Origin of the sequence: Paenibacillus allorhizoplanae, assembly GCF_927798215.1 — a bacterium.
GTDB classification, from domain to species: domain Bacteria; phylum Bacillota; class Bacilli; order Paenibacillales; family NBRC-103111; genus Paenibacillus_E; species Paenibacillus_E allorhizoplanae.
On record NZ_CAKMMW010000022.1, the window covers coordinates 57,672 to 115,342 of the forward strand.

Annotated in this window: 46 protein-coding genes (2 of these 46 cut by a window edge); 32 read left to right on the forward strand and 14 right to left on the reverse strand. The window is 45.1% G+C overall.

Annotated features, from left to right (window positions below):
• The 9 genes from L6I86_RS27225 to L6I86_RS27265 all read left to right on the forward strand — a co-directional run.
• Positions 1-1,921, forward strand: the 3' portion of a protein-coding gene (locus tag L6I86_RS27225) for a glycoside hydrolase family 95 protein (RefSeq protein WP_236291544.1). Its footprint begins 392 nt before the window's first position; 1,921 of the gene's 2,313 nt are visible here — the last part of the coding sequence; its start codon lies off the left edge, out of view; it ends in the stop codon at positions 1,919-1,921.
• 132 nt (positions 1,922-2,053) lie between these two features.
• A complete protein-coding gene (locus L6I86_RS27230; RefSeq protein ID WP_236291546.1) occupies positions 2,054-4,354 on the forward strand; it encodes a helix-turn-helix domain-containing protein in 2,301 nt (766 codons plus the stop codon).
• A 575-nt stretch (positions 4,355-4,929) separates the two neighbouring features.
• Positions 4,930-5,835 (forward strand): ABC transporter permease, encoded by a 906-nt coding sequence (locus tag L6I86_RS27235; RefSeq protein ID WP_082596006.1) that lies wholly within the window; start codon positions 4,930-4,932, stop codon positions 5,833-5,835.
• A gap of 14 nt (positions 5,836-5,849) precedes the next feature.
• The gene (locus tag L6I86_RS27240) at positions 5,850-6,746 is read left to right on the forward strand and encodes a carbohydrate ABC transporter permease (RefSeq protein WP_236291547.1); all 897 of its coding nucleotides are present in this window, start codon (positions 5,850-5,852) and stop codon (positions 6,744-6,746) included.
• A gap of 114 nt (positions 6,747-6,860) precedes the next feature.
• Positions 6,861-8,516 carry an extracellular solute-binding protein gene (locus L6I86_RS27245; protein WP_420851936.1) on the forward strand — a complete coding sequence of 552 codons (1,656 nt, stop codon included), beginning with the start codon at positions 6,861-6,863 and terminating at the stop codon, positions 8,514-8,516.
• A 75-nt stretch (positions 8,517-8,591) separates the two neighbouring features.
• Positions 8,592-9,743, forward strand: coding sequence for an SGNH/GDSL hydrolase family protein (locus L6I86_RS27250; RefSeq protein WP_236291549.1), 1,152 nt, complete (start codon positions 8,592-8,594; stop codon positions 9,741-9,743).
• A gap of 213 nt (positions 9,744-9,956) precedes the next feature.
• Entirely contained in the window at positions 9,957-11,171 is a 1,215-nt protein-coding gene (locus tag L6I86_RS27255) for an MFS transporter (protein WP_236291550.1), read from the forward strand.
• A 175-nt stretch (positions 11,172-11,346) separates the two neighbouring features.
• Positions 11,347-12,573, forward strand: coding sequence for an MFS transporter (locus L6I86_RS27260; RefSeq protein WP_236291552.1), 1,227 nt, complete (start codon positions 11,347-11,349; stop codon positions 12,571-12,573).
• A gap of 72 nt (positions 12,574-12,645) precedes the next feature.
• Entirely contained in the window at positions 12,646-13,446 is an 801-nt protein-coding gene (locus L6I86_RS27265) for a serine/threonine protein kinase (protein ID WP_236291558.1), read from the forward strand.
• A 282-nt stretch (positions 13,447-13,728) separates the two neighbouring features.
• Here L6I86_RS27265 and L6I86_RS27270 read toward each other — a convergent pair whose 3' ends face one another.
• From L6I86_RS27270 to L6I86_RS27280, 3 genes are all read right to left on the reverse strand, one after another.
• Entirely contained in the window at positions 13,729-14,592 is an 864-nt protein-coding gene (locus L6I86_RS27270) for an EcsC family protein (RefSeq protein WP_236291560.1), read from the reverse strand.
• Between the two features lie 125 nt (positions 14,593-14,717).
• On the reverse strand, positions 14,718-15,596 hold the full coding sequence (locus tag L6I86_RS27275) for a carbohydrate ABC transporter permease (protein WP_236291562.1): 879 nt from the start codon (positions 15,594-15,596) through the stop codon (positions 14,718-14,720).
• Between the two features lie 26 nt (positions 15,597-15,622).
• A complete protein-coding gene (locus L6I86_RS27280; RefSeq protein ID WP_236291563.1) occupies positions 15,623-16,573 on the reverse strand; it encodes an ABC transporter permease in 951 nt (316 codons plus the stop codon).
• Between the two features lie 114 nt (positions 16,574-16,687).
• Between L6I86_RS27280 and L6I86_RS27285 the strand changes: the two genes are divergently transcribed.
• The 11 genes from L6I86_RS27285 to L6I86_RS27335 all read left to right on the forward strand — a co-directional run bounded on the left by L6I86_RS27285 (position 16,688) and on the right by L6I86_RS27335 (position 34,951).
• On the forward strand, positions 16,688-18,400 hold the full coding sequence (locus L6I86_RS27285; RefSeq protein WP_236291566.1) for a cache domain-containing sensor histidine kinase: 1,713 nt from the start codon (positions 16,688-16,690) through the stop codon (positions 18,398-18,400).
• A gap of 27 nt (positions 18,401-18,427) precedes the next feature.
• Complete coding sequence (locus L6I86_RS27290) at positions 18,428-20,050, forward strand: response regulator transcription factor (protein ID WP_236291571.1); 1,623 nt, start codon at positions 18,428-18,430, stop codon at positions 20,048-20,050.
• Between the two features lie 106 nt (positions 20,051-20,156).
• Positions 20,157-21,854, forward strand: coding sequence for a type 2 periplasmic-binding domain-containing protein (locus L6I86_RS27295; protein WP_236291573.1), 1,698 nt, complete (start codon positions 20,157-20,159; stop codon positions 21,852-21,854).
• Between the two features lie 357 nt (positions 21,855-22,211).
• Positions 22,212-23,300 carry a peptidylprolyl isomerase gene (locus L6I86_RS27300; protein ID WP_236291574.1) on the forward strand — a complete coding sequence of 363 codons (1,089 nt, stop codon included), beginning with the start codon at positions 22,212-22,214 and terminating at the stop codon, positions 23,298-23,300.
• 130 nt (positions 23,301-23,430) lie between these two features.
• A complete protein-coding gene (locus L6I86_RS27305) occupies positions 23,431-27,393 on the forward strand; it encodes an Ig-like domain-containing protein (RefSeq protein ID WP_236291576.1) in 3,963 nt (1,320 codons plus the stop codon).
• Positions 27,394-27,640: 247 nt separating this feature from the next.
• On the forward strand, positions 27,641-28,921 hold the full coding sequence (locus L6I86_RS27310; RefSeq protein WP_236291577.1) for an ABC transporter substrate-binding protein: 1,281 nt from the start codon (positions 27,641-27,643) through the stop codon (positions 28,919-28,921).
• An 81-nt stretch (positions 28,922-29,002) separates the two neighbouring features.
• Positions 29,003-29,899 (forward strand): carbohydrate ABC transporter permease, encoded by an 897-nt coding sequence (locus L6I86_RS27315; protein WP_236291581.1) that lies wholly within the window; start codon positions 29,003-29,005, stop codon positions 29,897-29,899.
• Positions 29,896-30,741 (forward strand): carbohydrate ABC transporter permease, encoded by an 846-nt coding sequence (locus L6I86_RS27320; RefSeq protein ID WP_236291582.1) that lies wholly within the window; start codon positions 29,896-29,898, stop codon positions 30,739-30,741. Before L6I86_RS27315 ends, L6I86_RS27320 begins: the two co-directional genes overlap by 4 nt.
• An 84-nt stretch (positions 30,742-30,825) precedes the next feature.
• Entirely contained in the window at positions 30,826-31,653 is an 828-nt protein-coding gene (locus L6I86_RS27325) for a response regulator transcription factor (RefSeq protein WP_236291584.1), read from the forward strand.
• The gene (locus L6I86_RS27330) at positions 31,650-33,356 is read left to right on the forward strand and encodes a sensor histidine kinase (protein WP_236291585.1); all 1,707 of its coding nucleotides are present in this window, start codon (positions 31,650-31,652) and stop codon (positions 33,354-33,356) included. The genes L6I86_RS27325 and L6I86_RS27330 overlap by 4 nt, the downstream gene beginning before the upstream one ends.
• Positions 33,357-33,679: 323 nt before the next feature.
• On the forward strand, positions 33,680-34,951 hold the full coding sequence (locus L6I86_RS27335) for a glycoside hydrolase family 16 protein (protein WP_236291587.1): 1,272 nt from the start codon (positions 33,680-33,682) through the stop codon (positions 34,949-34,951).
• A 76-nt stretch (positions 34,952-35,027) separates the two neighbouring features.
• On the opposite strand, the gene L6I86_RS27340 is transcribed toward L6I86_RS27335, so the two are convergent.
• A complete protein-coding gene (locus L6I86_RS27340) occupies positions 35,028-35,477 on the reverse strand; it encodes a protein-tyrosine phosphatase family protein (protein ID WP_236291589.1) in 450 nt (149 codons plus the stop codon).
• A 202-nt stretch (positions 35,478-35,679) separates the two neighbouring features.
• Here L6I86_RS27340 and L6I86_RS27345 point away from each other — a divergent pair, with 202 nt between their 5' ends.
• From L6I86_RS27345 to L6I86_RS27355, 3 genes are all read left to right on the forward strand, one after another.
• Positions 35,680-36,489, forward strand: coding sequence for a transporter substrate-binding domain-containing protein (locus tag L6I86_RS27345; RefSeq protein ID WP_236291591.1), 810 nt, complete (start codon positions 35,680-35,682; stop codon positions 36,487-36,489).
• A gap of 165 nt (positions 36,490-36,654) precedes the next feature.
• On the forward strand, positions 36,655-37,923 hold the full coding sequence (locus L6I86_RS27350) for an FAD-binding protein (RefSeq protein WP_236291592.1): 1,269 nt from the start codon (positions 36,655-36,657) through the stop codon (positions 37,921-37,923).
• A 2-nt stretch (positions 37,924-37,925) separates the two neighbouring features.
• Complete coding sequence (locus tag L6I86_RS27355) at positions 37,926-38,582, forward strand: hypothetical protein (RefSeq protein ID WP_236291594.1); 657 nt, start codon at positions 37,926-37,928, stop codon at positions 38,580-38,582.
• Positions 38,583-38,642: 60 nt separating this feature from the next.
• Here the strand turns inward: L6I86_RS27355 and L6I86_RS27360 are convergent, their stop codons facing one another.
• Positions 38,643-40,985, reverse strand: a complete 2,343-nt coding sequence (locus tag L6I86_RS27360; RefSeq protein ID WP_236291596.1) for a beta-propeller domain-containing protein — start codon at positions 40,983-40,985, stop codon at positions 38,643-38,645.
• A 172-nt stretch (positions 40,986-41,157) separates the two neighbouring features.
• Between L6I86_RS27360 and L6I86_RS27365 the strand changes: the two genes are divergently transcribed.
• The 3 genes from L6I86_RS27365 to L6I86_RS27375 all read left to right on the forward strand — a co-directional run bounded on the left by L6I86_RS27365 (position 41,158) and on the right by L6I86_RS27375 (position 44,671).
• On the forward strand, positions 41,158-42,021 hold the full coding sequence (locus L6I86_RS27365) for a metallophosphoesterase (RefSeq protein ID WP_236291597.1): 864 nt from the start codon (positions 41,158-41,160) through the stop codon (positions 42,019-42,021).
• Between the two features lie 270 nt (positions 42,022-42,291).
• On the forward strand, positions 42,292-43,149 hold the full coding sequence (locus L6I86_RS27370; RefSeq protein WP_236291600.1) for an SDR family NAD(P)-dependent oxidoreductase: 858 nt from the start codon (positions 42,292-42,294) through the stop codon (positions 43,147-43,149).
• Positions 43,136-44,671: an AMP-binding protein gene (locus L6I86_RS27375; RefSeq protein ID WP_236291602.1), complete on the forward strand. Its 1,536-nt coding sequence runs from the start codon at positions 43,136-43,138 to the stop codon at positions 44,669-44,671. The genes L6I86_RS27370 and L6I86_RS27375 overlap by 14 nt, the downstream gene beginning before the upstream one ends.
• A 41-nt stretch (positions 44,672-44,712) precedes the next feature.
• Here the strand turns inward: L6I86_RS27375 and L6I86_RS27380 are convergent, their stop codons facing one another.
• Positions 44,713-44,967, reverse strand: a complete 255-nt coding sequence (locus L6I86_RS27380; protein WP_171634792.1) for a hypothetical protein — start codon at positions 44,965-44,967, stop codon at positions 44,713-44,715.
• A gap of 151 nt (positions 44,968-45,118) precedes the next feature.
• Here L6I86_RS27380 and L6I86_RS27385 point away from each other — a divergent pair, with 151 nt between their 5' ends.
• From L6I86_RS27385 to L6I86_RS27395, 3 genes are read left to right on the forward strand one after another with little or no spacing between them, the layout of a single operon-like run.
• Entirely contained in the window at positions 45,119-45,814 is a 696-nt protein-coding gene (locus tag L6I86_RS27385; RefSeq protein ID WP_236291604.1) for a DUF421 domain-containing protein, read from the forward strand.
• A gap of 42 nt (positions 45,815-45,856) precedes the next feature.
• Complete coding sequence (locus tag L6I86_RS27390) at positions 45,857-46,573, forward strand: ABC transporter ATP-binding protein (protein ID WP_236291606.1); 717 nt, start codon at positions 45,857-45,859, stop codon at positions 46,571-46,573.
• The gene (locus L6I86_RS27395) at positions 46,560-48,164 is read left to right on the forward strand and encodes a hypothetical protein (RefSeq protein WP_236291607.1); all 1,605 of its coding nucleotides are present in this window, start codon (positions 46,560-46,562) and stop codon (positions 48,162-48,164) included. Before L6I86_RS27390 ends, L6I86_RS27395 begins: the two co-directional genes overlap by 14 nt.
• Before the next feature lie 57 nt (positions 48,165-48,221).
• Here the strand turns inward: L6I86_RS27395 and L6I86_RS27400 are convergent, their stop codons facing one another.
• From L6I86_RS27400 to L6I86_RS27415, 4 genes are all read right to left on the reverse strand, one after another.
• Positions 48,222-49,310 (reverse strand): Gfo/Idh/MocA family protein, encoded by a 1,089-nt coding sequence (locus L6I86_RS27400; RefSeq protein ID WP_236291608.1) that lies wholly within the window; start codon positions 49,308-49,310, stop codon positions 48,222-48,224.
• An 82-nt stretch (positions 49,311-49,392) separates the two neighbouring features.
• The gene (gene arsC, locus L6I86_RS27405) at positions 49,393-49,821 is read right to left on the reverse strand and encodes an arsenate reductase (thioredoxin) (RefSeq protein ID WP_236291610.1); all 429 of its coding nucleotides are present in this window, start codon (positions 49,819-49,821) and stop codon (positions 49,393-49,395) included.
• A 29-nt stretch (positions 49,822-49,850) separates the two neighbouring features.
• A complete protein-coding gene (locus L6I86_RS27410) occupies positions 49,851-51,143 on the reverse strand; it encodes an arsenic transporter (protein WP_236291611.1) in 1,293 nt (430 codons plus the stop codon).
• A gap of 9 nt (positions 51,144-51,152) precedes the next feature.
• Positions 51,153-51,476: an ArsR/SmtB family transcription factor gene (locus L6I86_RS27415; RefSeq protein WP_236291615.1), complete on the reverse strand. Its 324-nt coding sequence runs from the start codon at positions 51,474-51,476 to the stop codon at positions 51,153-51,155.
• 228 nt (positions 51,477-51,704) lie between these two features.
• Here L6I86_RS27415 and L6I86_RS27420 point away from each other — a divergent pair, with 228 nt between their 5' ends.
• The 3 genes from L6I86_RS27420 to L6I86_RS27430 all read left to right on the forward strand — a co-directional run bounded on the left by L6I86_RS27420 (position 51,705) and on the right by L6I86_RS27430 (position 54,503).
• Complete coding sequence (locus L6I86_RS27420) at positions 51,705-52,052, forward strand: ArsR/SmtB family transcription factor (RefSeq protein ID WP_276574902.1); 348 nt, start codon at positions 51,705-51,707, stop codon at positions 52,050-52,052.
• A 69-nt stretch (positions 52,053-52,121) separates the two neighbouring features.
• Positions 52,122-52,919: an arsenite methyltransferase gene (locus L6I86_RS27425; protein ID WP_236291616.1), complete on the forward strand. Its 798-nt coding sequence runs from the start codon at positions 52,122-52,124 to the stop codon at positions 52,917-52,919.
• A gap of 147 nt (positions 52,920-53,066) precedes the next feature.
• Positions 53,067-54,503 (forward strand): PAS domain S-box protein, encoded by a 1,437-nt coding sequence (locus tag L6I86_RS27430; protein WP_236291617.1) that lies wholly within the window; start codon positions 53,067-53,069, stop codon positions 54,501-54,503.
• A 51-nt stretch (positions 54,504-54,554) separates the two neighbouring features.
• Here the strand turns inward: L6I86_RS27430 and L6I86_RS27435 are convergent, their stop codons facing one another.
• From L6I86_RS27435 to L6I86_RS27450, 4 genes are all read right to left on the reverse strand, one after another.
• On the reverse strand, positions 54,555-55,739 hold the full coding sequence (locus tag L6I86_RS27435) for an MFS transporter (RefSeq protein WP_236291618.1): 1,185 nt from the start codon (positions 55,737-55,739) through the stop codon (positions 54,555-54,557).
• A gap of 275 nt (positions 55,740-56,014) precedes the next feature.
• A complete protein-coding gene (locus tag L6I86_RS27440; RefSeq protein ID WP_236291619.1) occupies positions 56,015-56,380 on the reverse strand; it encodes a winged helix-turn-helix transcriptional regulator in 366 nt (121 codons plus the stop codon).
• A 42-nt stretch (positions 56,381-56,422) separates the two neighbouring features.
• Positions 56,423-57,007 carry a TetR/AcrR family transcriptional regulator gene (locus tag L6I86_RS27445; protein WP_236291620.1) on the reverse strand — a complete coding sequence of 195 codons (585 nt, stop codon included), beginning with the start codon at positions 57,005-57,007 and terminating at the stop codon, positions 56,423-56,425.
• Between the two features lie 4 nt (positions 57,008-57,011).
• Positions 57,012-57,671, reverse strand: partial view of an alpha/beta fold hydrolase gene (locus L6I86_RS27450; protein WP_236291622.1) — the 3' portion only. Its footprint extends 207 nt past the window's final position; only the last 660 of its 867 coding nucleotides appear in the window; its start codon lies beyond the right edge, outside the window; the stop codon is at positions 57,012-57,014.

Consider the following 57,671-nt stretch of genomic DNA (forward strand, 5'->3'; position numbering starts at 1 on the left):
CAGCGGGCATAAACGAACAAGAGAGGTCTGGGCTTCACATCCAGATGGAGTCATCGCCTCGCGTATATCTAGCGAACAGTCTGGCGCCATTTCACTCACGCTGCGTATTGTCGGAAGAACAGATCGGTTCACTGCAACAATAATCGATAAGGATACGTTAGTTTTTGTGGGGCAAGCGACGGAAAGCATGCATAGTGACGGGGACTGCGGTGTATGCTGCCATGGGGTGTTGAAAGTCATCGCAGTTGGTGGCAGCGTGTCCGCAGATGCTGGTCAAATCAGGATAGATAAAGCAGATGACGTGGTCATCTATTTGGCAGCGAATACCGATTACGGCAGAAGCAATGACGCGTGGATGTCAACGTCGGTGCACCAAATTGAGAATGCGATTGCCAAAGGGTATGAGCAATTGAAAGAGGACCACGTGGCGGATTATCGTCGTTTGTACGACAGAGTTAACCTAGATTTAGGCGTAACTAGTCAATCTATTCTACCAACGGATGAACGCATACAGCTGTTCCTCCAGGGTCAGGATGATGATCCGCACTTATTTGCCCTATTTTATCAATATGGTCGCTATCTGACGATTGCTGGGGCCAGGTCTGACTCTCCGCTGCCGCTTAATCTGCAAGGAATATGGAATGACGGGGAAGCCAATCGTATGCAATGGAGCTGCGACTATCATCTGGATATCAACACACAAATGAATTATTTCCCAACAGAAGTGAGCAATTTGGCGGAATGCCATCTCCCCTTAATGCGATTCATTGAGCAACTAGCGGAGAGTGGGAAATCGGCAGCGAAGCATTTCTATGGCTGTGAGGGATGGGTTGCCCATGTATTTACCAACGCTTGGGGATTCGCGTCACCCGGATGGGAAACATCGTGGGGGCTGAACGTCACGGGAGGCTTATGGATTGCCACGCATCTTCGTGAGCACTATGACTTCGGTCTCGATCAGGCGTTTCTGGCAGAGACAGCGTATCCTGTGCTGAAAGAAGCTGCAGCCTTTTTCCTCGACTATATGACGGTTCACCCGAAGTATGGCTGGCTAGTGACCGGTCCGTCGAATTCGCCTGAGAACAGTTTCTATGTGAATGAACCAATCAGAGGGGAATATCAATTATCCATGGGCTCCACGCTGGACCAGGTGCTGGTTCGCGATTTGTTCGTATTTTGCCTAGAAGCATCGGAATTGCTGCAAGTGGATGTAGAGCTTCAACAGAAGCTGAAACAAGCCATCACTTTGTTGCCGCCGTTGATGATTGGACAAAGAGGACAATTACAGGAGTGGCTGGAGGATTATGAAGAAGCACAGCCTGACCATCGCCACTTTGCCCATCTATTCAGCTTATACCCCGGTAATCAGATAACACCTGAAGGTACACCAGAGCTCAGCTCTGCGGCAGAGGTGAGCTTGGTCAATCGCATGAATCGTGAAATGTTAGAGGACATTGAGTTTACGGTAGCTTTGTTTGCAGCGAATTTCGCCAGATTACATGATGGCGAGAATGCCTACAAGCATCTCATGCATTTAATCGGTCAGCTGTGCTTTGACAATTTATTAACCTTCTCCAAGGCAGGGATCGCTGGAGCTGAAACGAATATATTTGTAATAGACGGTAATTTCGGCGGTACAGCGGCTATTGCTGAAATGCTGTTGCAAAGTCATGCAGGGGGCATTCACCTGCTGCCAGCACTTCCAGCCAAGTGGCAGACCGGCAAGGTCACGGGCTTGCGAGCAAAAGGGAATGCGGAGGTGGATGTAACTTGGGCCAATGGTGAATTGGTCGAGGCGACTATACGCTCATTCTCGGCAGTTCGTATGTTTCTGCGTTATCGAGATCGCAAGATCGAGATCTCTCTGGAGCCCAACTGCACGTACCACATCGACGGTAGTTTGAACATGAAACGAATCTAAATACCAAGTAGACCAAGGCAGCTACAGTCGGAATAAGCGTAGTTGCCTTTCCTTTTGTCTATCCAGAAAAAGACATGGTATAATAAAATACACTTTAGATAGCGCTTACATAAATGGGGGGGGATAAGGTTCATGCCGAAGTTTTCACGGTTATTCCGTAAATTTCTGATCTCCTATATTGTGATCTTGGTTATTCCGAGCATTGCCGGATATATGTCATATCGTACGGCGATTGCGGTGACGCAATCCGTATCTATTGAGAATAACGTGACACAACTTCGGAAGAGTCAAGATATTTTGGAGCGAAGGATGGCTGAGGTAGAAGGTTTCACAAGGCAATTGGCTCTGAATCAAGAGCTGAGTGTACTTATGAATGAGAAGGGAATGGATGAGAGGGTCAATCTGTATGGCATTTGGAAAGTAAATAATGATATTAAAGCATTTAGCCAAACGAATGATTTCTTACAGCAATTTTTTATCTATTTAAATAATTACAATGTGCTCTTAACGCCTGCTTCTTCTTATTTCCAACCTGAACGCTATTATCAGTCCTTCCATTATAAAGATCTACCCGCAGATGAATGGAAACGAACGTTACTAGAGCAAACGCACAATAGGGAAATCATACCACTGAAACCCTTTATCACGAACGGTGTGGAATCCTCTGTGATTACGTATATACAGTCACTCCCGTTAGACAGCTTTAGTGGTACCGCACGGGCTACAGTCGTTGTTCTCATAGATGAGAAAGTTATCTCTAGCGTCTTATCGGATCTGAAGGATCAATACGGTGGGTGGTCTCACATTAGTGATGCGCAAGGGCATACCATAAGCTTACTTGGCATAAATGAATCGGACGTGGCTAAGCTAGCCTCAGATAATAGTTTTGATCAATCGAAAGCGAGTCAATTCTATAACGATGATTTGGTCATTACGATTCGTTCCAAAACCACAGGTTGGGTATATCGAGCGGGGATCCCTAGACATGTATTAATGGAGAATGCGAATAAAATCAAATACATTACGTGGTCTGTGACAAGTGCAGCTCTTGTGGTGGGATTGTTGGTGGGATTGTGGCAAGCTTACCGAAATAGTTCCCCGATGCATAGGCTGCTAAATGTGATGAAAGAGCAGTTTGGCAAAGATGCTGCTGTGGGACGCAATGAGTATGACTTTCTGCAGGGCAATATCTCGAACATGATTTCTAACAATAAGCGGCTCGAAAATGAATTGAACCGGCAGCTCCCCTTAATCCGGGATGCCTTTTTGAAAAGGCTTATCGCCGGCGAATTTCGCTCGTTGGAGGAGATAGCAGCCGCCGCCGAGCAGGCCAATACAGGGTTACAAGCGGATACGGGTTACACAGGTATTTTGCAAATCAAAGGGTACTCCGGCATGGATAACGTCGACATTCTGAACGAGTTAAGTGCGGCTCGATTGATTATGAAACAGACATTGCACGATCTTGGGTGGCTTGTCCATATGACGGATCTTGGTGCAGATCGGGTTGTGGTCATCTTTGAAGGGATTGCGTCTGGTGAAGACACCGAGACAGCGAATAAAGAGGTTGAGCGAATTCTGAATGAGCTTGCCGATTTTTTATTTATGGAATATAAAATTACAATCATCGCAGCGATGGGCAATCCATTTGCCACGGTGATGGAGGTCAGCCACACCTACGAGCAGGCTTCTCAGGCGTTAGAGTATGCCCTGCACATGAATCGCAAAGGTGTCTTGTGGTTCTCCAATGCCCGGTTGGAAAGTGACACCTATTATTATCCGCTGGACATTGAACTGCGTTTGATTAGCACGATTAGAGCTGGGGATCTTGATGAAGCCAGACGAATACTGGACGCGATCATTGCCCAAAACATTGAAAATCGTGAACTGTCCATCGAAATGAAGCATCAGCTTGTCGGAGAGCTGAAAGGCACTTTCCTGAAATTGCTTTATCAGAAAACTTTCCAGGAGTCTGATATTTTCGAGTTGGTTAAAAATCGTGTTGCTGACATTCAGGCCAATGAAGAAATTGAATCGATTCGGCAAGATATCGATGGCATTATGGCATCCCTATGCGGGTTAATTGCCAATAAAAAGAACGATCATCACAATAAAACCGTGGAGCAGGTGATGGTGTACATCGCTGAGATGTACAGTGATCCTGATCTTAATTTATACCGCGTGGCAGAAAAGATGGAACGTCCGGAGAAATATATCTCCAACCTGTTCAAAGAGGTAACAGGGAAGAATTTATCGGATCATCTGGAACAGGTGAGAATGGATCAAGCTGCCAATTTGTTAAAAGGGGACACGTACACGGTAGACGAAATTGCTGCGCGTGTCGGGTACAACAGCTCGCATTCTTTCCGCAGAGCATTCAAGCGAGTGCTCGGTGTTTCGCCAAGTTCGTATCGGCAGTCTACAACGGAATAATAATAGAGAAGCTAAGCGACTTAATGCGCTTAGCTTTTTTGCTTTTGGCTTTGGCGGCCTTCTTCGGCCGGCAGCAGTAAGTTAGTCGGAAAAACCGACTAACTCGGTCAGTAAAGCGCCCTAGATTACTCCCAGGTCCCCACACCTCATCTCTACTAGCCCCCAGCTCGCCCAGCTCCCCAGCACCCGCAGCACCCCAGCTCGCACAACTTCCCCAGCTCCCCTCAACTCCACCGTATCCCGCCTCGCATCACTCCCCCCAGCCCCCATTAGTCCGAAATAATCGGACTACGGCTCCTTTTTCTCATGCTAACCCTCGTTTTAATTCGGAAATATCGGACTATCGCAGCTTCCAGCGAAATTGGATGATCCAATGACAGATGTACCCTCCATTTACCGCCAATTGTACGTGGAATAGCGCAATTGTACCTATCTAATAGGGGGATAGATCCCCTAGAATAAGGCTCAAGAAAGCGCAAACATTTACGAGACAGATGATCTTAGGGGGTTTTGTTTTGGACAAAGGACTAGTCACCAGTCAAAGATCGCTGATCAAAAGCAGTCGACTTGGTATCATGGAGGCAGCGACTCGAAGCTTCAAGAAACATTGGCAGTTGTATCTGCTCATCATTCCACCCGTGTTGTATTTCCTTATATTCAAGTATTACCCGATATTGAACGCGGTGCTTGCTTTTAAGGACTACAATGTCACGAAAGGCATCTGGGGAAGCCCCTGGGTTGGGTTTAAGAACTTTCAGTTGTTTTTTGAAAATCCGCTGTTTTGGACATTGATGAAGAACACGATTTTTATCAGTGGATACCTGTTAATTGTTGGTTTCCCGATTCCCATATTATTGGCGTTGGCGATCAATGAGGTGCGCAATCAGCGCTTCAAGAAACTCGTCCAACTCGTTTCCTTTGCACCTTATTTCATTTCTACCGTTGTCATGGTGTCCATTATTATGCTCTTTCTGGCGCCTCGACTCGGCTTTGTGAATGTGGTGATGAATCATTTTGGGATGGATTCAATTAATTTTCTCGGAGAGCCTGGCATGTTCCGCTCGATCTATGTGTGGTCAGACATTTGGCAGACGGCGGGTTATTATTCGGTCATTTTCTTAGCTGCCTTAGCAGGCGTAGACCCTTCCCTCTATGAAGCGGCCAAAGTAGACGGTGCATCGCGCTTTCAGAAAATTATTCACGTTGATTTGCCGGGTATTTTGCCCACAATTGTGGTCGTCCTCATCTTGAATGTAGGTAATGTGATGGCGATTGGCTTCGAGAAGGTCTATTTATTACAAAATCCACTGAATACAGTGAATTCCGAGATTATCGCGACCTATGTGTACAAAGTGGGACTGCTGAATGCGAATTACAGCTTCGCCACGGCAGTCGGATTATTCAATTCGGTGATTAATTTGATCCTGCTTATTGTTGTAAATAGCATGGCTAAGAAATTCTCGAATCATAGTATTTGGTAAAAAGGAGTGCAGCTATGTCTACGATCAAAGTAAGGGTGAAAGATTCACTAGGAGATAAAATTTTCTTAATTGCCGTCTACGTACTTCTCAGTCTCCTACTCATTGTTGTGTTATATCCGCTTATTTACGTGATCAGCAGTTCATTCAGCAGTCCTGCGGCTGTCACGTCCGGCAAAGTATGGCTGTGGCCCGTTGAGTTATCGCTGAAAGGGTACAATACCTTGATTCATAATCAGAAAGTCGTAATTGGTTATGGGAATTCACTTTTTTATACAGGTGTAGGAACCATTATTAGTGTGGTACTTACGATTATGATCGCATATCCACTTTCTCGGAAAACGTTCTTCGGCAAAAATGTGCTCATGATGTTAATCACGTTTACGATGCTGTTCAGCGGTGGATTAATTCCAACGTACTTGGTCGTCAAGCAGATGGGACTGATTGATACGAGATGGGCGCTGCTCATTCCGAACGCGATTTGGGTGTGGCAGGTCATCATCACGAGATCCTTTTTTCAATCCGCGATTCCAGATGAACTGTTTGATGCAAGTGAAATTGACGGCTGCAGTGACTTCAGATTTCTGAGAAGCGTTGTCGTGCCGTTATCAAAACCGATTATCGCCGTTCTTATCCTGATTTATGCTGTCGGTCAATGGAACGCGTATTTCGATGCTTTGATTTATCTCAAATCCGCTAGTTTGTTCCCGCTGCAGTTGATTTTGCGCAGTATTATCATTCTCAATAACAGCTCAAATGCCACAGATGCCTTGAAGCAAGTGGAACGGCAGCAGCTTGCAGAAGCGTTGAAATATTCCCTCATTGTCGTAACAACACTGCCCGTGTTGGTTATTTATCCGTTTGTCCAGCGGTTCTTCGTGCAAGGCATGTTAGTGGGCTCTGTAAAAGGGTAAGACGCGGACCTATCCCGTGGATTCCATGGAAAGGGGTGATTCATTTCAGGTAATACTGGCAGTGGATCTTAGATCGGGGTTATACTAATTGCATGATAAAAGGGAGCGATACATGTGAAAAAGGGTCTTGTAAGCGCACTAATGGTAATTATGATGGCTAGTTTATTTCTTGCCGCATGCTCGAAGGATGATACAGCAACTGTATCTCCGGCAGCAACGGGAGCAACGACGAGTGGTCCTGTCGCGATCAGCATGTTTGCTCAACAGGATACAGCGATTGACTTGAAAACGAACAAATTCACAAAATTCATGGAAGACAAATTCAATGCAAAATTTAATTTTGAAATTATCCCGTTTGATGGTGCCAAAGAGAAGAGACAGATTTCACTGGCAAGCGGTGATTATCCAGATTCCTATATGTTGACCGCCTGGATCGATCAGTTTTCACAAGCGGATATACTTAAATACGGGAAGCAGGGTATTCTAATTCCCCTAAATGATTTGATCGATCAATATGCTCCGAATATCAAAGCGGCGATGGCTAAGGACGCAACACTGAAGAGCTTTAGTACGGCGCCGGATGGCAAAATTTATGGATTAGGTTCTTATACGCAGTGCTTCCACTGCTCCTATCCGAATAAAATGTGGATCAATACCAAATGGTTATCCAAAATGAATCTTGAGATGCCGAAAACGACCGATGACTTCAAGAAAGTACTTCAAGCCTTCAAGAAGGGTGATCCCAACGGTAATGGCAAAGCAGACGAAGTTCCATTAAGTGGATCGACGGAAGATTTTGGGGTGCATATCATTCCGTTTCTTATGAATGGTTTCATTTATGATGATGACCGCAATTACCTGACGATGGCGAATGGCAAAGTCGATACAGCAGCGAATAAGCCCCAGTGGAAAGAAGGCCTCGCGTATATTAAATCTTTGTATGACGAAGGACTCATTGATCCAGGGGCATTTACGCAAAATGCGGAAGCGTTCAAGAAAATTGGTGAGAACGCAGGGACGCAAATTCTTGGAGTAGGCGCAGGCATGCATCCCGCTATTTTCGTAAACATTGATAAAGGGAACAAAAACTCGGCCGATTACAACCCAGTACCTCCACTTACGGGGCCAAACGGTTCCCTAGCTACGCATGATGGTGGCGGATTGACACCAGGGGCGAAATTCGTCATTACGAACAAAGCTACGAAAGAAGAACAAATCACGTTAATTAAAATGGTTGATTACATGTTTACGTTTGAAGGTCAAACGAATGCAGCATCAGGCATGGAAGGGATCGACTGGAGAAAGCCGAAAGAAGGCGAGGTCGCTCTCGGTAAAGGTGTGAAACCGCTCATGGCGTCCATTCCAGCCGTAGAAGGAGAAGCACCTCATAATGCAGGCTGGAGCGGCATGGGCCACTTCTACCAACCAAGTGAATACAGAGACAGCATTGTTCAAGGAACAGATGTGTATGATTCAGCAAACTACGAGCGCAGATTGTACAATGCAACACTGTTATACCAAGGTCACGAACCAAAAGAGATTTATCCGGTCTGGGCGGTATGGGTTGATCCTGCACAAACAGATGAAGCAAGCATTCTTCAAACGAACCTCAAAAATTATATCGATCAAAATGCGTTGCAATTCATTACAGGAAATAAAGATTTGACGAAGGATTGGGATGCTTATGTGAAAGGACTGGATAATTTGAAAGTTGGACGTTATCTGGAAATTTTGCAAAAAGCGTATGACACTTCTTCCTATAAAAAATAAGACAGTTAAAAATCGAGTGCTTTATGTTCATACATAGAGCACTTGATTTTTTTATTCGTAAAGGAGACGTAGAATATGACGAGTACAAGGGCCAACCATTGGCTGAATCATCGTGGAGGGCTGTCGCACATAAAGGAGAAATTGCTTCGCAATGAACCGATCACCGTCGCTTTTATTGGCGGTTCAATTACTGAAGGTGCAGGGGCATCGGATTCGACAACCTCGAGTTGGCGTGCTTTAACCGAGCGCTACTTGAAGCAACGTTACACCACAGACAAGGTGATGTGCATCAATGCGGGTGTTGGTGGAACGACATCTACATTGGGAGCTCATCGCTTGCAGGCGCACGTTTTGACTCACGGTGAGATTGATTTGCTATTCGTTGAGTTTAGTGTGAACGATGGTGAGGATCGCGACGAATCCATCAGGGGAATGGAAGGGATCGTACGACAATGCCGACGGCAATCGCCTCGTACGGATATCTGTTATATCTACACGGCAGCGGATAAAAATTTGACGGACCACATGCCATTCAACATAGCTATACATGAAGAGGTGGCATCTTATTATGACATTCCTTCTGTTAACTTTGCCGCTAGGGTATACACGCTGATCCAGTCGAAGCAAGTGACCTGGGATGCGCTTGCATCTGATCGTGTACATCCCAATGATGAGGGGCATGCGCTGTATGCTGCTTTCGTGCGGGAGTACCTGGGTGTAGCCTTAGATGTGAGGGGGGTTACGGATACATACACGGAAACGGCAGGTGTTAACCGACAGGATACGTTACTACTACCCCCGCCTCTGGAGCCCAACAATTACGAATATGCTGCCATGTTAGAGGTGGATTTCGCAGATCGTTTGGAAGGTTTTGAATGGAGGCAGTTGTCGTCAGAGCCGCTTATGAACTGGCGATATGACACACGACATCTGTACACAGATACCCGTGAGGCATCACTTTCTTTCACTGTGCATGGGCAGGGTGCTGGCGTTTTGCTGCTATGCGGGCCAGACTCGGGGATTTTCGAGTACGCGATAGACAATGAGCCGTATCGTCCAATTTCTTTGTTTGATGATTGGTGTTTGAACGCATATCGACCGATTATGGCCATGTTTCCTATTCATGCGGAGCGGCATAGCAGACGCATTACAATTCGTCCTACTGGGAAGAAAGATGAACGCAGCATGGGCACGAGTCTTCGTATTTTGAAATTGTTAAGTAATTAGAGCAGGGCATTGATTCAGGGAACCGCGCTGGTTTCTGGACACATAGATGGATTTTATGCATGAAAAAGAATAGAAACTAAGAATCAACCAGCTGTAAAATAAAATTTGAACTTAGATGCCCTTGCCATGTAAGATAGAGCACATAACAACAAGAAGAAAGGTGCCTCTATGTGGACGTATACCGTAAATTTAGTTCGTGATTTATCACCTAACGTGAAGCGGTTCATTGCGACGGAAAGCTTGTTTGGTATCGGGGTCGGGATCTCTAGTCTCATCCTTAACTTGCATTTATTAGACCTCGGTTTCTCCAAAGGGGACATCGGCAAGATAACATCACTCGGGGCACTCACGATTGGGTTGGCCAGCTTGCCGGCAGGGTTCATCGTGAAGCTTATCGGGCGCAAAACGATGCTCGTCATCGGTATGCTCTTGGCATTCCTTGCACTTGTGCTCTTTGGTATCGGGACCAGTATTGTCGCGGTAACCGTCGCACAGCTTGTGTATTCGCTTGGTGTTACAGCCATTGTAAATTCGGAAATCCAATTGATTTTCCAATATTGCCGCACGAGAAAAGAAGAAACAAGTGCCTATTCGCTCTTGTTCGCGATATTTACGTTATTTACCGGACTCGGCACGTGGCTTGGCGGTTACCTGCCCGAATGGCTGCCCGGACATACAACGATGTACCAATATGCCTTCTTCGTGGCTGGCGGATGCTTAGGCCTCTCGGGCATATTGCGGGGACTACTGCTGCCGTCTAATTATACAAAGGCCCAAGGTAACGTCACCGCAGCAGAAGAGAAGAATGGCAGCGAAGTAACGAAGTCTTCGGCGCGGCCGAAGAAACGACACGCGATGTATTTCCTGCTGCTGCTTTCCCTGTTGATTTTCAACTCTGGTTTTACGTTCGGACTGCTTAGCCCGTTCTTGAATGTCATTCTGAAATTCCGATTCCAGATGGAGGATGGGAATATCTCCGGGGTGCTGGCGTTGTCCGGATTTTTCTTCTTTATCGGCTCCATCATCATGCCTTACGTCGTAGAGAGATGGGGCAGCCGCAGAACCTTCGTGTTCCTGTTTCTGTATAACATCGCTGTCGTCGCACTGATGGCGCTCGTCATGCCAACCGCCGTATTCGCTATTCTGCTGCTTATTCGCGGCACGGGCTTCACCATGCTGAACAACTTAATGGACAGCGAATGCATGTCAGCAGTGGCGGAGGAAGACCGCAACCTGTTCGCAGGCATGCGGACCGTTTCCCGCAGCATCGGGAATACGATTGCTTCCTACTGGGCGGGCTACATCTTAGCGGGCAATCATTATTCAATGCCTTTCTTGCTTACCGCGGTAGCTTTGCTAGCCGGGTTTGCCATATACGCTTGGTTCGTCCAAGGGAAGCTGGATCGGAGACTGCAGAGCCAAACTTGATAAAGCTTTGAATGTAAACAAAAGAAGCTCAACCATTTAATTATGGTGAGCTCTTTTGTATGTCCGCAAGTGCCAGCTTGTGGACTTTCTTTTTTGAGAGAAACGAACAGGAAAACCTGCTATCATGAAGGTAATATCGAACTTGAATGAGAGAAGTATGAGGGGAAGTAAAACCATGCTGGCAAACAAAATGTTTCAAAAACTAGGCTTACACATGAGCCCGGCAACTAAGCATAACTTGTATAGTGATTTTGGTGCAGCCTGTTTATTTAGTCTCTTTAATGTGGTCTTTAATCAGTTTTACATCGCACTTGCCATTAGACAAGGGGCTACGAATCTGGAAGTCGGGATTTTGGCAGCCGCTCCGGCGATTGGACTGTTGTTCTCGCCGATTTGGGCAGGGAGAATCGAACAATCGAATCCCAAACCTTTTGTCATCATCCCGAATGTAATTGGCAGAGCGCTATTGTTGCTTCCGGCATTTTTTGGAGCTCCAAGCGTCTATGTTGTGACGGCAATCATTTTTTATTTTTTAATGGGCATACAAGCACCGGCTTATCCTGCGCTAATTACACGTATGTATCAGCCTGAATTACGTGGCCGACTAATGGGCTACGTTCGAGTTGCCATGGGAGCTATTATGATTCCACTTGCTTACTTAGTCGGCTCGTGGACGGATAAGTCAGGACCGAGTGGATCGCTGATTACTGCGGCTATAACAGGTGTTATATCCATTCTTTCCCTATCCCGTGTTAAGGAGATTGCTTTACCAACGAAGGTATCGGCACGCAAATCTTCATTTAAGGAACAGCTTAAGCTTGTGAGAAATCACCGGGAGCTGGTTGTATTTTTTGCAGCAACAACATTGACGGGCTTTGGCAACATATTGGCGAGTCCCCTATATCAGATTATCCAAGTCAGAGAGTTGCAGTTGAACAACATTGAAATTGCGCTTGCGCGGATTTCCTATTATGTGTGTTTATTAGTAGCATATTTCGTTGTTGGTTGGGTAATTGATCGATTTTCTGCGAAGCAAACGTTGGTCTATGGATTGGCGGCGTTCGCGATTGTTCCTTTACTTTATGGGATTTTCGGAAATTATCCGGCTGTGATCATTGGTAGCGGAATCCAGGGAATAGGCGATGCCATCTGGGATATTGGTATTCTTGCCTATATTTTTCGTGTTGTACCTGGAAGAGAGGCCGTCGTTTTCGGCCTGCACTTAATGTTGTTTGGTATTCGCGGCTCTATCGCTCCATTACTAAGCACTGGTCTATCCGATTACTTGCCGATTTCAGGGTTGTTAATTGGGGCCGCCATTTGCGGGTGTATAGGAACCATTATTTTTTTGCTGCAAAAAGATAACAAAGAAATGACGGAATCGGTGCCTCGTTACGGTTGATTCAATAAAGCAGCAAGTTGGCTTTTCGCTGCTAGTGTAGGAAAAACTGAGTGAGAAGGAGGGCCGCTAACCGTGATTTCTTATCTAAAAAGGGCTTACGAAGCATGGATCGACTATCCTCGAAGAGAGGGAGAGGTCATTCGGGGACAATACCAGATCGAACATTTTCTAGGTATGGGAAGCTATGGGTTAACTTACTTATGTCTAGATAAGCATTCCGGTCGTGAGGTCGTCGCGAAGCAAGCCAAACCGAGTAAAGGGCAACTGGGTCAAGACCTATTGCATCGCGAAATGGCGATTATGAGTCAGTTAGAACATCCTTCTATTCCAAAATGCTACACATCTTTCGAAGAATCGAAACGATTGTATATGATAACCGAGTATATCAAAGGTCGGACCGTGGAGGATTTGATTTTTGAACGGGGAGCACAATTTGCGGAAAAGGACGCTTTAATTCTCATACGCCGCTTGCTGGATATCGTTCGCTTTATTCATGAGCGGAGCATCGTGCATTTGGATATTCGGATTCCGAATGTCATCTTAGATGGGGACCGTATGAGCTTGATTGATTTCGGTTTAGCTGCTCGTTTAGGAGAGCCGGCGAGGTTAACGTTAGATGCCGATGAGGAGCTAATCCGTAGAAGGACCGTAGACGTAACTTCAGATCTGTACGCCATCGGCCACTTCTTATTGTTTATGTTGTATTCGACTTTTGAGTCGAAGGAAGAGCAGGAGGAGGCAGCAAGAGGCTGGGATGAGGAATTGCCGATTTCTACGCATACGAAGCTCATCATCAGGAAATTATTGCAAATCGACTCGCCATATAGGAGTGCGCAAGCTTGTATCGATGAACTGGACACGGTATTAGCTTAAAAAGAAAGAAGCCACTTTCGCGGCTTTGGGTTAGCTGGAGCTTCCACCTCTATGTTTGTAAAAACGCTGTCCTTGATGATGATGTCCGTAACCTCCACGATCACTAGAAGAATAACGTCGTGTAACATGTACGCTATAATTGGAACTGCTATGTCGATAGTGACGGCCTCTCTTGGAATGGAGAAGAGACCCCAATAATTTACGTAGTAAATATTTGATCACCTTACATTCCTCCTTTCGCGGTTTACTCCTTATTACGGCAAGAGGTAGGGATGGTTTCAGCTAACCATCGACTTGGGCGTGCAAGCGCTCAAGAATACGCCGCTTACGATACAGCATTTTCGCAGCTTCGCCTACATCCTTCAGCGTACCGCGATTGATCCAAGCGCCGAAGAGAATGCCCGCGATCGGAACGAGCTGGAACAGCTTCTTCCATCCCCAATTATCGCGGTACGTGGCGAATACCTCGCGCCAGCCCTGAAGCTGCGAGATCATCTGCACACTCTCCTTATCCACAGTGGCATAGTTTCCCAGCTCTTCGAGAATCGCTTTTTTGCCTACGATGTCGGAGGATGAGAATTGCAGAACCTTGATCGTGAAGATCCGTTCTTGCTTGTCCTTGGGATCATAGCCATAGCAGATGGCAATTTCCTGAATGGTTTTCAAGGACAGTCCCAGGATGGCTGGAATATCAATGGCGAGTGTTAGGATACCGCCAATACCCGTCGTTGCGCCTTGCAAGGTAGCAATTTTCGAACGACTTTGGACAATTTCATCAGCGGTTACATCCAAAACCTGAAGGGGTAAAGTAGTACCTACCTTTTCGATCGTAATCCCCTCAGTAAGCTCATTTCGCTTACCTCTGCTACGCTCAAACACTTCCTCAACATGTCGCAAGGTTCCCTTTTCAGAAATCAAATACCGCCCGCCTGCTTGCAAATAATTGCCGAGCTCGTCCAAGGCTTCCCCTATTTTTTTATTCAAAAACTTCGGTGTTAATCGGTCCAGCACTTGGAAGGGCAACCGTCCAAGCTTTTCCCAGAACCAAAGATCTTTCTGATCAGCTTCCCAGGCTTCGATCTCATGAAGGGCCTGCCGCAGCTCATTCGTGGTTTCCGGATGGTGATTGCGTTCAAGATCATTCATGCTGTGCACAACTCCTTTCTACATCGTATACGTATGTAATCGCATTTGGATGCAGGCATATACGTAATAAGTACCCACTGACAGGACACTTGAAGAAAGTGTTCAATCAATGGGTACTTCTAGGGTTACTCTTTTACGGCTCCAATAACCATGCCTTTGACAAAAAAGCGCTGAAGGAACGGGTAGACGATCAGAATCGGAATCATTGCGATGAAGATTTGTGCTGCTTTTACACTCCGATTGGACAGTAGTTCTAAATCTTCAAAATCAATACCGGTTTTACTGAGGTCGCGTGCGACGACGATGGTTTGCAGCAGCGTGGCTAGCGGCCACTGTTCGGGAGATCTCATATATAACATGCCATCAAACCAATTGTTCCAATGACCTACCAGTGTGAATAAGGAGAGGGTGGCAAGAGCAGGCATGGATATCGGTAAGTAAACGGAGAAGAAAATTCGGAAGGATGTTGCTCCGTCCATCGTAGCCGCCTCATCCAATTCTTTCGGTATCGCACGGAAAAAATTCATCATAAGAATGATATTCCAGACATTGAGCAGATGCGGCAGAATGTAAACCCAGAACGAACCAACCAATCCGATCTTTTGTATCAGTAGGTAGTGGGGGATAAGTCCAGCATCGAAAATCATAATGATCAGGAAGAACCATACGTAAAAGTTGCGTGGCTTGAACTCGATATTGCTTCGGGACAAAGGAAAGGCAGCGAGAACGGTTACCATCATGGCCATTACTGTACCAATTAGGCTGCGCCATACCGAGATTTGAATGGCATGTAGGAAGTTATCATTTTGAAAGGTTTTCACATAGCTGTCTAGATTGAAATCGATCGGGAACAACGTGACGAGATTGGATTCGGCGGCTGTTTTTCCACTAAGAGAAACGGCAAAGATATGCAGCATAGGCAAAATACAAAGAATGGAGACAAGGATCAAAAGCGTTACATTCAAATAGTAAAACACTTTATAGGATGGATTTTTATAATACATAGCCTGTTCCTCCGCTGTTCGTCATTTTAAAATACACGGTAATTCGTCCATTTGTGCGAAATGTAGTATCCGGCGCTGATCAGGATGAACCCGACGGCCGATTTGAATAAGCCCACTGTGGCGGCTAAGCTGTATTGCCCGCCTTGGAAGTTACGGAATACAAAGGTATCAATAATATCTCCCTTTTGAAGGACAAGTGGATTAATCAGGTTGTAGATTTGATCGAAGTTGGCATTCAGCATGTTCCCAAGGGACAGTGTGAACACGACAACCATGATAGGAAGCAGGGAAGGGAGCGTAATATGAATGGTTTGCTGCCATCTACCAGCGCCATCGATTTCGGCAGCTTCATACAGATCTGGATTAATGCCGGATAATGCGGCAAGAAAGACGATCGCGGAGAAGCCGAATTCCTTCCATAAATCACTCACAATGACGGTAAAGCGGAACCAATTCGCTTCGCCCAGAAACATAATGGGCTGTATATGAAAAGCTGCAACTAACCGGTTTAAAACACCGTCTAGTGAAAGCACGTCCAACAAGATACCCCCTAATATGACCCATGACATGAAATGGGGCAGGTACACCATGGTTTGAATGGAGCGTTTCAACTTCATATTTCGGAGTTCATTGATTAGTAAGGCAAAGGTGACTGGGACAGCCAATCCAAATAATATTTTCAAAACAGAGATAATTAACGTGTTCCAAATGACTTGAACGGAGCCCTTCATCGTAAATATAAGTTGGAAATTATCCCAACCAACCCATCTAGATCCAGAGATGCCAAGCCATGGCTTAAAGTCCTGAAACGCCATGATGATCCCTGGCATAGGGGCATATTTAAAGATGAGAGCAACTAATACTGCAGGCAGCAGCATGAGATGAAGCCTCCATGTTTTGCGAAGCGGATGATTTCGTTTCTCTCTTACTCTTGCCGTTACGGGTGACGATGATGTTATAATGACGGTATCTTTCATACATTATTTTCCTCCTCGACTTGCGTCTTCTGTAACTTCATCTTAGGATGGAAGCGTTTTTTTGTATAGAATACATATTAAAGGTGACTGTCAATATCTTAAGGAGGTTGTGCAATGAAGCGGCACTGGCCTATATTCCTGAAAATCAACGGTGTCATCCTCATTCTATTAATTCCCATTGTCATTCTATTTGCGTATTTCAGCAGGACCAGCTTTCAGGTCATCGATTCACAGATTACGGCCTACAACGAAAGCCAGCTGCAGTTTTTGAAAAACCAGATTGAGGTTGGTGCCGAACGTCTGTCCCTTTCCTCCAGTGTTTTAGCGCGTGACTCCTCTATTTTGAAGCTTCAGACGAGTATTCTGACGAAGGACTACTACGGAATGATTGACTTTCAAACACAAGTAAAAGAAAAACTCTTTCTTCAGAGCTTCTCCAGCAACTGGACCAATGATTTATCCATCTATTTACCCGATACCCAAAGAAGAATATCGACAAATCCGAATGATCGATACGATCAAAGTGTCCTTGAAACGGCTGACAACGGGAAGTGGCACTTCCATCCAGGTGGCTCTAACGAAACGCCGTACTATCAACTATTTATCTGGGATCCGTACTTTTCCAAAAGCAATCCACAGACGGTAAGTGCGATTTATGAGGTGCGTTTCGGACTAGATAATATTAGGAAAATGCTGCGCTCATACAAACGAGATAGTCCGGGTTACTCCTTTTTATTGACAAGCACGGGCAAGGTGTTCTCGGTTTCTGACTCAAGTGATGCCGACTTAGAAAATTTGGGGAAAAGACTTCTTGGGGAGGGCTTAAACGAAGGCGGGCATCGGAGCATACAGCTGGAGGAACAGAAGGCCTATTTAAGTTATACACATCTGCCAAGTATCGATGCTTATTTAATTGATTATGTCCCTTTAAACACGTTTCACGCGCCGATTATCAAGAGTAGAAATTTGTTTTATATCAGCATGTTCGTACTGGTTCTTCTTGGATTTGCAACTTCTTATCTTTTGTATCTTCATGTGCAAAAACCGATTTCTTTTATCATGAAAGGACTCAAGCATATGGAGATGGGGGACTATTCGTTCCGCATTAATAAGCGGTTTCATAATGAATTTGATTACATGATGCTGCGATTTAATGATATGGGGGATGAAATCCAACATTTGATCACCAACGTATACGAGGAACAAAATCGTTCCCGCCTGGCAACGCTAAAACAGCTCCAATCGCAGATCAATCCACATTTTCTGTACAATTGTCTGTCTTTCATTGCGGGTTGTGCCAAAGCTGGCTATACCGACACCATTAAACAGATGACGTATCATTTAGGGGATTATTATCGCTATACCACAAGGGTTGAGAATCAGATGCCTTTATTAAAAGAGGAAGTTGATTTGGTTAATCACTACTTGAATATTTATTCGTTAAGGCTGGAACGTCTTGATTATCAGATTGATATTCCTGCGGATATGCTGAATGAACCTGTGATGAGGCTTATTCTCCAACCGGTTGTAGAAAATGCGATTGTACATGGCATAGAACCCAAACCAGGACGAGGAACCATCTTGGTCTCGGGTCGTCGTGAGTCCGACTGGCATGTTCTTGTTGTCGAAGATAGCGGTGTGGGGATGACAGAACTGGAAATAGAGGACTATGTACAGAGTCTGGAGCGTCCAATGGATGAACATACAGGCTGCGGACTATGGAACGTCAATCAACGATTAGTACAACGATTCGGTCCAGATGCAGGTGTTATGATTGCAGCTTCGAATCGGTTGTCAGGTCTCAGTGTAGCACTTCGATGGAAATAAGAATAAAGGTAGGGAGGCTTGGAACCCATGATTCAACTTCTGCTAGTTGATGATGAACCTATGTTATTAAAGAGTATGGTTGAAAATGATTGGAGAAGTATCGGTGTGGAATACGTCTTTCAGGCAGCCTCGGGGCTGGAAGCTGTTGAAGTTCTAAAGAAAACACCGATTGATATCGTCGTAACGGATATTCGGATGCCGGGCATGAATGGGCTGCAATTATGCAAACATCTACAGGATCACTTTCCCCGTACCAAATGCATTTTACTTTCGGGTTATGGTGAATTCGAGTACGCGCGTCAGGCAATCATGTACGGCACGGTGAATTATTTGTTGAAGCCGATTAAGGACGAAGAGTTGATGGATGAGGTGTCTCGTGTGAAGACGCTCTTCGATCAGGAATGGGAGCATGTAGGCTCCTTGGAAAGGGCCCGTCAGACACTTCATGTTCACCTGCCATTATTAAGATCTAATTTATTAAATAACTTGTTGACGGGAAACACCCTGTCATCCTCCGCATTAGCTGAACGAATGAAAGAGTACCAGCTTCCGTTTAAACCCGGAATAAACTGTTCGTTTATCCTAGTAAGAATGGATGGTGGGTTTGGAGATGCGATGGAGCATGACGATTTGTTGTTTGAATACGCCGTCCATAATATCGCTTGCGAAATTTTAGAGCCCGATTATAACGTCTGGTACTGTAAAGATACATTCGGGTATTTATGCTTTTTGCTGCAGGACAAAGGCATGGAGGGATCTCTCAAATCAAGAGGCGATAACGTGCTAGAGAAATCGGCCTATGAGCTGCAGTTGAAAGTCTCGGCCTTTTTGAAGGGGCAAGTATCCGTCTTGATCAGTTATGAGGGAGTATTTCCAGATGAACTCGCGCTGCATTATCGCAAATCTTTGAATGAATTTCGCAAGGTTCCCCGAAGTGATAAGGAAATCCTGATCATGTCCGGGATGCCTCGCGTGCAATCAAGGTCGTTGCAATCCTTATATAGTCCGCCAAGTATCCAGCAGTTATTAGAGGCTGGGCGCTGGGCAGATGTCCGGACGAAATTAAGTGATGTTTTTGAAGAGATGAGCTCCAAAAAAATGGATACCGAAGAAAACATGATGGAAGTTATTTATACCTTGATGAATGCATTTCTGTATATTGCGCACCTCCAAGGCAAAACACTGATGGAAGTAACAGGGTTGGAGACGGACGTGTCGTCAGATCCGCGATCTTTTAATAGAGCGGACCAAGTCATGGAGTGGGCAGTAGGGGTACTGGAAAGCATGGAATCTGGCAGCATCCGTGAATTCAAGGACAGCAAAAATCAGCTAATTTCGAAAATTCATCGTTTTATCGAGACGCATATTGCACAAGATGTTTCGCTGCAAACGATCGCAGACCATGTGACCCTGCATCCAGTATATTTATCATCCATGTATAAACAGGAAATGAAAGAAAATATCAGTGATTTCATCATGCGGTATAGGATGGAAAAGGCAGCCGTTATGCTGGGTTCAACAGATATTAAAATCTATGAGCTAGCAAGCCAAATGGGCTTCCAAAACCCGCCTTATTTTAGCAAACTATTTAAAAATTACTACGGGGTCACACCACAAGAATACAGGGATCGGCATATCACCCAATCTTAACAATTTCATACACCATCTTAAAACTTTATCACTTACCCCGCTGAAAGCGCTGTATTAATATAAAGGTGCAACGCAATACAGCGTAAAGGGAGGATCTTGATAGAAAATGGGTAAACAACGATATCTGCTTGCTCTTGCAGTGATTATGGTGTTCTCTCTCGTAACCGCTTGTTCTCAAAGCACAAACTCGGGCGAAAAGGATGCGGGAAATTCGCCAACATCCGCTGCACAGAAGGGTGCTTCTGCCGATGCCATCCAAAAGGGAACATACAAATTCGAAACACCAGTGACCATCACGACAGTCAAAGCCACGGACGCCACCATGAAGTTCAAGAACGGTGAGACCATGGAAAACAATGTTCACACGAAGTGGGCACACGATCAACTAGGTGTCGATCTGAAAGTGTTGTGGCAAGTACCCGGCGAACAATTCAATACGAAATTGAGATTAATGCTGACAGCAAACGAATCGTTGCCTGATGTTCTGACAACACAGGATATGACGTTATTGGACGAATTGATTCAATCCGGCAAGTATAGAGATATCACAGCAGATTTCGAGAAATATGCATCGCCCAAAATGAAACAAATCTACAACGCGAACCCATTGAATTGGAGCCAAGTCACCTACGGTGGTAAAAAAATGGCCCTCCCGAACTTTGCTACTGCGGGGAATGACAACCCTGTGATGTGGGTCAGACAGGATTGGTTGGATAAACTCGGCATCAAGGCTCCTAAGACTTTTGAAGAGTTGGAAGCTGTCATGCAAGCTTTCTTGGACAAAAAGCCAGGCGGATCTGACAACGTTATCCCACTCGGAGCAAGTTTAGGTTCCGGCGGATCTTCGCCGAATCCGTTCACGAGCTGGCTTGGAGAGACGTCGTGGGTGTTCGGGGCTTTAGGCACGGTACCTTATCAGTGGTTGGAGAAGGATGGGAAATTGGTCCATGGATCGACGCTTCCGGCGATGAAAGACGGTTTAGCGAAGCTTAGGGATTGGTATAATAAAGGCTATCTTTCGAAAGAAGCCGGCCTTCATGACGAGAATAAATTAGCTGAATTGATCGCTCAAGGTCGCGTAGGAATTGTAGTGGCTCCTTCGTGGATGTCCGGTTGGCCAAATACGGATATGCAGAAGAATGTCGCGGGGTCTATCATGAAGCCGTATCCGCTGCCAACGTTGAATGGCAAAATAGAAGCACGTGACACGACCTACTTAAGGGGCGGCTTATTGGTTAAAAAAGATTTCGAACATGTCGATGCGCTATTCCTATACTTGAATCGGATATTTAGTGCTGTAAACCCTGAAGAGGGCAGTGAGTTTGTGAATGGGTGGGCGAAGGATTACGATTATACAATCAAAGCGGATGGGACCTACTCCGTGACCGAAGGGGATATTCCGGGGGGCAAAGTCAGTCCGGCTAAATATTTGCTAATCGAACCGAAAGATCCATTTATCGGAATGAAGCTGCGAGCAGACGTAAGCAGAGGGAAAACACCGGTAACGCCGAGTGAGAAGAAAATTGCCGTTAGCGGTCAGGATGGTCTCAAGGCAGCAGAGATTGTCGATGATGGCTGGAAAGCCGGTATCTATATTCCACAAGCGTACACGGGTGCGAATACGCCGGCAATGCAGTCCAAAGGTGGTATTCTCGTCAAATTAGAGGGGGATACATTTATCAATATTATTTATGGTAAAAAGCCTGTTACGGAATTCGATAACTTCGTAAAAGAGTGGAAGAGCCTTGGCGGCGATGATATGACCAAAGAAGTAAATGACTGGTACTCGAAAATGAAGAAATAGGATGAAGGGGCCCGCTGGAGATCAGCGGGCTTCTTGACGCCAGAATTGATATGGTTTGGGTTTTGGCCAAGCAAATAACTGGATTTCCTCCCGTTATTTCAGGCCATTCTCGCCAAACGGGACATTTTGAGCAAAATTAGATGTAGAAAATCCAGTTAAACTCCCCAAAGGCTAGTTTTCCTCGGAAATAGATGTAGGGAATCCAGTTAATCTCCAAAAGCGCCTCTTAAGCTACCCAGCCTGGGAACGCAAAGACGATTATTAGATGCAAATCTTAACAAATTCCTAGGTCATCTTAAAACTTTATCTCTACCTCGAATGTAAGCGCTGTAATAAGATGAAGTAGGGGTGATCATGGTGAAGTTTACGAAGAGGATAGTCGTAGCAATGACGGTTCTCCCGATTGTCGGAGCCATCGTCTTTTATGCTACAGTCGGGGCTGATTCGGGCCAGACTTCTATTGCGATGGTGAATGGCAGCATGATCACAACGCAAGAATTCAAGAGCGAGTTGAATAAGCAAAGAGCTTCGGTCATCGACTATTTCTATCGGTCAAAAGGTGTGGCATACGGAAAGAATTTCTGGGAAACAGACTATAGTGGCGAGAATCCGGAAGAGACAGCCAAAAAGAGAGCCTTAGATGAAATTATCAGATTCAAGATTGAGCTGGAACTTGCCGCACAACACGGTTTGATACAAGGGACCTCCTATGACGATTTGCTTCATGAAATGGATAAAGAGAATAAGCGAAGGCTTGCCGCCGTAAAAGCACGCGAGCCTATTTACGGCCCCGTCCAATTGGATGAAAGCACGTTTATGAACGAGTACATAAGCAAACTGCGGACGCAATTGAAGGAAACGCTGTCCGAGGATGAACTGAACGTGACCGAAGAGGATCTAAAGCGGCATTATGAACTGCTCAAGGATACGTTCTTCACTCTGGAGGACAGGATTAGATTTCAAAAAATCTCCGTTTCTTATAAGGAAGATGCTCAGAGCAACACGAGTAATCCAAAGAAGCAATCCATCAAGAAACGAATGGACGCCATAAAACGTCTCTTGGATCAAGGAGAAGAGATGGATCAAGCGATAAGCGAACTGCAAGGCGAGAATGATGCTTTTATGCTCCAATTTACTGAGGAGAACTTGAGTAAAGATACCGCCAGCACCTATTTCAAGTCTCAGGCAGTTCTCTATTCCGTACTTACAGATAACTTGGGAGTTAATCAGGTCAGCTCTGTCTTGGATGAGACGATGCAGGGCGAGTATGTTCTTGTAAAGGTAGTGAGTCGAGAAAAAAGTGGCTATAAAAGCTATGACGAGAGTAAACGTAATGTGTGGAAAAATTATGTGGACACCGCATATGGTGATTATTTGGATAAGCTCACTCGTGAAGCTAAGGTTGATATCGATGAAAGCACTTATAAAAATATTCATGTGCATTAAACGTTTTTAACATCATTCTTGGAAGCGGTTTCTCCACCTCGAGGGGAGTCACCGTTTTTTAAGATAAACATTAACCGTACTATTCTCATGCGATTAGTGTGGTTAAACATGACTATAAGGAGGATAAGTGATGAAGAAAACGAAAGGGTCCAGGTTGTTAAGTTTGCTTCTGGGAATCGTTGTCTTGGTAGCAAGCTTCTTACCAATGGCCGCACCATCAACGGTTTATGCAACAGGCTCCGTTTATTATGTGGATTCGATAGGCGGCGATGATGCGAACGCTGGAACAGCTTCCGGATCAGCTTGGCAATCGCTGAGTAAAGTCAACAGTACGGTCTTTCAGCCTGGCGACGCCATCATGTTCAAAGCAGACGGTGTATGGACGGGTACGCTTTCCCCCCAAGGTTCGGGCACAGAGGGAAATCCCATTACCATTGACATGTATGGTACCGGTCGTAAGCCATTGATCGCCGGGGCTGGCGCTGCGGCAGCTGTCTATTTTAACAATCAGGAGCAGTGGGAAGTCCGTAATCTGGAAATTACCAATGATGCGGCAACGAAGGCGGTACGCAGAGGCATACATGTGGACGGCACCAGTGGTGGCTACAGTAATCCTAGAGTTTTTAAGCATTTTCTTTTTGAAAATTTAGAGATCCATCATGTGAAGGGAGATACCGCCACCGATTATGCCCACAATGGCGGTATTATCGTCTGGGGAACGAACTGGGATTATCACGTATCCGATGTTGTGGTGAATAACAGCAAGATTTATTCGGTAGATAGCGTGGGTATTTACATTTATGGCGCACAAAAGAGATATTCCGCTGACTCGAAAGTAACCAACAACGTCATTTACGATGTGGGTGCAGATGGAGCATTCATCTTGGATACGACGAATGCATTGATAGAAAACAATATCGTACATGACACGCATGTAAGAGCTAGCGGATATCATGTTCCGCTTTGGGTCTTTTCAGCTAAGGATGCGTTGATTCAGAACAATGAAGTTTACAATACAGCGCCGGGCGGAGATGCTATGGCATATGATGCGGATTACAAGAGCGACGGAACCATTATTCAATATAACTATAGCCATAACAATGCAGGCGGCGCCTTCTTGGTTGTCAATGATGGTACGGTTGCGAGCAACGCTAATACCAATACGACAATCCGCTATAACATTAGCCAGAATGACAGCGGTGCCGTGTTCAATTTTAGCGGAACACCAGATACTACCCATATCTATAACAACACGGTATATTTGCCCAGATATTCGAACGCTAAAGTGGTGGATTATTTAAACTGGGGCGGTTATGCCAAAAATACGTACTTCACTAACAATATCATCACGAATCTCGGAACCGGCGGCTACAATTTTGCCGGCAGTACGAATAATGTGTTTGATCACAATCTGTTTTATGGCAACCATCCGGCCAACGAACCGACGGATGCGAATAAGATTACGGTGGATCCGATGCTTGCCTCTCCCGGTTCGGGCGGTATAGGTAAAGATACGGTTGTCGGATACCAGCTTCTTTCTACATCTCCGGCTATTGGAGCGGGTAAATTGATGACGAACAACGGGGGCAAGGACTACTTCGGCAATCCGGTGTCGGCCGTGCAAGCGCCGAATATGGGTGCTTACCAAGGTCCAGGACTGGATCCCAATAATCTCCCTCCGCTCCCACCTCCGCCTGTGGAGGAAAATTTGTTGAAGAATTCGGGATTTGAAACAGGTGATTTCACTAATTGGCCGACTCATTATAATGGGGCAACCATTGAGAGCAACAATGCCCTTACCGGTACTTACGCAGCCAAGCTTACAGGGAATACGGCTGGTGTTGAGCAGACCATCAGTGGATTGTATCCGAATACGATCTACAAATTGTACGGAAATGGCAAGAGCGCAGGCGGAGGTGATGCCGTATTTGGCGTCAAAAATTATGGCGGCAGCTCCAAAGATGTGCATATGAGTGCTACCAGTTATACGAGGAAAGAGCTTACGTTTACGACGGGCAGTACCAACACCAGCGCTACGATATATTTATATAAAAGCGGCGGCAGCGGAGACGTTTACTTCGACGACTTGGAATTAATCCAGTACAGCGCATCGCCGGGCGGACCTGCTGAACCTGATCCCGTATATACGGAAGGTTCTGATGATGAGTTCAATGAGGCGGTGCTCCATTCACAATGGCACTGGACCCGAGAGAACCCGGCGAAGTGGTCGCTGAGCACGAACCCGGGGTATATGAGAATTGTCAGTGAAAACGGAGATATCGCGGGCGGAAGTGCCGATGCGAAGAACATCCTCCTCACGGGTGCGCCTGAAGGAAACTGGGCTATGGATACGAAGCTCGAGGGCCAGCCGAATTCGCAGTGGTCGCAGGGCGGATTGGTCGTCTATGTCAATGACGACACCTATATCCGGATGACCCGGTTGTATGGGAGCGGCAATCAATTACAATTTGACGTAAAGGTTGGTGGAGTACGTACGCATATGGAGGTACCTGATACGATCGGATCGACGGTATCTTATCTTCGAATTGTTAAGTATGGAGATAAGTATGCCGGATACTATTCGGTAGACGGTGTCGCTTATACCCAGATAGGTAACACAGTAATTGCTAATCTTGATGATCCCAAAATCGGTCTTATTGTGTGTGGGGGAACAGGACTTACTGCGGATTTTGACTATTTCCACATTGCAACTAGTGGCATAACAGAACCGCCACCTCCACCGCCGCCTGTACCTGTCGCGGTGTCTGGCGTCACGCTTAATAAATCCGCATTGAGTCTGAAAGTTGGTGGGACAGCAACAGTATCAGCAGTCGTATCTCCTTCTAATGCTGCCAACAAAGCAGTGACATGGAGCTCGAACAATCCCGCCGTAGCGCAGGTGGATGCGGGTGGAAACATCACTGCTGTTAGTGAGGGGACAGCGTCGGTTACGGTGACGACAGTAGACGGCTCCAAAACGGCCGTTTGTTTCGTAGAGGTTGTTTCTGCGAGCAATTTGCTGAACAACCCGGGATTTGAGACGGGAGATTTTACCAATTGGCCATCGAATTTTAACCAGGCAGGCATTGTGAATACGAACACCCATACAGGAACGTACGCTGCCAAGTTGGCAACCGCATATGGGGGGATCGAACAGATCGTGACTGGACTTACACCCAATACAACGTATACACTTTCTGCATGGGCCATGGGAATCAATGGTGAATTCGGCGTAAGAGATTTCGGAAGTTACAAACGTCAGGTCTATATTAACTCGACGGCTTATACGAGAAATGAGATTACGTTTACCACAGGCAGTACTAACACAAGCGCGACCATTCTCATGTACAAACGTGCTGCGGCAGGCGAGGCGTACTTTGACGACTTTGAACTTGTTCAGCAAAGCGCGCCAACTACGCCGCCACCTGTCTCGGTAACCGGGGTGTCGCTAGACCATACCGGTTTGAGTTTGAAAATCGGCGCAATGGCTACCTTGTTAGCCACGGTCGCACCATCCAATGCCGCTAATAAAGCGGTAACCTGGAGTTCGAATAATCCCTCCGTGGCAACTGTGGATGCGAATGGCATCGTAACTGCCGTTGGTGAGGGAACCGCTTCAATAACTGTGACAACAGTTGACGGAACCAAAACGGCCGTTTGTTTCGTGGAGGTTGTGCCTATAATTAATTTGCTGAACAACCCGGGATTTGAGACAGGAGATTTCACGAACTGGCCATCGCATTTTAACCAATCAGCCATCGTGAATACGAACGCCCGTACAGGGACGTACGCCGCCAAGTTGGCAACTGCCTACGGGGGGATCGAACAAATCGTAACGGGACTAGCGCCAAACACAACCTATACAATCTCTGCATGGGCCAAGGCAGTGGGGGGAGGCGCTGCACAGTTTGGAGTAAGGAATTTCGGTAGTTATCAACGTCAGGTTTATGTGAATGCTGCGGATTATACAAGGAAAGAATACACATTCACTACAGGAAGTACGAATACAAGTGCGACAATATTTATGTACAAACATGTCGTGGATGGCGAAGTTTACTTCGATGACTTGGAGCTTGTTCAGGTCAGTCCTTGAGCAGCATCACGGCATGAAACGGTTAACAGGGATATAGCGGATGTAGGTGAAATAAGTGAGTAAGCCAAAGAGGTTGGTTCTTGTACATTCCCATGTACGAGTGACCAGCTTCTTTTTTCATGCCAAAGTTATTTTCTCATAGCATTCCAAAAAATCTTAGATATTGTGCATGCGCAGCTTCCGATATACTGAGTATCAGAACCGGTTCGAACGATCAGTAATCAGCATATAACGGGAGGGTCATCCGATGAAAAAAATATCGACGATGCTTGTATCTGTAGGTTTGGCAGCTTCCATGGCACTCACAGGTTGTGCAAGCCAAAATGCAAGCGATACCAAAGCGTCCGCAACACCAGTCGTCAAGCAAGAAAAAGTGAAGATTAGAATGGCGTACTGGAACAAAGAAGACAGCGTGAAATCACTGCTAGATCTGATTAAGCAAAAGCTTCCGAATATTGAACTCGAGTACCAATTTATCGATAATAAGCAGTTTGATAATATCGTAGCTACCCAGTTAGCTGCACAATCGGGTCCGGACATCATTTCGGTGAGTCCTCCAACCAGTGCCAAGTATGCGAAATTGGGGTATTTGGCAGATCTGACCTCACTTGGGGATCGCTACAATGATGCAGGCAAGAACGTGTATACAACAGACGGCAAACTATATGCGCTGCCTGGGATCAGCTGGTTTGAGGGGATTTTCTATAACAAAGAGATTTTTGACAAATTGGGTTTGAAGCCGCCTACCACGTTTGATGAAGAGTTGAAATTACACGAGTCATTGAAGAAAAGTGGTGTGAAGCCACAAGCTATGGGGGCGAAGTCCTGGGAGCCGATGATGAAGTCTTCGATGGGACTTGTGATGAATGACTTCTTGTCCAAAGCAGAGAACAAAACGTTCGATGTGCAATACGGCTTAGGACAAAAAACACTCGAAGGCAGCTGGAACGGCGCCCTGGAGAAATGGACGGAGCTCATCAAGCAAGGCTACATCACACAGGATATGCTTGGTGTCGACTATGATCAAGCGCTGGATGAATTCGCGACGGGCAAGGCTGCGATGTGGGAGTCTGGACCATGGGCGATGGAAGCCATTAAGAAAAAGAATCCGAACATCAAAGTTGATATGTTCCCGTTCTATGGCTCCACACCAGGAGCAGGCTGGTTAATTGGAGGTCCAGGTGTAGGCTTTGCAGCCAACAGCAAATCGAAGAACGCGGATGCTGTGAAGCAAGTACTCGATCTGATCTCGACGCCGGAAGGACAGAAGGCTTTCTGGAACGATAACAAAGGCGGCAGCAGCTACTTGAAAGGTGTTGAATTCGAGATGCCTAGCGAGTACGAGAGTGTGAAAGCAACCTTTAAAGCGGGTAACGTTTATGCGCCGTGGAACAATTGGGGTGACAACGCACAGTCCATTATCGAGGATTATGGTAAACATTTTCAAGAGCTGCTTGGTGGCAAAAGTGACGTTAGCCAAACACTTAAAGCGACAGATAAGAAGACTGCTGAATTAATGAAGAAGTAAAAACAAGGTAATTTCATACCGAAACCTACGGCGGTCCATTGGCAACACCAAGTGGCTGCCGTAAGTTTTCTAGAGAGGTTGATGGCTGTGCGACTGAAGCTGCTGCGAAGAGAACTGAACTATGGCATGCTGATCCTGCCTGCGCTTGTGTTCTATCTCGTGTTTGCTGTATATCCGTTTCTATCCATGTTCTATTATAGCGTGACGGATTACTCGATTTCCAAAATGACTAACTTAAGTTTCGTAGGGTTCAAAAATTACGAGAGTATATTTCATAATGATTTGTTGCTTGCAGGTTTTAAAAATTCACTCATTTATGCCCTATTAATGACGGTATTTCAAACGGCTTTTGGCCTTGTGCTGGCTGTTTTTCTAGATCGTAAGCTGTTCACGCGTAATGTCCTGCGATCCGTATTTTTCCTTCCTGCTGTGTTTAGCCCGCTGATCATAGGATTTCTATGGAATTATTTGATGTCGACGTCAGATTTCGGCCTGATCAACAATGGTTTGACTGCACTAGGTTTAGCAAAAATTAATTTCCTCGGCGATGCCGATCTAGCGCTCTACTCGGTAGTTGTCACGCAGTTGTGGCAGTGGACGGGGTGGGCCATGGTTATTTTTTTGGCCAATCTGCAAAGTATTCCGAAGGATTTGTATGAAGCTGCTGATATCGACGGTGCCTCATCGTGGATGCAGTTCTGGAAGGTGACACTGCCTCTTATGCAGCCATCTGTTAATGTCGTAGCCGTTACAGCTATGATTGGTGGACTTAAAGTATTCGATATCATTCTTGCCCTCACAGATGGAGGTCCAGGGAATGCGACTCAGACGATTATGACGGCTTATATCAAGACGTCTTTCAATGAAGGCTTTTATAGTAAGGGAGCTGCATCAGGTGTTGTATTCTTCCTTGTTGTTATGTTCATCACGACAGTCATGATGCGCGTACTTGGGAAATGGGGGAAACAAATTCAATGAATATGAAGCTTTCCTCCCGTGAGCGAGCCGTTAATGGTTCTTTCGAAGCGCTGTTAATTGTCATTGCTGCTTTATTCTTCATCCCCGTGTATTATCTGATCGTTACGACCTTCAAAACACCAGATGAAGCAACGTTCAGTCCGCTGTCTTTACCCCGTCATTTTAACGTAGATAATTATATCTTAGCTTGGAAAACGATGAGATTCCCGCGCGTATTTCTCAATACGCTCATTGTGACGGGCGTATCTGTTATCGGAATTATTTTGCTTTCCTCGATGGCGGCGTACGCTTTAGCAAGGAGAGCGCATGCGCTAAATAAGTTTATTTTCTACGTATATCTAGCAGGTATGATGGTTCCGTTTCAAATGGGACTGGTTAGTCTATATAAGCTAATTAACAGCCTAGGGCTGATGGATAACCTCTTGGCCGTCATTGTGGTAAACATTGGGAACGGCTGTGTCATTGCAATATTTTTGTTTCACAGCTTTATCAGCACTTCTGTGCCGCTGGAGCTAGAGGAAGCTGCTTTTATCGATGGGTGTTCGGTGCAAGCGACGTTTTGGCGAATTGCTTTTCCACTGCTAACGCCGGTGATTGCGACTGTTGCGATTGTCACAACGTTGAATGTGTGGAACGATTTTATGAACCCGCTGCTGTTCCTGCAATCGCGAGAAAATAACGTTATTCTACTGGAAGTGTTTCGGAATATCGGGCAGTTTTCGGTGGATTGGACTAGCTTGTTCCCGATGCTGCTCTTAGGAGTGGCGCCACTCCTTGTGTTCTATCTGCTGATGCAGAAGTACATGATCAAGGGTGTTGCGGCCGGAGCGCTGAAGGGATAGCAAGGAAGATTGGGAGCTGTTTGCCGTTTGCCTTATGTACGCTGTTGATCCTGTTTGATAAAATGGAAGCAGGGGGGATTTCACATGTTCCGCATACTAATCGCAGATGATGACAAGATTGAGCGGGAAGGGATCAAGTTCCTGATGGCCAAGTACGATTTCCCATTTGACATGCTGGAGGCGAAACACGGCAGGGCTGCCTTGGAATTACTTCAAGTAAATGACGTGGATGTGCTTCTCACGGATATCAAAATGCCCTTCATGGACGGGCTTCAACTGGCGCGGGAAGCTAGAGCGCTGAAGCCACAGCTCAAAATACTGATTCTCAGCGGGCATGGGGAATTTGACTATGCGAAAACGGCGATCTCCTTACAGGTATCGAACTACTTGCTTAAGCCTATTGAGCCGGAAGAATTTCGTGCGGTCATAGCCTTTGTCGTTCAGCAACTGCAAGAGGAAGAGTCAGCCAAGCGGCAACAGGAGGATTGGCAGAAGGTTTACGAAGCGGGACTCGTCTACCAGCAAGAGCAGCGGCTGCGTAATTTAATCCAAGACAGCGCTGCTGATGATCCAGAAGCAGACTCCCGTAAACGAGCGATAGAGGATGTATTGCGCATCATTGAGAAGGAATACGAGAAGGATTTGAGCTTGGATTATTTGTCCAAAAGTGTTCATTTATCCGCCAGCTATCTCAGCCATACGTTCAAAAAAGCGACAGGCGTTAGTGTCGTTAAATATATTACGCAATATCGAATGGAGAAGGCCAAGCATCTGCTTGATCAAAGCAATTATAAGATTAATGACGTTTATAAAATGGTCGGGTTCTCGGATATGTCTTATTTCGGCCTAACATTCAAACAGAGCTTCGGCATCACACCTAAGCAATACAGGGAAAAGGTGCGTCTGCCGTGAAACATCTTCTTGCCTATTTTCGCAACAGTACGGTCAGGAAGAAGCTCATAATTACGTATCTCGTCGTGATTATTATTCCGATTCTCGCTTTGGGAATCTACGCGTATCAATCGTCCAAAGGTTATCTGAAAAAACAGCTTATGATTGGCATGAACCACACGGTTAGCCAGACTGCTCTTAATTTGGACCAGAAGATGGAGAAATCAGGTAATTTCATTTCTTTCATGGTGTTTAACCCTATTGTGAAAAAGGTGACAGGCTCCGAGCTGCCGGATATTCTCAGTTATACCAAAGAGCTTAACGACAACATCGAGCCGACGATTTGGTATTATATCAACATCAATCGGGAGATGAAAGACGTTCTCTTTTACTCGGATTATACGGGTCGACAGATCGGCAACTTCATCTATCCCAGCGAGGCTGTCCGAAATACCGCGTGGTATGAAGATGCAAAGAAAGTGAGTAAGACGCAGTGGTACTATGATCAGCAGCAACAGGTGCTTTTCGCTACGCATAACATTCAGAAGAGTGATAATACCACGTTTGCTGGCGTTTTGTACGTGAAGATCGATTACGATAAAATGTTCGAGAAGCTCGACCAGGTCTACGATGGTGAGTACGGTATCCTGATTACAGACAGTAAGCAGCAGGTGATTTATGCAGGGGAAGCAGCCTCCTCCTTAAGCGAAAAAGCGATAGGGGATATTGCAGCTCAAGCTGAGGGGCAGTTCCGTATGCAGGGCAAAGAATATTTGATGACGCGCAGCTCGTTAATGAATTCAGGTTGGACCTTCACGTATTTTATGCCGACGACGAGCATGATTGTGGATACGAAGGATATTTTGAAAGCGACGGCTTCCATCATCTTGATTTGTATGTTGGTTCTAATATGCATCATTTGGTTGTTCTCGCGAACCTTGGTGAGGCCGATTCATGCATTGAAAAAGAAGATCAGCATCGTGGAGAATGGCAACTTCGATGTGCCGATAGTCGCTAATGCGACAGATGAAATTGGGCAATTGACCCAGAGCTTCGCCGACATGGTGAAGAAGGTTCAAGACTCGATTCAGGAGACTGTCCAAGCACGTATGCTGGAAAAAGAAGCAGAGCTGAAGGCGCTCCAGGCACAGATTTCACCGCATTTCTTGTACAATACCTTGTCCATTATTAACTGGAAGGCCGTTCAACGGGATGCCATGGACATCAGCGTAGTAGCCAATGCGTTGTCTAAATTCTATCGGACGAGCTTGAACAAAGGCAATCACCTCATTCGCATTCGGGATGAAATCGGCAATATCCAAGCTTATTTGGCGATACAGCTCATCATGCATGACGATGAATTCGAAGTCATCTATGAGATCGATGAAGCGGCCTATGATTGTGAGACCGTTAATTTCATTTTGCAGCCGATTGTCGAGAATGCGATTATTCATGGACTGGATGAGAAGGAAGAGGGAAGCAAGCTGCTTCGCATTGGTGTTGAATTTGTCGGGGATGAGATCCATTTTACCGTGCAGGATAATGGAAAAGGCATGGAAGCTGCGGTGCAGGATCGCTTGCTGCATGCGGAAGGCGGCGGGTATGGGCTGCGCAATGTGCAAGAGCGAATTCGGCTGTATTTTGGCGGGGATTATGGTCTTACAATAGAGAGTAAGCTGGGTATCGGTACGACCGTGCGTGTTGTGATTCCGATGAAGCGATAGTGAAACTAGAGAGACAGCAGCAGGGAGATGTGGCCTTCCTGCTGTTTTTTTATGCTTCCGCGGAGGACGGCGAGTGAAAAAGCGCCCCGCAGCCCGCGTAAGTCGAAAAAATCGACTTAACGCGAGGTCATCGCACGCTGCCTTTTCTAACCAAAATAGACCGAATTATCGTAGGATTCCAAAGAATCTTAGATATTTTGACTGAAAAGAATCACTATATAATGATGACGTAAGCGGTTACTAGAAACACAAAACGTATGAGGAGGGCAATTGGCAAGGAAGACGCTGTATTCTAATTTAAACGAGAAAGGATTGAGAAAATGATGAAAGCGAAAATGATGAGCTTGTGTATGATGTTTGTTCTGCTCTTAGCGTCTCTACTGCCCATTCATGTATCTGCTGCTGATTACCCTGCTAACCCCATTACCAAAACAGGTTACACGCTTGATTTCCAGGAAGAGTTTGATGGAACGACTTTGGATACGAATAAATGGCTTCCGTACTATCTTCCCCATTGGGCAACGCCGACTGATCGGGAATTGGGTGCGAAGGCGCGGTACACGATTGCCAACGGGGTATTGCAAGAACGTATTGATGCAGATACACCTGCATGGAACCCAACTTATGATTCTACGGTGAAAATATCGAGCATACAGACGTATGAGAAGGATAATTGGCATAAATTCAACGGATCTATGCCGAATAATCATCATGAAGCTGATTTTAACGGATATAGCACGATGTACGGCTATTTTGAAATGAGAGCCAAAAATGCGAATGTCGGCGGTGGCGGACATCAGGCCTGGTGGATGGTTGGCACACAGGATACTAGCAGCGCTTCGGCCAATCCTGAAATTGATATCGTCGAGACCTTCTTTTCAAAACCAAACACGTGGCGAATCGCTGGATACGGCTGGGGGGATCCTAATTTTCTGAGTAACTGGACGTTATATGAAGATCCGGTTCCAAGCGGCGATCAGTCTTCCGAGTATCATATTTATGGGATGGAGTGGACGCCTACTCAGCTTAATTTCTATTATGACAATCAACTATACAAAACGATTAATGATGCGCCTAACATGCCGATGGGGATGATTTTGGGGATCTATACCGATGCGGGTTCAGGTGTGCATAATAACGTGTGGCCAAAAACGTGGAGTGTAGATTATGTCCGTGTTTGGAAGAAGAATGGCGGCTATCCGACTCCGTATTATCGCATCAAAAATCATCAAACTGGCCTATATATGCATACGAATAATCTCACGGGGAACGTAGAATACGGCAATGTACCAGCTACAGATTATAGCTCACAATGGTCCAAAGAAACAACGGAGGGCTATACGCGATATAAAAACAGATCGACTGGCCAATACATGCATGTGGAGAATTTGAACGGAAATGTTCAGTATGGCACTGTGCCAGCAACGTATTGGAGCTCACAATGGACAGAAGAAGCTGTTTCGGGCTATACCCGAATTAAAAATCGGTGGAAAGGCACCTACATGCACACCGAGGATAATACGGGTTTCGTGCAGTATGGAACTGTTCCCACAACATATTGGACCAGTCAATGGACCTTTGAACCTGCCAGCTAATTACGATAAGAAAGGCATCTAAGTTGCAAAAACCAGCCAAACCCTATTCAAGGGTTTGGCTGGTTTAATGTACTCTTTATGTGTTAAACAATTTCTCAATAGCCTCACGCTGCGCGGGTTTAATATTGACTCTGGCGCGAATACTTTTGGCTAGTGCTTCAGCTTCTTCAATGGTCTGACTTTTGCCTAATGTAATCAAAGTACCCACCGCGACAGCACCCGTTCTGCCGCCGCCACCAGCACAGTGAAATCCAACTTTTTTACCGTTGTGATAAGCTTCAACCACGTGATCAATCGCTTGTTGAAACAATTGGTCTTGGGGTCCCGTTGCATTGTCTCCTAAAGGGACTTGAATCCATTGGACATCGCCATCGGGATAAGCGCATTGTGTAGCTTCGCCTCGCAAATCCACAATGACTTCAATGCCTTCATTTTTAATCATATCCTCAACGTCTGAAGCTCCTCCAAAATAAATCCGATCCTCCACTAAAGCTTGATAATTTTTATGTTTATTGACCTCATTCATGTTGAACATCTCCTTAAGAGTGATTTATGTAGCTTCTGTGGGAAGCTAAGTGATGAAATAGATCTTGTCATTATATACGCATTCACATAGAGGTTGAAAGTTTAGGAATTGAAAACGATAAAGCCGAGTGAAGAGGCTGCATAACCATTCAACTATTTACAAATAATACCTGTGTTTACCGAATGAGGAGGGTATGAATGCAATGAATGAAGGCTTTAGAAGCAAACGAGGAATTGTCCTCTCGATCACCCTATTAATCGCCCTGATCGCATCAGGATGCACGCAGAATAAAACGGTCAAAGTCGGCATCGAGGAGAATTTCCGCCCCTATACGTATACAGAGGGTAGCGAGAAGAAGGGCTTTGAGGTGGATTTATGGCAAGCACTCGCTAAAAAGTCGAAGCTAACCTATGAGTTGGTTCCTATGGAAATGGGCGAATTGAATAAAGGGTTGAAGTCTGGTGCTATTGATTTGGCTATTGCGGGGAAGACAATTACGGATGCACGCAGTAATGATCTTGAGTATTCTGATCCTTATTTTCAAACAAACTTAGTGATTCTGACTGCTTCAGAGAACTCTACTATTAAAGGGAAAGATGACTTGGTCCAAAAAGCGATAGCAACCGAAAATGGATCACCGGGGTTTTACTATGCGAGTGAAATTCAAGGCGCGAAAATCCACGGCTTTTCAAAAATCTCCGATGCCTATGAGGAGTTAAAAAGTCATAAAGCAGACGCAGTTATCGTGGAGGAGCGCAATGCCCAGGATTATATTAAAAACACAGCACAAGGGTCAGTGAAAATAGCCGGAGAACCATTCCAAAAAGAAAGTCTGGCTATCCTTGCTAAAAAGAAAAACAAGTACATCGGAAAAATTAACGAAGCGCTCCAATCTGTATCCAAAGACGGGACCTACGAAGACTTGTATACCAAGTGGTTCACAGGTAAACCGAAAATGATGCCGAATAAAATTAAAAAAGAAGTGGAACACGACTTGCAACATGAGGCATGATAAATGATTGAATAGGAGCTGTCCGTTAAGTAGATCTTTCTACTTAAGGATAGCTTTTTTCATTGTCAGCCTTATTGCTTAGCAGACGTTGACTTTGCTGAGGGGGATAAATGCATGTAAAATATAATTTGTCCCACCTTAGAAGAGTGAAGGGAGTACTTACACATGAATAATCGCAACTGGGCTGGCAATTATACGTACAGAGCCGCCAATTATTATGTTCCCGCAAATGTAGAAGAAATACAAGCGTTGGTGGCAAGCAGTCAACAAATCAAGGTGCTTGGCACACGACATTCGTTCAATGGCATCGCCGATTGTACGGAAAGCTTGATTTCGCTTCAGAACCTGAATCGGGTGATATCGCTTGATCGAACGAACCATCGGGTAACGGTTGAAGCAGGCATTCGCTATGGTGAGTTAGGCGAGTATCTCCACGCGAATGGGTATGCGCTGCACAATCTCGCTTCTTTACCTCATATTACAGTTGCAGGCGCATGCGCCACCGCAACACATGGTTCTGGTGATCGCCATGGCAATTTGGCGACAGCTGTTTATGCCATGGAAGTGGTCATAGCGGATGGAACTATCGCGATGTTCTCCCGTGAGCATGAGAATGGTCATCTTGCTGGTGCAGCTGTTGGACTTGGTGGATTAGGTGTCGTCACGAAAATCACCTTGGACGTAGTCCCATCCTTTCAGATGTATCAGCATGTGTACGACAATGTGCCATTAGCGCAGCTTGAAGCGCACTTCGATGACATTTTCTCCAGTGGTTATAGTGTCAGCCTTTTCACAAACTGGCAGGAATCTTCGTTCAATCAACTGTGGAAGAAGCAGGTAATCAAGGATTCATCCTCCGCCGCTGTGCAGGTGGAACCTGAATTGTTCGGAGCCAAGCTCGCTGATGCACATCGTCATCCCGTGCCAGGCCACACCTCCGAGAATTGCAGTGAACAGATGGGAATACCAGGACCTTGGCATGAACGAATGGCGCACTTCCGGATGGATTTCACGCCAAGTGCAGGGGAAGAATTGCAGAGCGAATACTACGTGCCCCGTCAACATGCATATGCGGCACTGTGTGCGCTCGACAGTATCAAAGAGCTCATATCGCCCCTGCTTTATGTTTCTGAGGTACGTACAATTGCGGAAGATGATTTGTGGATGAGTCCCTGCTATAAGCAGGAGATGGTGGCTTTTCATTTTACATGGAAACCGAATTGGGAAGCTGTTAAGCAAGTACTGCCTATCATTGAACAGCATCTCGAGCCTTTCGAGGTTCGACCGCATTGGGGCAAGCTGTTTACGATGTCGCCGGACCGAGTACAGTCGCGGTTTGAGAAGCTGCCTGAGTTTCAGCAACTGCTTCGCCAATGTGATCCGCAGGGGAAATTCCGCAATGATTTCTTGAAAACATACATCTTGGGAGACTAATGATGCAAAGAATCGGATGCTTCCATGCCCATTATTCGAATATTGAACATATTGACAACGCCCTGCGCAGTTTGAATGTGGAGCTCATTCATTATGTTGATCCTGGTCTGGATCGGATCAAGCAGGATGCGGATTTCACGACCGAAATGGCTCAAAAAAAAGTGCTCGACACACTGAATTGGATAGCCCAAAGTCACGTAGACGCAATTTTAATAACCTGCACTTTTTTTACAGCCATATACGATGGCAATGTTCATCCTTTTCCAATTCCGATCATCAAAATTGATGATCCACTGTTCGAAGAGATCTGTCAGCTGGATCAGCCTGCGATGATTGCATTCACGAATCCGAGCACCGTACAAGGAACGATGAATCAGTTATCCCTTTATGCCGCTAAGAAAGGAATAGCATTAGAAGCAGTGCCTGTCCTTCTGGCGAATACTTTTGATCTGATTATGCAGGGTAAGAAGAGTGCATACATCGAAGCTGTCACACAAGGATTGATCGATGTGATCGAGGAAAACCCAACGAAGCGTGTGGTTGCTGCCCAGCTTTCGATGGTTCCAGCTGCTCAGGCTGCTGAGAAGCAAACGAAGCGCGTTGTAGGCAATCAACTCGTTTCATTAGCCTCTTATCTCAAAGAGGTTTTAGCCATATAAGCTGGCCCGAGTCAAACAAAAATCCCCGATCCTAATAGGATTCGGGGATTTTTGGCTTACTTACGGTATGGCTACTGTATTCTTTTCTTTCAGCGTACTAATCTCGTTCGCTTTAATGAATCCGTTCGAAACGGTATACAGGGTGTCGCCGATATAGAGAACGCGCTGGACCTGTTTGTCACCGGCATAGAAATGCTGCCCGGCTTTACTCAGATCTTCCTGCGAGAGATGGGTGATGCCGCCGCGGAACTGGAACCCTTTTTCCAGATCAAGATTGTAAACGTACGCCCCTTGGAAAGCAAAGCTTCCGTATGCGCTAGCCGAATTTTTCGAATTGCTGGCCGCCGGGTCGAGTTTCATCACCGAAACAGGGAAGGAAAGGAGATTTTTCTCCTTGGAAAAGAGTAAAGCACGATGATTGTACAGCAATTCAGAATCCGTTCCCCGATCCCCAATCAGCTCCGTAAATTTCTCCTTCGGATTATTCACATCGGATACATCGAACAAAGCTACTTTCATGCCTTGATAATAGGCGATGGATTGTGAGCCTGCCGCGTTTTTGTTCTCGACTTCAACGGTATCCTTGCCGAAGCCAATGATATGGTTTTCATCATAAGGATGCAGATAATTGCTGTAGCCTGGGATCTTTAATGCCCCTAACAATTTCGGCTGATCAGGTTGCTTTAAGTCTAAGACGAATAGCGGGTCCGTGTTTTTAAAAGTAACCATATAAGCGCGGTCGCCCATGAAACGGGTAGAATAGATGCGCTCGCCAGGCGCTATGTTTAAGATCTTACCTTCCTCTTTCAGGTTCGCGTCAAGGATGTAGACGTGGTTTTTCGATGTGCCCTCATCTGTCCGCCAGACTTCTCCTGTGGTTGTAGCAAGACGGAGGTGACCGTTATGCTCATCCATCGCGAATTGATTGAGTAGATGACCAGGCACTTTGCCGGTGTTTTTATATACAGCCTTCCCATTGTTCAGCCCAAATTGATAAAGAATCGTGTCTTGCTGTTGATCTTCATAGGTTGTGGCAGCCACGTATAAGTTATCTTCCGAAGCGTACACGTTCTGTCCCGAGCCAAGGTAAGAGGTGACATTCATCGTCTGAGTAAGATCGTTAAGATTAAGACCTCCGACGAGCACATAGCCCGGCTCGAGAGCTTTCGGCAAATAGTAGATTTGATCTAACGGAATCGAGGTGAAAGAATCACCTGCCGAGGAATCTCGGTAAGCTGGGGCTAGTTCTTTTTTGGCGTCATCCGTATTCGCCATTTCCCGATAGTTATAGTAATTGACATATTTATTGGCGATAAAATAAAGCGATGTCCCGATTTTACGGGAAGAAATATAGTTGCCCTCAAGTTCAACTTCTTTAACTAACTTCAGGTTACTCCGATCCGCGAGATCGTAAACCATGACCTTCGTTGTAGCCTGCGATCGGATAGGTGAAATCATTCTCTTGTCTAAAATGCCGATACTGCTGCTGCTGGCGGCCTCATTATATGGCACGGGTTTGAGGTTTTGATAGGATTGCCCCAACACGATCAGATGTGTATCGTCCACATAGATTTCACTCGGTTGGAACTGCGTGTTTGAGGTGTTGGCCGCTTTGGGGAAATCAAGAATGCTCAGCACTTTCATCTGATCTGCGGGATACGCTTGGGTGACGACGATCCGCTGCTTATTCACGGTATAGATGTACGTTCCATCTGACTTGACGACATCCGATTCATCCACACCTTGCACTTGCACATTCGTTCCAGAGTACTCGGGTGACACGGGTTTGGCCGAGTCTTGGACCGCGACACCAGCACTGCCGGCGGCCGGTGGCGCTGAGGATGTAGTGGAAGAGTCAGAGATAGCTGATTTTGCTATGGCAGCATATGCACGCATCCCGTTGCTTTCATTCTGCGTTAACAGGGTAACTAAATGGTCATAGGTACCCACAACCGGCAAACTGTCCGTTTGCTTGGTGATGTTAACGGAACTAGTTGCTGAATCCCAGCGAACCACATGATTGACGCTCTCCATAAAGAAACGCAGTGGGACGTAGAGGGAGTCACTTACGATTTGAGTACTACCGTTCATGGTGGTTGCTTTCCCGTTAACGTTGGCATAGTCCGCATTTAGGGGCAGCTTCAGCTCGTACCCATTGCGTGTAACGACAGCTGCTCGTTCTGCTTCATTCCAGGTTACTTCCATGTCTAAAGCGGTTGCAAGATCGCGAACTGGCGCCATCAAAATCCCTTTCATCATACGTGGCTGCTGCGAAAAAGCGATCGGTTGGCCCTCAAGCTTGACGATCGTTTCCTGACCAGCATTCGTAGAGACAGGTGTAAAAGCAGATGTTAAGAGGATTGCGGTCATTAGGAGGCCTGCGGCCAAAACCTTTTTCTTCATCTAGCTCATCCTTTGCTTCGTTATTGTAGGTTTCCATTATTTTTATCTGTATCCACTAAACGGATGGCATTAAAGATTTGTTGCATGCTGTTGGAAATATTTCTCTGGAAACTGGCTAGGGTAGTTAGCGATGAAATAGCAAGATAGCCCTCATTTGTTATATGATTGGTATATGGAAAATAAAGAGAAAATGAGTCGTCGTTCTTTTTTGAAAAAGGGACTGCTGTTAGGCGGTAGTCTATTATCTGTCCCCCCGTTAAGTTACGGGTATGCCACGTGGGTTGAGCCCCGTTGGTTGCAAGTTGAGAGCATTTCATTGGCTTTTCCTACACTGCCGGAGGCATTCAAGGGATTGCGGGTTGTGCAATTCAGTGATCTACACTTTGGATTTCATTTGGATATCAAGAAATTAACCAAGGTCGTCGAGGTCATTCAAGCTGAGAAACCAGACATCGTGTGCTTCACCGGTGATCTCGTCGATTATGAGATTGGTGGGCAAGGTCAAGAAATACGGGATGTTTTGAAGACAATTACGGCTACATATGGCTGCTATGCAGTGCTAGGCAATCACGATTATTATGGCGATGTTGAAGAAGTGGCAGATGTGCTAGATGGTGGTGGGTTTCGCTGCCTGCGTAATCGGGGACTACGGATTCAGAAAGGCAGCCAATCCATATGGATCGCTGGCGTAGAGGACATGTGGGAGGGTGTTCCTAATCTTAAAGCGGCGCTGCAGTCAGCGAAAAAAGAAGAATGGGTACTCCTGTTATCCCATGCACCGGATTATGCGGATGTTGTTGCGGCAGCTGGAGGCGTCCATTTGCAGCTATCGGGGCATTCCCACGGTGGTCAAGTAAGACTCCCGATCATTGGGCCACTAGCTTCCGTGCCGTATGGCGTCAAATATCCTTCAGGACTCTATCAGGTAGGGAACAATCCATCCCTTACCCTTTACACGAATCGAGGGATTGGGGTGTCGGTTCGTCCCATTCGGTTCTTGTGTCGGCCTGAGATTACGGTGTTGACGTTGGTTTAGAGAGTTATTTATTTGCTAGTGACGATGTGCGCAGCTAGATCGCACTATGCCATGTGTATCGAAATAAAGGGAGAACCTACATTTAATTTCGTGAGAATTCCCGATTTTATAGGAATAACTGTAAAACCTACATTTAATTTCAAACGATTGCATCAGAAACAGTAGTAACTCAAAAATTAGCTGCATATTTTCCAGTTAAACAAAAAATGCCAGCTAAAATCGGAAAAATAGCAGTAGATTTTCCAGTTATTTAAAGAAGGTCGTGAACTCATGCCAAGTGCTAGCTTACATACGCTTCTCGCATATCTCTTATTCCCACCGACGAAGTTAAACAGACAGAAGCTAGCGCGCCAGCTAGCAGGCAAAACGGTCCTAATAACTGGTGCCAGTTCCGGAATCGGAGAACAACTAGCTTATCTGCTATCCGAGATGCGGGTTCATCTGATCTTGGTAGCCAGACGAGAGGCGAAGCTCCAGGCAATGAAGAGTGAAATCGAAGTGAAAGCAGCAGCCCGCGTAAGTGTGTTCCCTGCGGATCTTCGAGATCCGAAAGAGATGGAGGGATTGCTAACCTTTCTCCATCAACTGCCAGATGGGCTCGATATCGTCATCAGCAATGCGGGGCATTCGATCAAGCGTTCTATTCGGGAGTCGTTGGACCGTTATCACGACTTCACGCGTACGATGGCGATTAATTATTTCGCGCCCGTTCAACTATTGCTCTCTACCATACCGCTCCTTGAGCAAAATCAAGGACATATCATTAACATTTCGACGGTCAATGTGATGCTTATTCCTATGCCCCATTGGGCGGCGTATCAGGCATCAAAGTCAGCTTTTGACACGTGGTTTCGGTCCGCCGCACCTGAACTGAATAGGATGGGGATTGCCACGACCTCGATCTATCTCCCGCTTGTAAGAACGCCTATGATTCTACCAACGGCAGCGTATCGCAAAGCACCGGCCATGTCCCCAACTCATGTCGCCAAGATGATCGGTAAGGCCATCTATACCAGAAGGCAAACGTTCAAACCGTGGTGGTTGATTTTCGGGGGGCTAGTTTCCTTATTTTTTAGAACAATGCCTAGATTATCAAGGAAAAAGGGTAATGGCCATGAGGATGTTTAAACTGATCTATGTGTTGTATCAAATAAGACTGCTCTCGCTGGTCGCTATGTTCCGGTTAGCCTCCGCCATCTACGCATCGGGCACCAATCTGATGGCTCTGTTGCAATTTGCAGCAAGAACCTATGGTGACAAAATCGCGTTAGCGGATGAGCAGGAAACCTTGACGTATAGTCAATTGTTTGCACAATCCAAACAGCTTTCGGCCCATTTAGAGAAGGAATACCGACTTACTGGCGGTAAGAGAGTGGGTTTCTTGTGCAAAAACCACGCATCTCTAGTGAAAGCCGTCTATGCGGTTTCTTTTACAGGGGCGGACATCTATCTAATGAATGCGGAAATGAGTAAGGATCAATTGCAGGGGATCCTGGCGAGGAAAGATTTTCACCTTGTGGTCTATGACGACGAACTAAGTGCTTTGCTTGAGCAAACAACGTACATGAATGCCAAATTGCCCAGCTATCATCCTACCTCATCTGCGATCAATAACTTACCTATTACATCGGATTCTGAAAAGCAAAAGCAACGCCGAACGTCCTCCGGGAAATTAGTGCTGCTGACAGGAGGAACAACAGGCAAAGCCAAAGAAGCGGCGCATCAACCATCGCTATTCAATTATTTGAATCCTTTCTCGGCATTCCTGACCCGTTTGCAAATCCTCAACAAGCATACAGCCTATATTGCGACGCCTATTTATCATGGTTATGGTGTAGCCGTGTTGCTGCTTTTCTGCGCATTGGGCAAAAAAGTAGTCATTCAACGCGGATTTGATGCAGAGAGAGCCTGTCGATTGATTCGGGAGCATCAGGTTGATATCGTAACGGTAGTTCCCTTAATGGTTCATAAAATGTTAAAAACGAACGCAGACGATCTGAAATCCCTGTCTTGTATAGCTTCAGGCGGAGCTGAGCTCAATCCGAAACTGGTCCAAGAGACGCAAAGTCAATTGGGAGAAGTTCTGTACAATCTGTACGGCACGTCGGAAGCGGGTTTGAATATCATTGCAGTTCCGCAGGATTTGACCTACTCCGCACACACGATTGGCAGAAAGATTAACGGTGTTCAATTAAAAGTCATGGATGATCAGAAAGTAGAAGCTCCCATTGGCAGCGTAGGTCAAATTTGTATTCGAAACAATTGGTCGATGCGAAACAAGGCAAGTGCATGGATCGAGACCGGCGATTTGGGCTATCGGGATGAGAAGGGGTATTACTTTTTGCGTGGGAGAGTAGATAGTATGATTGTTTCTGCGGGGGAGAATGTGTTTCCGTTCGAAGTGGAACAAATCTTGCTCACTCACCCCTTCATCGAGGATGCAGCCGTCTTGGGGATAGCGGATGAGCTTTTTGGACAGCGATTGAAAGCGTGGATCCAGTTAGTACCTGGTACGGAAATGACGAAAGATGAACTCCTAGATTGGTTGCGCGTTAGATTGGCACGATTTCAGTTGCCCAAGGAGATCAGCTTCGTCGAGCATTTGCCCTATACACCTTTAGGGAAGTTGGATAAAAAGGCGTTGATATAAGAAATGACCACCACAGGATTTCGTTGTGATGGTCATTTTTTTTAGAGGAACGGTCTGAACGGAGAACAAGGTCTAGATTCCACAAGGAAAATGGCTAAGAGATCAAACAGAACTAACGGAAGGAGAAATGGCAGGAATGAGATATGTGCTTTCTTTCCATTACGTGTTTGTTTCAAATAGACCTTGTGGCCGTCGACTTTCACAATCGTGCCACGGTAAGTGCCGTGTGTCGTTTTTATCGTTACTTCTCGATTGAGGTACTTTTTACAAATCAAATAAGAATCGGATCGCGTCAAGGGAATACCCCCTTTCTAGCTTTATTAATCTAGTATATGCCCGTCCCATAGAACAAGTGTGTGTGTTTAGAAATTCAGCATACTTTAATAAGGTTCATTATCAATATGTGGTATTATTTGTTATACAAACACTCCGAAGGGAAAGATGAAGGTGGATACCAGTCTTTATGTAAGTATCGGTGTCAAGCTTACAGTCGCTTTAATAGGTCTTTTGATCATGACTAGGCTGCTGGGAAAAAAAGAGATCTCTCAATTGACCGCCTTTGATTTCGTTTCCTCTTTAATGCTCAGTGAACTAGTCGGCAATACGATTTATGATGATAACATTCATCTTAGCCATCTACTATTTGCTCTGATTATCTGGACGCTTCTAGCGCTAGGTTTGGAAAAGTTTATCGCACGGTTCCCCAGACTTTCCCGCTATGCCGCGGGAACACCAGATCTGATTATCCGGGCAGGTGTGATTGATTTCAATGCAATGAAGCGCAACAATCTCGATTTCGCCCAATTGGGCATGCTGCTTCGGGAAAATAATATTTTCTCGCTGCGCGAAGTGGCCTATGCCTTGTTCGAGACGAACGGCAGCATCAGCGTGCTGCTCCAGAAGGACCCGGAAAAGATCAGCGGTAATGCAGAAGACCATCAAGGCACCGTCAGCCTTCCGGCCTACATCATTGAAAACGGCAGCATCAATGAAGATACATTGAAGCGCCTCGGGCGGGACAGGAGTTGGGTGGAGCAGCTTTTGCAGCTTAGCGGAATTACGCATCATGAGCGTGTGCTTTTCGCGGAATGGTCGGATTCGAGTGGTCTGTATTATCAGCTAAAGGAAACAAATAAAGCGTAGTCCGATAAGTTCAGCATACTGAAACGAAAGGAGGAGCAGCAATTGCGTCTAATCTTAGAAAATATCGTTAAGCGATATGAGGATAAACAGGTACTTCAGGGAGCCGGATTCACCTTTGAGACAGGGAAGATATATGGGCTGCTAGGGCGCAACGGAGCAGGCAAAACGACGTTGTTCGACTGCCTGAGCGGAGAGAAGGACATGAATAGCGGACAGGTAATGTTGGAGGAGAATGGCCACACGCGGAAGCTAAGCGAGCAGGATGTTGGTTATGTATATTCGTTGCCGATTCTGCCCGAGTTTCTGACGGGCTATGAGTTTGTGAAGTTTTTTATGGATATTAATCGGGGCAAGCTGCAGATGGAGCAGACGATTGACGATTATTTTGACATGATGAGCATGACAACGGAGGATCGCCATCGACTGATTAAAGGCTACTCGCACGGAATGAAGAATAAGCTGCAGATGTTGCTATTTCTCATAACGAAGCCGCCGATCATTCTACTCGATGAGCCGCTCACCTCCTTCGATGTCATTGTTGCACTGGAGATGAAGAATATGTTAAGGGAAATGAAGAGTGATCATATTCTAATTTTCTCCACGCATATTTTGCAATTGGCTTCTGATTTGTGTGATGAGCTGATTGTGTTGAACAAAGGGAAATTGTCTGCCGTGCCGTCCGAGCTGCTGCACAGCGCAGAATTCGAGCAAGCGGTCATTAATTTGCTTAAGGATGAATCCCATGATGAGAACGCTTAGTACGCTGCTGGCTATTCGTACATCCATTAGGGTAAACCTACTCATTTATTACATTCAGAAGCTGCCGTTAATCGGCAAGCTAGTAAAGAACAGCTTCTACGCTAATTTGAATTTCAAAAAAGCTATTTCTGTTATTGTGCTGCTGTTCAACCAGTTATGGGGAGTAATGCTTCGATTTGTGTATCTAGGGATACTGATATATTTTCCTGTGATCGCAGTAGGAAAGGGATTGTCAGAAGCAGATCAGCTGCAGCAATTTATACATGTTTTCACCATTATCAGCTTTGTGGCGGCAGCCGTCAGCAGCGCGAGTATACTTGAACCAAAACGGGAGAAATACATAGCAGTTAAGCTGATGCGATTGTCTCCAACGAGATATATGTTGGCTTCGCTAGGATATCGCTACGTGACTTTTTTGGTGTATCTACTACCTGCGATGATTCTGTTCGGCACACGCTTGGGAGCAACCGTCTTTGAAGCAATTCTGTTATCTATATTGATCACATTATGGCGAATTCTAGCGGAGTATGTGCATCTTAAGATTTTTGAGAAAACCAGCATTGTATTGATTAAACAAGCCGCCCTCGTCTGGAGCGTCCTTATTGTTGGATATGCCGCTGCCTATTTGCCGCTTCTGCTGGGCAAGGTTCTGTCTACAGAATCGTTTCTTATGAGTTTGCCTGTCTGTATCGTTATTACAGCTGGAGGGCTGTTCGCATCCATTAAGCTGTCACGCTATTCCGGTTACCGAGGAGTTGTTGATGCCGCAAGCAAAAGGGATGATCCTCTGCTGGATATAGGCCGTATGATGACGGATGCGCAGATGAAGAGCGTAAAGTCAAAGGATAGCGACTATACCGTGAAGCTGAACCAGCAGGATAAGCTTGAGACAAAGGAAGGCTATGCGTATCTGAACGCAATTTTCTTTCTCAGACATCGCAGCCTGATTAGCAGCCCTGTTAATAAACGATTAGCTATCATCGGCGCTTTCGGAGTGGCGGGAGTGATCTTCATGGTCCTATTCCGCGGTCAGTTGAAGGACCAGCAATGGAGTTTGGAAATGATCTTCCCCTTCTTGCTTCTGATCATGTATTTCATGTCCGTTGGAGAGAAAATTTGCAAAGCAATGTTTTACAACTGTGATCTAAGTTTGATGCGGTACGGCTTCTATCGCAGCGCAGCCTATAGCCATTTCCTGATTCGCATTAGAAGAGTGATGAGCTTAAACATGGTGATTGCCGCCTCTCTTGGGGTGTCACTAACAGCTATTAACGTAGCAATAGGAGGGGAGTGGCTGAGCAGAGAACTGCTTATGCTTTGGGTCTGTGTTCTATCATTGTCGGCTTTTTTTACCGTGCATCATTTGTTTATGTATTATATTTTCCAACCGTATTCGACAGAGCTAAATTTGAAAAACCCACTGCATCTCATCGTGAACATGGTTGTGTCATCCTCGTGCGGTATTAGTATTATTTTGAGAATACCGGTAGTACCATTCACTGTTACTATATTTGCTATGACGCTGATTTACTTGGCTGTTGCCCTTGTTCTTGTGCAGAAGTACGGGGAGAGAACGTTTCGGGTGAAGTAATCTGGCTGCGGTAGTTTGTCAGCAAGTAAAGGCACCCCAATGGGGTGCCTTTACTTTTCATGCGTTTTCGGCCCATGGTTGCCGAATCGACACGACTGTCTCCCCGGTTCTAATAGCCTGTTCAATCAGCATGCCGATATAGTGGTCCTGAGAAGCTTCCGGAAGACCATAAAATCCGGGACCACCCTCGGCATAAATCGCCATTTTCTTCAAACAGACTGCAATAGCAATTTCATCGTCATATAATCTAGCAGGCATGAAGGGGTTTTCATATACCCATTGTTCTCCCGCCATAATTCCTTTAAGGAAATAACCTTCCGCGTTCTCATACTCACCTTTATTGATACGTTTTAATTCCATTTGAATCTGTGTACAGAAAGGATCTTGTATGCTAATCCGATTATCGAAAATTTCTCCCCGTTCCCCCCTAATACATAAATGGTTTGAACGGGTCCATGAACGATGTTGATCCTTGGTGAAATCGTAAATCCCCAGCTTTCCACCAAAATCCAACCATGCTATATCTCTCTCTGACTTAATTAATTTATCTTCTGTAGGCGGACCACCTCGGTTCGGACCAGCGACCCAATCGGATTCAAATCTCATTCCCTTAATACTGACTTCTTCAAAGCGCACTCCTAACATTTTCCGCATTAAGCTTACTGCATGATAGAACTGAGTTATGGATACTGTCACTTGATTCACATTGCCTAATTGTCCTGACGTAATAATCTTATGTCGAGCTTCTTGTATAGGATGAAATTGGTATTGCTCAGCGATTTGAATTCGCGCGCCTTGACGGGTAAGCTTGTTGTGCAACTGCAGCAAACCATCCAGATCAGGTGCAGGAGGTGTTTCTGTAAGTACAGGAATTCCTCGTTCCGCCAGCTGCAGCATATAATCGATAGCGGCCGATGCGTTGATAGATAGGACAACAAAGTCCGGTTGTTCATTCTCCAAGAGCTGATCCAGTGTCCGATAAGTAGTCACTTTCCATAAGTCTTCCATAGCCCTTCCCTTGGATTCGTCACGAATTACCATTCCACTAATACAAAATTGTTCTGGAAGAGCCTGTGCAATTCTTAGGAAATACTGTGCGCGAAAGCCTCCACCGCCTATAATGCTGAATGTTATTGGTTTCCCCATCCATTACACCGCCTTCTTCAGTCGTAGCTTCGTTGTAGCAAATATAAATTTCATAGTCAAGCTTTAGAATCTATTAATCATATTAATTGCCTTCTTTCACAAATTGTTCGATCCTGTTTTTAATGGAATCACGAACTTCATGGAATTTAGCAGTAATTTCTTCTTCCGTCCCAGTCGCTTTTGCAGGATCGTCAAATCCCCAATGCCATCTTACTGCCTTATCATTTCGAACAACGGGGCAGTTGTCGTTAGCATGACCGCACAAAGTAATGATGTAATCCGCTTGAGCCAACATTACTGGATCAATCACATCAGAGGTATGGTTCGAAATGTCGATACCAGCTTCTTTCATCGTTGCTACTGCACGTGGGTTTAATCCGTGAGCTTCTAAACCGGCACTTTTCACTTCATATTTGTCTCCGCCTAAAGCTTTTAAATAGCCATCAGCGATTTGGCTGCGGCATGAGTTTCCTGTGCAAAGAAAATAAACGAAAGGTTTTTTGTTTTCCATGGTTTTAGTTCTCCTTTTTTTGTATGGGATTATGCAATAATGTGAAGCCATAAATAAAGTCCTGTAAGTGTAATCAAGAGAGTAGGGACAGTAAGGATGACACCTGTTTTAAAATAATTGCCCCATGTGATTGTTACACCTTTGGTAGACAAAACATGTAACCATAATAGTGTTGCAAGTGACCCGATCGGTGTAATCTTAGGTCCAAGATCACTTCCTACAACGTTGGCGTAAACCAATGCTTCTCTAATAATCCCATCTGTGTTCGTACCTTTGATGGCTAGAGCATCAATCATAACAGTCGGCATGTTATTCATGATGGAGGACAGTATAGCAGATAAGAAGCCCATTCCCACTGTCGCAATAAACAATCCTTGTCCTGCTATGTTCTCAACCAACTTTCCTAGGGCATCGGTGAGACCGACGTTTTTAAGACCATACACCACGACATACATCCCGATTGAGAATATAACGACAGCCCAAGGAGCATCTTTGATCACTCGTGTAGTTTCGATTACCTTACTAGATCTAGCCATCAAAATGAAGATCAGTGCCACGAATCCTGCGATGATGGAAACAGGGATTTTAATAAATCCACTAATCACATAAGCGACGAGAAGGATGCCAAGAATAACCCACGACATTCGGAATAGCCGATGATCTTTGATGGCATCTGAAGGCTGCTTTAATTCCTTCATATCGTAATTCGTTGGTATGTCCTTTCTGAAGTAAACGAACAAGACACCCAAACTTGCCGCCAATGAAAATAGGCTTGGTACGATCATGCGGCTTGCATAGGTGACAAAATCGATACCGAAGAAGTCCGCCGATACGATGTTGACTAAGTTGCTGACGACGAAAGGCAATGAAGTGGTATCCGCAATAAAACCACTCGCCATGATGAACGGTAAAATCATATGATCTGGAAGTTTTAACGCTCGAACCATTGCTAATACAATCGGAGTTAGAATTAATGCGGCACCGTCATTGGCGAAAAATGCGGCTACTGCCGCGCCTAACAAAATGACATACACAAACATGAGTCTTCCATTGCCTTTCGCAATTCGCGCCATATGCAAGGCTGCCCATTCAAAAAAACCGATTTTGTCTAAGATTAAGGAAATGAGAATGATGGCAACAAAGGCGAGTGTAGCATTCCAAACAATAGAGGTAACCGTCATTACGTCGCTAAAAGACACAACTTGGAAGAGAAGAGCAAGGATTGCGCCGCCAGAAGATGACCATCCAATGTTGAGGCCCTTAGGCTGCCAAATTACAAAAGTTAATGTAAGCAGAAAAATAAGTACCGCTACGTAAGTCATGGTTTCCTCCTAATCGCAGCAATTTAGATCTTTACATGATACTGCGTTTACGTTTTCTTTTTGCGATGGCAGGTACTGAAAAAACTCGTGCAAAAAGGGTTTGTCCTCAATGTTTAACGAATAAAAAACCCATTGGCCCTTTTTCGCTTCCTTTACTAAACCACCGGCTTTGAGCTTTCGCATATGCTGGCTCACATTGGGCTGACTAGTTTGTATGAGTTCAACAATCTCATATACGCATAGCTCACGTTCTTTGAGCAGGGAGAGAATAGTGAGTCTCATTTTGTCCCCAAGAAGCTTACATACATCAGATAACTTTTCAATTTCAGGCAAAATAACTCACTCCTTTACTATTCGTAATCATTTTCTCGACTCAGTTTTCACCGTAAATCATTATATAATTACTTAGTTATATAATAAAAGTTAAGGTTTTGTAAATTGCTAACTGAAATAGATGTTAAATAGATCAAAATAAATTGATTTATATCTTGAATCTTATAATTTTGATGTGTTAAGATATATTCATCAAATAAATTTGATTTAGGGAGGTGTTAAGAGGTGATTAAAGAACTTCCTATTTTTTCGAAGGATGAGAATCAAGTTGATTTTTCGAAATACGAGCTCCAGTTTAAAGCGTTAGCAGATCAGAAACGGTTGCAAATTATGTATGAGCTTACTCAAAAGGGAAGTGTCTGCGTTTGTGATTTAGTTGATATTGTAAACATGCCACAGTCAAAGTTATCGTATCATTTGAAGATATTACTTGATGCTAATCTGATTACGAAAGAGACCAAGGGTACTTGGAGTTATTATGAATTAAACCACGTAGAGGTTAACCGGTTACTCTCACCAGAATTATGCTGTATCTTCCGAAAAAGCGAAAATCAATCAAGCGAATGTTGCTCGTAACCCACACAGGTGGGTTTTTAAATGACCTATTAATCAAAATTTCTTGATATAACAAAGGAGAGATGATCCATGAGTCAGGTTCAAAATGATGAGGTACGTCAACATGTTCGCAATCGCTATAAACAGATTGCAATCGAGAGTATTCCTAGTTCAGCTTGTTGCTCATCCACTGCGCCAGCAACAAGCTGCTGTAGCACACCCGATGAGGTTTCCTCAAAATTAGGCTACTCAAATGAAGAGCTTAATGTTGTTCCAAGTGGTGCGAATCTTGGGTTAGGTTGCGGAAATCCTCAAGCAATTGCCTCACTAAAATTGGGAGAAGTTGTTCTTGATTTAGGTAGCGGCGCGGGATTCGATGTGTTTTTGGCATCTAAACAAGTTGGAGAACCGGGTAAAGTTTATGGAGTTGATATGACGCCAGAGATGATTAGTCGTGCACGTCAAAATGCACAGAAGCATGGATATGAAAATGTAGAGTTTCGTCTCGGTGAAATTGAGCATTTGCCGATACTGAATGATTCGATTGACGCTATTATTTCAAACTGTGTTATTAATTTGTCACCGGATAAGCAGCAAGTTTTTAATGAAGCTTATCGTGTATTAAAACAAGGCGGTCGTTTGGCGATTTCGGATGTAGTAGTGACTTCTGAACTTCCGGCAGAGTTAAAAAGTGATCTTAATTCACTAGCTGGCTGCGTTTCAGGTGCATCTACCATTGATGAAGTCATGGTATTCCTGCAAAGAAGCGGATTTCAAAACGTTGTTGTTGAACCAAAAGATGATTCTCGAGAATTTATTAAGGATTGGATGCCAGGCGCAAACGTAGAAAACTATATTCAATCGGCAATAATCAAAGCAATTAAATAACGCAGAATTATAGTTGGGGCTTGCTTCGCGCAGCTCCTTTTTTGTGTATTAAAGTAACGGAAGTTTAATGTAACTTTATCAAGTGATAGAATGAACTTAAACACGTTGCAATTCCTTGCAATGTAACTGCTTAATCGGAGGATTCAGATGTTATCTCATTTCAATGACCATAGTCTTTTTGTTCGTGCATTTGAGAAATCTTCAATTGGAATGGCTTTGATATCTTATGACGGAAGTTTTTTACAGATGAATCCATCTTTATGCAAAATGCTAGGGTATAGCGAAGGTGAATTACTAAATCTCGGTTTGACATCTGTCAGCCATCCTGAAGATTTAGAAGCGGATCTAGAAATATGCCGTAAATTGGTACAGGGTGAAATAGATGGCTATCACATAGAAAAAAGATATATTCATAAATCTGGGAGCCTATTGTGGGGGCTTTTAAATGTTACTGCAGAAAGGAACGAACAGGGAATTGAGGGTAATGACCTATTCATTTGCCAAATTGTAGATATAACAGAACAAAAAGAGAAGGAAGAAGAGTTCAAGAAGATTGAGGAACTGCACAATCTTATTTCTGAACATTCACAGGACGTTATTTTGCGTTTAACGCCAGACGGAATTATCTCATATGCCTCACCAGCTATCCGCCAACAGCTCGGATATGATCCAGATGAACTTATCGGAAAATATGCCTATGACTATTGGCATCAAGATGATAGGAACGGCGGCTGGTTACAGCAAGGTAATTCCGATCATTCAGATAGCAGAATATTTATATATCGTCTTCGGCATAAAAACGGTCATTATATTTGGCAAGAATCACACTCTAAAAAAATAAGAAATGCTGCTGGAGATGTTCAACATGTTATCAGTATGGGTCGTGATATTACAGAACGGATACATTCCGAAGAATTAATCCGCAGATCAGAGAAACTTTCATTAGTTGGCGAACTTGCAGCTGGGATCGCCCATGAAATTAGAAATCCTTTGACCAGTTTACGAGGATTTATGCAAATGTATGTGAAAGAGGATATAGATGGTAGAAAGAAATTACGTAATGAAGTCATGTTATCAGAAATTGATCGCATCAATGAAATTGTAAGTGAGCTTTTAGTGTTAGCTAAACCTTCAAATGAGGCATATGAGTTAAGGGATATGGTACAAATATTAAATAACGTTACAAGATTATTTGAAGGACAAGCAAATCTATATAACGTTCAAATAAAGCTAGAGTTAGATGACAATTTATCATCCATTCAGTGTCAACGCAGCATTAATCAAGTATTTATCAACGTGTTAAAGAATGCCATTGAATCCATGCCTAAAGGTGGAGAAGTGACAATACAAGCCAAGCAAATGAACGATAGCATATATATTCGAATTAAAGATAACGGGTATGGAATCCCGCAAGAGGAAATAACCAAGATTGGAAATCCTTTTTTTACTACAAAAGAAACAGGAACAGGGTTAGGATTAATGGTTTCAATGAGAATCATCCAAAATCATAATGGGACTATGCGAATCGAAAGTGAAGTAGGGAAAGGGACGATGGTAGAAGTTGTTTTGCCAGTCGTTACATAGCGATATGCTATTCCATGATGCGGTCATTCCAGCGAGTGATAGCTAATGCGGTTAAAGGTTATATCCTTTTTCCACTGAAATGGCTTGCGTCATTTTGCTCTTCTGGAAGGAGACAATCGCTGCAAGGAAAGCTATAAGTAATGCAACACTTGCGACCCACGGATTGTACAAGACCGTTGAATTTAATGTCGCAGCCATACCTCCCACGCTCGCACCGCTCGCAAGACCTATCTGCGTCACGGAAATGTTCAGACTTATGATGAGATTAGACGATTGCGGAGCCTTCGCGATAAAGTAGCTTTGCGTAGCCGGTCCCATAATGAACATCGATATGATCCACATGGATAAAAGGGCAATAGCAAGCGGGAACAAGTGGATAGCGAGAGGCAGCAGCAAAAGCGTAACAACATGAAAGATCATGCTAATGACCATGACCGGCACGCTTCCCCATTTGTCAACAGCGGAGCCGCCAATGCGGGAGCCGATTGCGCCGGCAATTCCGAATGAAAGCATGATGATCCCGATATCGGAAGCGCTCCTATGGAGAATTGTATCCAAAAATGAAGATAAATACGTGAACAGGATGGAGTTACCAGCTTCTCTGAACAGGACGAGAAGCAAAGCGGTCAGAATAACCGGATTCGCAAGTATGGTGAATTGCCGGCTGAACGAAACAGGAGCGTCTCCTTTGATTTCCGGTAGCATGAGCATCATGCCGATCATGATGATGAAGCTGCCAGCGGCTAGGAAGAGGAATATCATTTGCCAACTGAATATATGGGTCAGTGCAATTCCAATGGGTACCCCAAGAATCATAGCACTGCTGAAGCCGAGAATGATCGTGCCCATTGTGCTGCCGATTTTTTCAGGCGGGACCATTTTGGCTGCGGCGCTGAATGCGGCTACAAGCAAGACACCGGAGCTCATTCCCAGTATCATTCTGGATACGATCAGCAGTGTGAAACTGGAGCTGACGAATGAGACGAGATTGCCTACTATGAAAACAAACATGGCGAGAAGAAGCAGCTTCTTTCTTCCCATTCGTGCCGTCAGTGACACGATGACTGGCGTTCCAATAGCGAACGCGAGCGAATAGACGGTAATGAGCTGTCCGGCAAGAGCGACGGAGACATGTAATTGATCAGCTAACACATTCAGAATGCCAGCAATGACCAATTCAGAAGTAGCGGTGAAGAAAACAGCTATGGTTAGCATGTAAATGACTTTTCGATGCATAGAAATCATTCCCTTTCTCTCTTGTGTTCCAGCCTCAGGGGAGATAGCCCAAGAAGCTGTAGTGATTGTCTAAACACTTGGCCGCGTCCGGTGGAGTGAGTAATTCGATTATATTCGAGTTACTTTAATAAAGTAAGAACGCAAAGTATTTGGACGTAATCCAACTACCTGGATCAACTTACTTTAAGTAAGTTGATGTTTGTTTATCCATGACAAAAAAACCGCTAAGCAGTTATCCACTAAGCGGTTGATTTTATGCTGTTCTATTAAGATCTTCAGTCAGTAGGTTCCTGGGCTTGCATCGTATTCCCCCACTTCTGGACCCATTTGTCCATTTCCTTCAAAGCCAATTGAAAATCGGTGCCCTTCTCCGTCAACGAATACTCAACGTTTACCGGGATAGTAGGATAGACCTTGCGGTGCACGAGACCGTTTTTTTCCAAGTGTCTGAGAGTATCGGTGAGGGATTGGGTCTTGACGATGGAGAGGTTCCGCTGAAGCTGATTAAACCTCTGTGGTCCGTTAAGCAGTTCTTCAAGAACAAGGAAGGCCCATTTGGCGCCAAGAATCTGCAGTACCTCACAGATACTGGAACCGGCTTTCTCCTTGGAATTATTGTTATGACTGGCTTGTTCGTCCATCGGAATACTCCTCCTATAACAATATCCAATTATTATTTTGTATTATCTCTTTTCAACAAATCTCAATAGCGTATCCACTTGGGGAGTCACATATCCCTTGCCTAAAACCATCACACCGGAAAGGATTGTAAGGTAGCTTGCGATCAATTCCTCCAGATCCCCATCCGTGACTTCCCCTCTTTGTTGTCCTTCCTCAAATAAAGGCAGTAAACGTTTGACGTAAACATCTACCGGGTACTTTTGAATCAGCTGGCTGACTTCTTCAGGAACCTCTTCAAAATTCCGTGCCCGATGGAGCAGCATAAAATATGGAGCTCCGCTCTCATCGAGCATGCCTTGTGTTAGGATTTTAATTTTTTCGATCGGAGATCCCGTCAATTGGCTCAAATTGTCCATTTCTTGCATCGAAGCTTCGATTGCTTCGCGGACCAGGGAGGTGAAAAGTTCTTCCTTCGTTTTAAAATAATGGTAGAATAGCCCATGGCTCACACCTGCTTCTGCGGTTATCATGCTGATTTTCGTGCCTGGAAGGCCGCGCTGGGCAAAAATTTTGACTGCAGCCGATGTAATCTGCTGTTTGCGTTCTTCGTAAATTTTATGAAGTTGGTCTTCCTTTAAACGCGGCATCTATTCAATCTCCTTCGGAAATAAGAAAAAAGTTGGTAAGCAGGTTCACTATCTGGTCAGGCCCACCGTCATTCTCTGGACCAAAATGGTCCAGTTTGTTCACGGTTTCCAATGTCGACATTGCAATCGTTCGGTTTAATTCCTTCATCATTTCTTTCGTAGAGTCTGAGCTCTTGCCCCCTTGAATCAACAACATATCAGCATGGATACTGTTGTAATTCAGATAAGAAGAAGAGAGCCGCTGCACCTCACGGTGCTCAAGTAAATTTTGCGGAAGTAATTGGGCGGTTTTACTCCAATGGTTTCCGCGTACCATGAGCCTCAAGATGAGTTTTGCATACCAATAGGGGAGCCGGGTTAAAGGGGTATGGCCCATCCCTCTTACGAAATGTGCAAATGCCCCAAGTCGATCATTCTTGAGCATCGCTTGCTCGTAACGCAGCATCCAAGCGTCGTCCATCGGATTAATCAGCACGCCAGGTTCATACAAAGCTACTTTGGTGATTGAAGCGTCCATTCTAGCCAGCTCTAGAGAGACAAGCCCACCATAACTATGTCCAATCAAATAATCGGCGCCTGTCGCTTCTCGAATGGCTTGAACATCTTCACATTCTTTATTCATAGCATACTCTAGACCTTGAGGACCACTCAAGCCCCTGCCTCT

Excerpts from the sequence above, each read along its gene's own strand:
- arsC (WP_236291610.1), bottom strand. The coding sequence starts at position 49,821 with ATGGAAAACAAAAAACCTTTCGTTTATTTTCTTTGCACAGGAAACTCA.
- L6I86_RS27410 (WP_236291611.1), bottom strand. The coding sequence starts at position 51,143 with ATGACTTACGTAGCGGTACTTATTTTTCTGCTTACATTAACTTTTGTA.
- L6I86_RS27340 (WP_236291589.1), bottom strand. The coding sequence starts at position 35,477 with ATGAATGAGGTCAATAAACATAAAAATTATCAAGCTTTAGTGGAGGAT.
- L6I86_RS27335 (WP_236291587.1), top strand. The coding sequence starts at position 33,680 with ATGAAAGCGAAAATGATGAGCTTGTGTATGATGTTTGTTCTGCTCTTA.
- L6I86_RS27375 (WP_236291602.1), top strand. The coding sequence starts at position 43,136 with ATGAGGATGTTTAAACTGATCTATGTGTTGTATCAAATAAGACTGCTC.
- L6I86_RS27360 (WP_236291596.1), bottom strand. The coding sequence starts at position 40,985 with ATGAAGAAAAAGGTTTTGGCCGCAGGCCTCCTAATGACCGCAATCCTC.
- L6I86_RS27270 (WP_236291560.1), bottom strand. The coding sequence starts at position 14,592 with ATGAATGATCTTGAACGCAATCACCATCCGGAAACCACGAATGAGCTG.
- L6I86_RS27275 (WP_236291562.1), bottom strand. The coding sequence starts at position 15,596 with ATGTATTATAAAAATCCATCCTATAAAGTGTTTTACTATTTGAATGTA.
- L6I86_RS27240 (WP_236291547.1), top strand. The coding sequence starts at position 5,850 with ATGTCTACGATCAAAGTAAGGGTGAAAGATTCACTAGGAGATAAAATT.
- L6I86_RS27235 (WP_082596006.1), top strand. The coding sequence starts at position 4,930 with ATGGAGGCAGCGACTCGAAGCTTCAAGAAACATTGGCAGTTGTATCTG.
- L6I86_RS27280 (WP_236291563.1), bottom strand. The coding sequence starts at position 16,573 with ATGAAAGATACCGTCATTATAACATCATCGTCACCCGTAACGGCAAGA.
- L6I86_RS27430 (WP_236291617.1), top strand. The coding sequence starts at position 53,067 with ATGTTATCTCATTTCAATGACCATAGTCTTTTTGTTCGTGCATTTGAG.
- L6I86_RS27365 (WP_236291597.1), top strand. The coding sequence starts at position 41,158 with ATGGAAAATAAAGAGAAAATGAGTCGTCGTTCTTTTTTGAAAAAGGGA.
- L6I86_RS27290 (WP_236291571.1), top strand. The coding sequence starts at position 18,428 with ATGATTCAACTTCTGCTAGTTGATGATGAACCTATGTTATTAAAGAGT.
- L6I86_RS27295 (WP_236291573.1), top strand. The coding sequence starts at position 20,157 with ATGGGTAAACAACGATATCTGCTTGCTCTTGCAGTGATTATGGTGTTC.
- L6I86_RS27260 (WP_236291552.1), top strand. The coding sequence starts at position 11,347 with ATGCTGGCAAACAAAATGTTTCAAAAACTAGGCTTACACATGAGCCCG.
- L6I86_RS27445 (WP_236291620.1), bottom strand. The coding sequence starts at position 57,007 with ATGCCGCGTTTAAAGGAAGACCAACTTCATAAAATTTACGAAGAACGC.
- L6I86_RS27230 (WP_236291546.1), top strand. The coding sequence starts at position 2,054 with ATGCCGAAGTTTTCACGGTTATTCCGTAAATTTCTGATCTCCTATATT.
- L6I86_RS27320 (WP_236291582.1), top strand. The coding sequence starts at position 29,896 with ATGAATATGAAGCTTTCCTCCCGTGAGCGAGCCGTTAATGGTTCTTTC.
- L6I86_RS27285 (WP_236291566.1), top strand. The coding sequence starts at position 16,688 with ATGAAGCGGCACTGGCCTATATTCCTGAAAATCAACGGTGTCATCCTC.
- L6I86_RS27370 (WP_236291600.1), top strand. The coding sequence starts at position 42,292 with ATGCCAAGTGCTAGCTTACATACGCTTCTCGCATATCTCTTATTCCCA.
- L6I86_RS27425 (WP_236291616.1), top strand. The coding sequence starts at position 52,122 with ATGAGTCAGGTTCAAAATGATGAGGTACGTCAACATGTTCGCAATCGC.
- L6I86_RS27350 (WP_236291592.1), top strand. The coding sequence starts at position 36,655 with ATGAATAATCGCAACTGGGCTGGCAATTATACGTACAGAGCCGCCAAT.
- L6I86_RS27345 (WP_236291591.1), top strand. The coding sequence starts at position 35,680 with ATGAATGAAGGCTTTAGAAGCAAACGAGGAATTGTCCTCTCGATCACC.
- L6I86_RS27325 (WP_236291584.1), top strand. The coding sequence starts at position 30,826 with ATGTTCCGCATACTAATCGCAGATGATGACAAGATTGAGCGGGAAGGG.
- L6I86_RS27315 (WP_236291581.1), top strand. The coding sequence starts at position 29,003 with ATGGCTGTGCGACTGAAGCTGCTGCGAAGAGAACTGAACTATGGCATG.
- L6I86_RS27440 (WP_236291619.1), bottom strand. The coding sequence starts at position 56,380 with ATGGACGAACAAGCCAGTCATAACAATAATTCCAAGGAGAAAGCCGGT.
- L6I86_RS27250 (WP_236291549.1), top strand. The coding sequence starts at position 8,592 with ATGACGAGTACAAGGGCCAACCATTGGCTGAATCATCGTGGAGGGCTG.
- L6I86_RS27305 (WP_236291576.1), top strand. The coding sequence starts at position 23,431 with ATGAAGAAAACGAAAGGGTCCAGGTTGTTAAGTTTGCTTCTGGGAATC.
- L6I86_RS27355 (WP_236291594.1), top strand. The coding sequence starts at position 37,926 with ATGCAAAGAATCGGATGCTTCCATGCCCATTATTCGAATATTGAACAT.
- L6I86_RS27395 (WP_236291607.1), top strand. The coding sequence starts at position 46,560 with ATGAGAACGCTTAGTACGCTGCTGGCTATTCGTACATCCATTAGGGTA.
- L6I86_RS27435 (WP_236291618.1), bottom strand. The coding sequence starts at position 55,739 with ATGCATCGAAAAGTCATTTACATGCTAACCATAGCTGTTTTCTTCACC.
- L6I86_RS27400 (WP_236291608.1), bottom strand. The coding sequence starts at position 49,310 with ATGGGGAAACCAATAACATTCAGCATTATAGGCGGTGGAGGCTTTCGC.
- L6I86_RS27310 (WP_236291577.1), top strand. The coding sequence starts at position 27,641 with ATGAAAAAAATATCGACGATGCTTGTATCTGTAGGTTTGGCAGCTTCC.